The 56,785-nt window shown below is 69.3% G+C and carries 49 protein-coding genes (1 of these 49 cut by a window edge); 32 read left to right on the forward strand and 17 right to left on the reverse strand.

Features of this window, described 5'->3' with window-relative positions; all coding sequences use genetic code 11:
- From ARC20_RS18745 to ARC20_RS04135, 14 genes are all read left to right on the forward strand, one after another.
- Positions 1-396 (forward strand): hypothetical protein (locus tag ARC20_RS18745; RefSeq protein ID WP_237642498.1); only part of this gene is annotated, 396 nt, incomplete at its 5' end.
- 478 nt (positions 397-874) lie between these two features.
- Positions 875-1,576: a polysaccharide biosynthesis/export family protein gene (locus tag ARC20_RS04075; protein WP_425478482.1), complete on the forward strand. Its 702-nt coding sequence runs from the start codon at positions 875-877 to the stop codon at positions 1,574-1,576.
- The gene (locus tag ARC20_RS04080) at positions 1,558-2,982 is read left to right on the forward strand and encodes a GumC family protein (RefSeq protein WP_057644735.1); all 1,425 of its coding nucleotides are present in this window, start codon (positions 1,558-1,560) and stop codon (positions 2,980-2,982) included. Before ARC20_RS04075 ends, ARC20_RS04080 begins: the two co-directional genes overlap by 19 nt.
- A gap of 281 nt (positions 2,983-3,263) precedes the next feature.
- On the forward strand, positions 3,264-4,718 hold the full coding sequence (locus ARC20_RS04085; RefSeq protein WP_057644738.1) for an undecaprenyl-phosphate glucose phosphotransferase: 1,455 nt from the start codon (positions 3,264-3,266) through the stop codon (positions 4,716-4,718).
- Positions 4,718-6,040 carry a polysaccharide biosynthesis protein GumE gene (locus ARC20_RS04090; protein WP_338062958.1) on the forward strand — a complete coding sequence of 441 codons (1,323 nt, stop codon included), beginning with the start codon at positions 4,718-4,720 and terminating at the stop codon, positions 6,038-6,040. Before ARC20_RS04085 ends, ARC20_RS04090 begins: the two co-directional genes overlap by 1 nt.
- Positions 6,037-7,107, forward strand: a complete 1,071-nt coding sequence (locus ARC20_RS04095; protein ID WP_057644741.1) for an acyltransferase family protein — start codon at positions 6,037-6,039, stop codon at positions 7,105-7,107. Before ARC20_RS04090 ends, ARC20_RS04095 begins: the two co-directional genes overlap by 4 nt.
- Positions 7,104-8,240, forward strand: coding sequence for a glycosyltransferase family 4 protein (locus ARC20_RS04100; RefSeq protein ID WP_057644744.1), 1,137 nt, complete (start codon positions 7,104-7,106; stop codon positions 8,238-8,240). The genes ARC20_RS04095 and ARC20_RS04100 overlap by 4 nt, the downstream gene beginning before the upstream one ends.
- On the forward strand, positions 8,240-9,265 hold the full coding sequence (locus ARC20_RS04105) for a glycosyltransferase family protein (protein WP_057644746.1): 1,026 nt from the start codon (positions 8,240-8,242) through the stop codon (positions 9,263-9,265). The genes ARC20_RS04100 and ARC20_RS04105 overlap by 1 nt, the downstream gene beginning before the upstream one ends.
- On the forward strand, positions 9,262-10,755 hold the full coding sequence (locus ARC20_RS04110; protein WP_057644748.1) for a lipopolysaccharide biosynthesis protein: 1,494 nt from the start codon (positions 9,262-9,264) through the stop codon (positions 10,753-10,755). The genes ARC20_RS04105 and ARC20_RS04110 overlap by 4 nt, the downstream gene beginning before the upstream one ends.
- Complete coding sequence (locus tag ARC20_RS04115) at positions 10,752-11,912, forward strand: GumK N-terminal domain-containing glycosyltransferase (RefSeq protein WP_057644751.1); 1,161 nt, start codon at positions 10,752-10,754, stop codon at positions 11,910-11,912. The genes ARC20_RS04110 and ARC20_RS04115 overlap by 4 nt, the downstream gene beginning before the upstream one ends.
- Before the next feature lie 22 nt (positions 11,913-11,934).
- Positions 11,935-12,738 carry a polysaccharide pyruvyl transferase family protein gene (locus ARC20_RS04120; protein WP_057644754.1) on the forward strand — a complete coding sequence of 268 codons (804 nt, stop codon included), beginning with the start codon at positions 11,935-11,937 and terminating at the stop codon, positions 12,736-12,738.
- Complete coding sequence (locus tag ARC20_RS04125; RefSeq protein ID WP_057644757.1) at positions 12,735-13,517, forward strand: WecB/TagA/CpsF family glycosyltransferase; 783 nt, start codon at positions 12,735-12,737, stop codon at positions 13,515-13,517. The genes ARC20_RS04120 and ARC20_RS04125 overlap by 4 nt, the downstream gene beginning before the upstream one ends.
- Positions 13,518-13,540: 23 nt before the next feature.
- Positions 13,541-13,996 (forward strand): cupin domain-containing protein, encoded by a 456-nt coding sequence (locus ARC20_RS04130; RefSeq protein WP_057644761.1) that lies wholly within the window; start codon positions 13,541-13,543, stop codon positions 13,994-13,996.
- A gap of 112 nt (positions 13,997-14,108) precedes the next feature.
- A complete protein-coding gene (locus ARC20_RS04135; protein ID WP_057644765.1) occupies positions 14,109-15,113 on the forward strand; it encodes a TraB/GumN family protein in 1,005 nt (334 codons plus the stop codon).
- A gap of 66 nt (positions 15,114-15,179) precedes the next feature.
- Here the strand turns inward: ARC20_RS04135 and dxs are convergent, their stop codons facing one another.
- Both dxs and ARC20_RS18490 read right to left on the reverse strand, forming a co-directional pair.
- The gene (gene dxs, locus ARC20_RS04140; protein WP_057644767.1) at positions 15,180-17,090 is read right to left on the reverse strand and encodes a 1-deoxy-D-xylulose-5-phosphate synthase; all 1,911 of its coding nucleotides are present in this window, start codon (positions 17,088-17,090) and stop codon (positions 15,180-15,182) included.
- Positions 17,091-17,492: 402 nt separating this feature from the next.
- The gene (locus ARC20_RS18490; protein WP_057644770.1) at positions 17,493-17,675 is read right to left on the reverse strand and encodes a hypothetical protein; all 183 of its coding nucleotides are present in this window, start codon (positions 17,673-17,675) and stop codon (positions 17,493-17,495) included.
- Between the two features lie 76 nt (positions 17,676-17,751).
- On the opposite strand from ARC20_RS18490, the gene ARC20_RS04150 reads away from it, so the two are divergent.
- Positions 17,752-22,836 (forward strand): YadA-like family protein, encoded by a 5,085-nt coding sequence (locus ARC20_RS04150; RefSeq protein WP_057644773.1) that lies wholly within the window; start codon positions 17,752-17,754, stop codon positions 22,834-22,836.
- A gap of 38 nt (positions 22,837-22,874) precedes the next feature.
- Here the strand turns inward: ARC20_RS04150 and ARC20_RS18495 are convergent, their stop codons facing one another.
- From ARC20_RS18495 to hutI, 6 genes are all read right to left on the reverse strand, one after another.
- Entirely contained in the window at positions 22,875-23,051 is a 177-nt protein-coding gene (locus tag ARC20_RS18495) for a hypothetical protein (protein WP_161809465.1), read from the reverse strand.
- Positions 23,052-23,061: 10 nt separating this feature from the next.
- Positions 23,062-23,385: a hypothetical protein gene (locus ARC20_RS18170; RefSeq protein WP_146165820.1), complete on the reverse strand. Its 324-nt coding sequence runs from the start codon at positions 23,383-23,385 to the stop codon at positions 23,062-23,064.
- 99 nt (positions 23,386-23,484) lie between these two features.
- Positions 23,485-25,152: a urocanate hydratase gene (gene hutU, locus ARC20_RS04155; RefSeq protein ID WP_057644776.1), complete on the reverse strand. Its 1,668-nt coding sequence runs from the start codon at positions 25,150-25,152 to the stop codon at positions 23,485-23,487.
- Complete coding sequence (gene hutG, locus ARC20_RS04160; protein WP_057644779.1) at positions 25,149-26,006, reverse strand: N-formylglutamate deformylase; 858 nt, start codon at positions 26,004-26,006, stop codon at positions 25,149-25,151. Before hutG ends, hutU begins: the two co-directional genes overlap by 4 nt.
- 19 nt (positions 26,007-26,025) lie before the next feature.
- The gene (gene hutH, locus ARC20_RS04165) at positions 26,026-27,564 is read right to left on the reverse strand and encodes a histidine ammonia-lyase (RefSeq protein WP_057644782.1); all 1,539 of its coding nucleotides are present in this window, start codon (positions 27,562-27,564) and stop codon (positions 26,026-26,028) included.
- Entirely contained in the window at positions 27,561-28,781 is a 1,221-nt protein-coding gene (gene hutI, locus ARC20_RS04170) for an imidazolonepropionase (RefSeq protein WP_057644785.1), read from the reverse strand. Before hutI ends, hutH begins: the two co-directional genes overlap by 4 nt.
- A gap of 61 nt (positions 28,782-28,842) precedes the next feature.
- Here hutI and ARC20_RS04175 point away from each other — a divergent pair, with 61 nt between their 5' ends.
- Positions 28,843-30,231, forward strand: coding sequence for a formimidoylglutamate deiminase (locus ARC20_RS04175; protein ID WP_057644787.1), 1,389 nt, complete (start codon positions 28,843-28,845; stop codon positions 30,229-30,231).
- Positions 30,228-30,965, forward strand: a complete 738-nt coding sequence (gene hutC, locus ARC20_RS04180) for a histidine utilization transcriptional repressor HutC (RefSeq protein WP_081418020.1) — start codon at positions 30,228-30,230, stop codon at positions 30,963-30,965. The genes ARC20_RS04175 and hutC overlap by 4 nt, the downstream gene beginning before the upstream one ends.
- A 21-nt stretch (positions 30,966-30,986) precedes the next feature.
- On the opposite strand, the gene ARC20_RS04185 is transcribed toward hutC, so the two are convergent.
- From ARC20_RS04185 to ftsY, 3 genes are read right to left on the reverse strand one after another with little or no spacing between them, the layout of a single operon-like run.
- Positions 30,987-31,262, reverse strand: coding sequence for an oxidative damage protection protein (locus ARC20_RS04185; RefSeq protein ID WP_057644790.1), 276 nt, complete (start codon positions 31,260-31,262; stop codon positions 30,987-30,989).
- Between the two features lie 5 nt (positions 31,263-31,267).
- A complete protein-coding gene (gene mutY, locus ARC20_RS04190; RefSeq protein WP_057644792.1) occupies positions 31,268-32,314 on the reverse strand; it encodes an A/G-specific adenine glycosylase in 1,047 nt (348 codons plus the stop codon).
- Between the two features lie 44 nt (positions 32,315-32,358).
- Complete coding sequence (gene ftsY, locus ARC20_RS04195; RefSeq protein WP_057644795.1) at positions 32,359-33,639, reverse strand: signal recognition particle-docking protein FtsY; 1,281 nt, start codon at positions 33,637-33,639, stop codon at positions 32,359-32,361.
- A 128-nt stretch (positions 33,640-33,767) separates the two neighbouring features.
- On the opposite strand from ftsY, the gene ARC20_RS04200 reads away from it, so the two are divergent.
- On the forward strand, positions 33,768-34,064 hold the full coding sequence (locus ARC20_RS04200) for a hypothetical protein (RefSeq protein WP_057644798.1): 297 nt from the start codon (positions 33,768-33,770) through the stop codon (positions 34,062-34,064).
- 43 nt (positions 34,065-34,107) lie between these two features.
- Here the strand turns inward: ARC20_RS04200 and htpG are convergent, their stop codons facing one another.
- Positions 34,108-36,006, reverse strand: a complete 1,899-nt coding sequence (gene htpG, locus ARC20_RS04205; RefSeq protein WP_425478483.1) for a molecular chaperone HtpG — start codon at positions 36,004-36,006, stop codon at positions 34,108-34,110.
- Between the two features lie 176 nt (positions 36,007-36,182).
- On the opposite strand from htpG, the gene rsmD reads away from it, so the two are divergent.
- The 8 genes from rsmD to ARC20_RS04245 all read left to right on the forward strand — a co-directional run bounded on the left by rsmD (position 36,183) and on the right by ARC20_RS04245 (position 43,183).
- Positions 36,183-36,767, forward strand: coding sequence for a 16S rRNA (guanine(966)-N(2))-methyltransferase RsmD (gene rsmD / locus ARC20_RS04210; protein WP_057644805.1), 585 nt, complete (start codon positions 36,183-36,185; stop codon positions 36,765-36,767).
- Positions 36,768-36,781: 14 nt separating this feature from the next.
- The gene (gene coaD / locus ARC20_RS04215; protein WP_057644809.1) at positions 36,782-37,288 is read left to right on the forward strand and encodes a pantetheine-phosphate adenylyltransferase; all 507 of its coding nucleotides are present in this window, start codon (positions 36,782-36,784) and stop codon (positions 37,286-37,288) included.
- 47 nt (positions 37,289-37,335) lie between these two features.
- Complete coding sequence (locus tag ARC20_RS04220) at positions 37,336-37,830, forward strand: hypothetical protein (RefSeq protein ID WP_057644812.1); 495 nt, start codon at positions 37,336-37,338, stop codon at positions 37,828-37,830.
- Between the two features lie 184 nt (positions 37,831-38,014).
- Positions 38,015-38,299, forward strand: coding sequence for a YfhL family 4Fe-4S dicluster ferredoxin (locus ARC20_RS04225; protein WP_057644814.1), 285 nt, complete (start codon positions 38,015-38,017; stop codon positions 38,297-38,299).
- On the forward strand, positions 38,296-40,047 hold the full coding sequence (gene ggt, locus ARC20_RS04230) for a gamma-glutamyltransferase (protein WP_057644817.1): 1,752 nt from the start codon (positions 38,296-38,298) through the stop codon (positions 40,045-40,047). Before ARC20_RS04225 ends, ggt begins: the two co-directional genes overlap by 4 nt.
- A 10-nt stretch (positions 40,048-40,057) precedes the next feature.
- Entirely contained in the window at positions 40,058-40,960 is a 903-nt protein-coding gene (locus ARC20_RS04235; RefSeq protein ID WP_057644818.1) for an MBL fold metallo-hydrolase, read from the forward strand.
- Positions 40,961-41,047: 87 nt separating this feature from the next.
- Positions 41,048-42,790, forward strand: a complete 1,743-nt coding sequence (locus ARC20_RS04240) for a glycoside hydrolase family 9 protein (protein WP_057644822.1) — start codon at positions 41,048-41,050, stop codon at positions 42,788-42,790.
- Positions 42,791-42,895: 105 nt separating this feature from the next.
- A complete protein-coding gene (locus ARC20_RS04245) occupies positions 42,896-43,183 on the forward strand; it encodes a hypothetical protein (protein ID WP_057644825.1) in 288 nt (95 codons plus the stop codon).
- Positions 43,184-43,324: 141 nt separating this feature from the next.
- On the opposite strand, the gene ARC20_RS04250 is transcribed toward ARC20_RS04245, so the two are convergent.
- Both ARC20_RS04250 and ARC20_RS04255 read right to left on the reverse strand, forming a co-directional pair.
- On the reverse strand, positions 43,325-44,248 hold the full coding sequence (locus ARC20_RS04250; protein WP_057644828.1) for an alpha/beta fold hydrolase: 924 nt from the start codon (positions 44,246-44,248) through the stop codon (positions 43,325-43,327).
- A 23-nt stretch (positions 44,249-44,271) separates the two neighbouring features.
- On the reverse strand, positions 44,272-44,913 hold the full coding sequence (locus ARC20_RS04255; RefSeq protein WP_057644831.1) for a cysteine hydrolase family protein: 642 nt from the start codon (positions 44,911-44,913) through the stop codon (positions 44,272-44,274).
- Between the two features lie 180 nt (positions 44,914-45,093).
- Here ARC20_RS04255 and ARC20_RS04260 point away from each other — a divergent pair, with 180 nt between their 5' ends.
- Positions 45,094-45,717: a response regulator gene (locus ARC20_RS04260; RefSeq protein WP_057644833.1), complete on the forward strand. Its 624-nt coding sequence runs from the start codon at positions 45,094-45,096 to the stop codon at positions 45,715-45,717.
- Positions 45,718-45,759: 42 nt separating this feature from the next.
- On the opposite strand, the gene ARC20_RS04265 is transcribed toward ARC20_RS04260, so the two are convergent.
- Entirely contained in the window at positions 45,760-46,554 is a 795-nt protein-coding gene (locus ARC20_RS04265; RefSeq protein ID WP_057644837.1) for an SDR family NAD(P)-dependent oxidoreductase, read from the reverse strand.
- An 86-nt stretch (positions 46,555-46,640) separates the two neighbouring features.
- The gene (locus ARC20_RS18500) at positions 46,641-47,120 is read right to left on the reverse strand and encodes a cupin domain-containing protein (protein WP_057644840.1); all 480 of its coding nucleotides are present in this window, start codon (positions 47,118-47,120) and stop codon (positions 46,641-46,643) included.
- A gap of 304 nt (positions 47,121-47,424) precedes the next feature.
- Here ARC20_RS18500 and ARC20_RS04275 point away from each other — a divergent pair, with 304 nt between their 5' ends.
- The gene (locus tag ARC20_RS04275; protein ID WP_057644844.1) at positions 47,425-50,457 is read left to right on the forward strand and encodes a sensor histidine kinase; all 3,033 of its coding nucleotides are present in this window, start codon (positions 47,425-47,427) and stop codon (positions 50,455-50,457) included.
- A 77-nt stretch (positions 50,458-50,534) separates the two neighbouring features.
- On the opposite strand, the gene upp is transcribed toward ARC20_RS04275, so the two are convergent.
- Positions 50,535-51,164 (reverse strand): uracil phosphoribosyltransferase, encoded by a 630-nt coding sequence (upp, locus tag ARC20_RS04280; protein ID WP_057644846.1) that lies wholly within the window; start codon positions 51,162-51,164, stop codon positions 50,535-50,537.
- Positions 51,165-51,365: 201 nt separating this feature from the next.
- Between upp and ARC20_RS04285 the strand changes: the two genes are divergently transcribed.
- The 4 genes in view from ARC20_RS04285 to ARC20_RS04300 are tightly spaced (each overlapping or abutting the next) and all read left to right on the forward strand, a layout consistent with a single transcriptional unit that may run on beyond the window.
- Positions 51,366-53,873 carry a TonB-dependent receptor gene (locus ARC20_RS04285; RefSeq protein WP_057644849.1) on the forward strand — a complete coding sequence of 836 codons (2,508 nt, stop codon included), beginning with the start codon at positions 51,366-51,368 and terminating at the stop codon, positions 53,871-53,873.
- Complete coding sequence (locus ARC20_RS04290; RefSeq protein ID WP_237642499.1) at positions 53,873-55,018, forward strand: phytase; 1,146 nt, start codon at positions 53,873-53,875, stop codon at positions 55,016-55,018. The genes ARC20_RS04285 and ARC20_RS04290 overlap by 1 nt, the downstream gene beginning before the upstream one ends.
- Positions 55,015-56,385 (forward strand): purple acid phosphatase family protein, encoded by a 1,371-nt coding sequence (locus ARC20_RS04295; RefSeq protein ID WP_161809466.1) that lies wholly within the window; start codon positions 55,015-55,017, stop codon positions 56,383-56,385. The genes ARC20_RS04290 and ARC20_RS04295 overlap by 4 nt, the downstream gene beginning before the upstream one ends.
- Positions 56,382-56,785, forward strand: partial view of an inorganic diphosphatase gene (locus ARC20_RS04300; protein WP_057644856.1) — the 5' portion only. The gene runs 256 nt beyond the window's last position; only the first 404 of its 660 coding nucleotides appear in the window; its start codon is at positions 56,382-56,384; its stop codon lies beyond the right edge, outside the window. The genes ARC20_RS04295 and ARC20_RS04300 overlap by 4 nt, the downstream gene beginning before the upstream one ends.

The following is a 56,785-nucleotide window of genomic DNA, read 5'->3' on the forward strand; positions in this document are numbered from 1 at the left end:
GTGGGGGAATGGGCGGTGGCGGCATGGGCATGGGCGGCCTCCACCGCACCGATGACGACGCCCTGTCTTCACGGGATGCATGAATCGCACAGATTCCACGCAAAGCCTTGGCGTAGGATCGCCCCCACAGGGGCCATCGTGATGTTGAGCGGGGCGAGTGTCATGTTGAGCCGAGCAGAGATCGATCGCTGCCTGGATACGTTGCAGGACCAGTTGCCGAACCTGCGCAGCGACGAAGACGCGGATTTCGATTTCCTCACTTTCCAGGCCGAGGCGGATCGCATCCGCGCCGGTGCGGCTGCCGAAGACCTCGAGCACATCCGCGGCCGATTGCAGGCCATGCTCGAACAGGCCGGGCTCATCCCCACCGACGCAGAGGCCGAACGTCGTCGCTGACGCGCGTATTCGCGTGCGTGCACGTCGCGTGAAATCTGCGCGGATGACGTTTCCATGGCAGGCGACGGTGCCACTTCGCGCAACGCACGCGACCGCGCGCGTGGAATAGATGCCCTCGCGCTACGGCATGCCGTGATCGACATCGCGCAGTGAAGCGTGAAGCGATGCACATTTTTTCACCACGCGTGCAAGGTGCGTGAACGACCCAAAGACGAACTTGAACCAAGAACCCCACGCGCGCCATTTTTTTGGCGCAAGGGGATTGTGTGAACCGTTTTCTATGCCATAGTGCGTCGCAACAACGCTTTGCCTAACGCAACAACGCTTCCCCCGTAACGTTGAAGTCCGCGAAACGCCGGTAGTCCCTCGCCGGCAGCAAGGCAACTCCATCACCTGCGTTCACCGCTGCCTGGCCTCGTGCCGGTCGGAGTGGGCGAGGTCGTCCCGAAAAAACCGATCGAGGCGGTGATCCCCACGCATGAGTTACTCGACCAGAAGTAGAAGCCTGACGCGGTTGTGGTTGTCGCTCGGCCTGATGTCCCTGCTGGCGGCGTGCCACAACACGTCACACATGGCGAAGGAACTGCCCCAGCCCGACCCGTTGGCCCTCGCCACGGTGCAGCCGGAGTATCGGCTTTCGCCCGGCGACGTGCTTCTGGTGAAGGTGTTCCAGGTCGACGACCTCGAACGGCAGATCCGCGTGGACAACGATGGCAACGTGACCCTGCCGTTGATTGGTAGCGTCAGCGCCGCCGGCAAGGGCGTGGCGGAATTCGAGCGCGAAGTCGCCGATCGCTACCGCAAGAGCTACCTGCAGAACCCGCAGGTCTCGGTCTTCGTACAGGAGGCCAACGGCCGCCGCGTCACCGTGACCGGCGCGGTCGACGAGCCCGGCATCTATCCGGTGATCGGCGCCAACCTCACGCTGCAGCAGGCCATCGCCCAGGCCAAGGGCGTGAGCAACATCGCCAGCCGCGGCAACATCATCGTGTTCCGCACGGTGCAGGGGCAGAAGATGATCGCGCGCTTCGACCTGGGCGACATCGAGCACGGCAAGTCGCCGGACCCGGAGATCTATGGCGGCGACATCGTCGTCGTGTACCGCTCCGACGCACGCCTGCTGCTGCGCACGGTGCTGGAGCTGACCCCCTTCGTCATGGTGTGGCGGGCCTACCGATGAGCCAGCACGACACCCCGACCTTGCACCCCCACGTGCACCATCACCCCGAACTGGGCCTGCGCGATTACTGGCATGCACTGCTGGCGCAACGCTGGCTGATCATTGGCATCACCGCGGCGATCGTGGTGGTCGCGCTGGGCGTGACCTTGCTGATGACGCCTTCCTATCGCGCCACCAGCACGCTGCAGATCGAGCGCGAGGCGCTCAACGTGGTGAACGTCGAGAACCTGATGCCGGCCGAATCGCCGCAGGATCGCGACTTCTACGAAACCCAGTACGAACTGCTGCAGAGCCGCTCGCTGGCGCGCGCGGTGGTGCGCGAGGCGCAGCTCGCGAGCGACCCGTATTTCCGCCCGCTGGTGGACAAGGTCACCGCGAAGTTCGACGCCACGCATCCGGAAGGCGGCAAGCAATCGCCCGAGCGCCAGGCGGCGGTCGAACGCGCGCTGATGGCCGCGCTGATCGATGGCCTGGAAATCGAGCCGATCCGCAACTCGCGCCTGGTGCGGATCAACTTCGATTCGCCCGACCCGCGCGTCGCCGCCAAGGTCGCCAACGCTTACGCCCGCGTGTTCATCGTGAGCAACCAGCAGCGGCGCATGCAGGCCTCGGCGTTCGCCACCAAGTACCTGTCCGAGCGGCTGGAGCAGCTGCAGGGCCGGGTGGAGGATTCCGAGCGCAAGCTGGTGGCGTATTCGAGCCAGGAAATGATCGTGCCGGTGGGCGATGACAAGCCTTCGCTGCCGGCGCAGAACCTGACCGAGCTCAACGCGCTGCTGGCCGGCGCGCAGGACCAGCGCATCAAGTCCGAGGCCGCCTGGCGCCAGGCCAGCCGCGGGAACGGCATGGCGCTGCCGCAGGTGATCTCCAACCCGCTGATCCAGCAGCTGCGCGCCGAGCAGGTCCGGCTCAATGCCGAATACCAGCAGAAGCTGTCCACCTTCAAGCCGGATTACCCGGAAATGCAGCGCCTGAAGTCGCAGATGACCGAGGTGCAGCGCCAGATCAACGGCGAGGTGCTCAACATCCGGCAGGCGCTGAAGGCGCAGTACGACGCCGACAGCCAGCAGGAGCAGCTGATGAATGAGCGCATCGCCGGGCTGAAGGGCGACGAGCTCGACCTGCAGACGCGTTCGATCCAGTACAACCTGCTCAAGCGCGAGGCCGACACCAACCGCCAGCTCTACGACGCGCTGCTGCAGCGTTTCAAGGAGATCGGCGTGGCCGGCAATGTCGGCAACAACAACGTCTCCATCGTCGACGGCGCCGACGTGCCGTCCAACCCGAACATGCCGAAGCTGCCGCTGAATGTGGCACTGGCGCTGGTGTTCGGCCTGTTCATCGGCATTGCGGTGGCGCTGCTGCGCTTCCTGTTGCGCGATCCGAATGAACCGGCAAGAGCGTGATGCACGCAACGTTGTGCCCGGGTCAAGTTGGTGACAGGTGGTTCAGGGTCGAAGCAAGGCGATGCATTAGTTTTCAAGTCGCGATGATCGAGGTCGGGAGGGTGGTTTGGCGGATGTAGCAGATGGGCGGCGGTGACGGCATCGCCGGTTGAAAAGGGCTGTCGCGGGATCCGGGGTCGACGTAGGAGGGCGTCGCTGATCCATGCGGCAGGCGATCGAGGCCTGAAGGCGCAGTGTGTTCCCCCACGCACGCGACGCCGGAAGGTTTGGAGGACATTCCCATGTTGTTGGCCGATCTGAGCAGTGCGACCTATACGGCGACTTCGCCGCGATTGTTGACCAAGTACTCCGCCGCCGCGGACCTCGTGTTGCGCGTCTTCGACGTGGCCGTGGTGGTGGCCAGCGCGTTGTGCGCGTACCGCATCCTCTATGGCACCTGGGTGCCGGCCGCGGCGTATCGCGTCGCCATCGGCACCACCGCGTTGTACGCGGTGATCTGCTTTGCCACCTTCCCGTTGTATCGCAGCTGGCGTGGACGCGGCCTGCGCCAGGAACTGCTGGTGCTCGGCGCCGCCTTCGGCGGCGTGTTCGCGTTGTTCTCGGTGCATGCGCTGGTGGTGCAGTTCGGCCAGGGCGTGTCGCGGGTGTGGATCGGCGTGTGGTTCGCCGGCGCGCTGGGCAGCTTGCTGGTCTCGCGTACGCTGTTGCGCACGCTGCTCAACAACCTGCGCAGCCGGGGCGTGGATACCCAGCGCGTGGTGGTGGTCGGCCTGCGCCACCCGGTGATGAAGATCCAGCAGCACCTGCTGCGCAATCCCTGGGTGGGCATGCAGGTGGTGGGCTACTTCAGCAGCCGCTACGACCTCACGCTGGCCGACCATCGCCAGGAAGACCTGCCGTGCCTGGGCAACCCGGAAGGGCTGATCGCCTACCTGGAGGCCAACCACGTCGACCAGGTGTGGATCTCGCTGCCGCTGGGCGAACGCGACCACATCAAGCAGCTGCTCGAAGGGCTGGACCGCTACCCGATCAACGTCAAGCTGGTGCCGGACCTGTTCGATTTCGGCATGCTCAACCAGTCCGGCGAGGTGATCGGCAACGTGCCGGTGATCAACCTGCGCCAGGGCGGCGTGGACCGCGACAGCTACTTCATCGTCGCCAAGGCGATGCAGGACAAGATCGTCGCGGTCGCCGCGCTGCTGGTGCTGTGGCCGGTGATGGCGGCGTGCGCGCTGGGCGTCAAGCTCAGCTCGCCGGGGCCGGTGCTGTTCCGCCAGCGTCGTCATGGCCTGGGCGGGCGCGAGTTCTCGATGCTCAAGTTCCGCTCCATGCGCGTGCACGACGAGAGCCAGCACGTGCAGCAGGCCACGCGCAACGACAGCCGCATCACCCGCTTCGGCGCGTTCCTGCGTCGTTCCAGCCTCGATGAGTTGCCGCAGATCTTCAACGTGCTTGGTGGCAGCATGTCGGTGGTCGGCCCGCGCCCGCACGCGGCGCAGCACAACACCCACTACGAAAAGCTGATCCACCATTACATGCAGCGCCACTACGTGAAGCCAGGGATCACCGGCTGGGCGCAGGTCAACGGCTTCCGCGGCGAGACGCCGGAGCTGCGCACGATGAAGAAGCGCATCCAGTACGACCTGGACTACATCCGCCGCTGGTCGCTGTGGCTGGACGTGCGGATCATCGTGCTGACCGCGGTGCGGGTGCTCGGCCAGAAGAACGCCTACTGATGTCGGCGATCGGTGCCCACGCCGGCCTGCCGGCGCCGTCGCCCGCGTGGGCGACGGCGCTGCCGCCGCAGGTCGCGCACCGCGTGCGCTGGCGCAACGTGGCCATCGAGTGCGTGCTGCTGCTGGCGGTGGGCTACAACTTCCTGCTCGCGGTGATCAACGCCAAGGTGTTCACCGTGCGGCCGGCGATGACCTACGTGGTCGAGTTCGCCCTGTATGGCGCCTGCTTCGTGCTGGGCGTGCTGTCGCTGGACCGCAAGCGCGCGGCGCTGGTGATCGGCGGGCTGGGCTTTCTCGTCGGGCTGGTGCTGCTGCGCTTCTTCCTCACCTGGCAGTTCGATCCGAAATTCCTGCGCGATGCGCTGATTCCCTTCGCCTTCCTCGTGCTGGGCTGCGCCTATCGCGGCTCTGTGCCGAAGCTGTGCGTGCGCCTGACCCTGGTCATCGCACTGGTGGCCGGTTTCGAACTCGCCGCGCCAACCACCTACGGCGACGTGGTGAACCCCAAGAGCTACTTCGTCAACGCGCGCGGGTTCAGCGCCTCGGGCTTCTGGAACGAGGACAGCAACCTGTTCGTCAGCGCCACCCGCCCGGGTGCGCGCAACTTCCTGCCGTCGAGCAACCTGCCGCGTGCGTCTTCCGTGTTCATCGAACCGGTGACGATGGGCAACTACATCATCTTCTTCACCGCGGTGCTGCTGGCGTTTCGGCGCTGGCTGAGCGGGTGGAAACAATTGTTGAGCATCGGCCTGATCGGCTTCCTCATCGTCGCCTCCGATGGCCGCCTGGCCGCGGGCACGTGCGTGCTGATGGCTGTGCTCGCCCCCTTCCTGCGGCGCGTGGACCAGCGGCTGGCCTTCGGACTGTTCATCCTCGTCCTGTTCGGAGGCTGGCTGCTGGTCACCGCGGCGGGGGTACAGACGTACGAGGACACCACGCTAGGCCGCATCTTCTTCACCGTCGATTCGATGTCGCACCTCTCGCTGCCCGCCTGGCTGGGGCTGGATACCGACGCCGCGTATCGCTACTTCGACAGCGGTATCGCGTACTTCATCGTCTCGCAATCGATCTTCGGGGTGATGGCGTTCCTGCTGGCGTATTCGTTCCTGCTCGTCTTGCCCGGCACCGAGGGCCAGGCGTTCAAGCAGCTGGCGATCTTCGCCTTCGCGCTGAGCCTGCTGGTCTCCAACGGCTATTTCTCGATCAAGACCGCCGCGCTGTGGTGGTTCGTCTGTGGCTGGCTGTGGCAGGGCGCGCCGGTATTGCCCTCGGCGCGGCGGCTGTGGCGTGATCGCACGGCGTTGGCAGGGGGCGGCCCATGAACCCGGTGGCACGCGAACGCGACGGCCGTATCGACGCCACGCGCGCCATCGCCATCGTGCTGGTGGTGCTGGGCCACGCCAAGGGCGTGCCGCAGGCGTACACGCTGCTGGCCTTCAGTTTCCACGTGCCGTTGTTCTTCTTCCTCTCCGGCTGGGTCGGCGCGGCGTATGGTCGCCCGCGTGGCGATGCCGAGACCTGGGGCAAGCTGCTGCGCGGGCTCGTGGTGCCCTACGTCTTCTTCTTCTTCGTGGCCTATGCCTACTGGCTGGCGACGCGGCATATCGGCGCCAAGGCCGCGCGCTGGGGCACGCTGCCGTGGTGGGACCCGCTCACGGGCCTGGTGCAGGGCACCGGCGAAGGGCTCTACGTGCAGCCGGCGCTGTGGTTCCTGCCGGCGCTGTTCGTCACCGCCATCGCCTTCCACTACCTGGGCAAGCGGATCCCGGCGGCCGTGTTGGCCCTCGCGATGGCCGTCGTCGCCTGCCTGTGGTGCGCGTGGTTCCCGGGGCAGGGCGTGCGCCTGCCGTGGGGCCTGGATGTGCTGCCGGTCTCGCTGTTCTTCTTCGCCGCCGGTGCGGCGTTCGCACGGCACGCGCAGGCCGCGGCCGCGCACCCGGCGTTGCGCTGGTGGGGCGTGCCGCTGCTGCTGGCGGTGCTGTGGCTGCCGCTGGCCTGGATCAACGGCAAGGTCGACGTGAACCTGCTGCGCTTCGGCCAATGGCCGGCGTTGTTCCTATTGGTCGCGCTGCTGGGCACCGCGCTGATGCTGCACGTCGGTGGCTGGATCCAGCGCGTGCCCGGCGTGCAGTGGATCGGCCGCAACACGCTGCTGATCCTGTGCACGCATTTCCTGGTGCTGTTCTTCCTGTCCGGCGTGCGTTCCGTGGCCGGCATCACCGCACCGCCGGGGCCGGCCTGGGCGCTGTTCGCCAGCGCCGTGGCCATCGCCGTGGCGGTTCCGCTGCGCGTCGTGCTGGCGCGCTGGGCGCCGTGGACGCTGGGCCTGTCGCCCGGCCCGCGGGCACGTGCGCCGATCCAGGCTACTCCCGAGGTAGGTTCGCAATGAGAGTCGTGCATGTCGTTCGCCAGTTCCATCCTTCCGTCGGTGGCATGGAGGAGGTCGTGCTCAACGTGGCGCGGCAACACCAGCAGCAGGGCGGGCAGGCCGAGGTGCTCACGCTCGACCGCCTGTTCACCGCGCCCGGCGCCCGGCTGGAAACGCATGACGAAGTGGACGGCATCGCGATCCGCCGCATCGGCTACCGTGGCTCCTCGCGTTACCCGCTGGCGCCGGCCGTGCTTTCGCACCTGCAGGACGCCGACCTGGTGCACGTGCACGGCATCGACTTCTTCTACGACTTCCTGGCGATGAGCCGCCCGCTGCACCGCAAGCCGATGGTCGTCTCCACCCACGGTGGCTTCTTCCACACGGCCTACGCTTCGCGCCTGAAGCAGCTGTGGTTCCGCACGCTCACCCGCGCCTCGGCGCGTGCGTATGCCCGCGTCATCGCCACCAGCGAGAACGATGGCCGGCTGTTCTCGCAGATCGTGCCCGGCCATCGCCTGCGGGTGATCGAGAACGGCGTGGACGTGGCCAAGTTCGCCGGGCGCGGCAGCCCGCAGGCCGGTCGCACGCTGGTGTATTTCGGCCGCTGGTCGGTCAACAAGGGCCTGCTGGAAACGCTGGACCTGCTCGCCGCGCTGCGCCGGCGCGACCCGCGCTGGCGCCTGGTGCTGGCCGGCCGGGAGTACGATTTCGACCTGGCCACGCTCCGGCAGGCCATCGCCGCGCGCGGGCTGGACGAGGCCGTGCAGCTGGTGCCTTCGCCCAGCCCGACGCAGCTGGCCAAGCTGCTGGAACAGGCACAGTTCTTCGTCTGCCTGTCGCGCCACGAGGGGTTCGGCATTGCCGCCGTGGAGGCCATGAGCGCCGGGCTGCTGCCGGTGCTCAGCGATATCCCGCCGTTCGCGCGGCTGCATCGCGAATCCGGGCTGGGCGCGCTGGTGCAGCCGGCCGATGCGGAAGGTGCGGCGACCCGCGTGCAGGCCCTGGCCGAGGCGAGCGACGCCGACCTGCCGGCGCTGCGCGAGCAGGCCATGGCGTTTTCCGCGCGCTACGACTGGCGGCACATCGCACGCCAGTACCAGGACGAGTACCGCTTCGCGCTGGAGCCGCGCGCCGCGGCGGAGGTGGCGTGATGGCCGCGCCGCAGGCCGCGCCGTCGATGGTGGTGCTGTTCTCCACCGAGCCGACGGGCGAGAAGACCAATCCTTACCTGACGCAGCTCTATCGTGCGTTGCCGGACAACGTAGGCCTGCGCTATTTCTCCATGCGCGAGGCGCTGCTCTCGCGCTACGACGTGCTGCACGTGCACTGGCCCGAATACCTGATGCGCCACCCCAGCCGCGCCGGTACCTGGGCCAAGCGCGCGTGCGCCGCGTTGCTGCTGCTGCGCCTGCAGCTCACGCACACCCCCGTGGTGCGCACGCTGCACAACCTGCAGCCGCACGAGAGCCAGGGCCGCGTCGAACAATGGCTGCTTGGCTGGATGGACCGCCTGACCCGGCGCTGGATTCGCATCAACGCGGTCACCCCGGCGCGTCCGCCGTTCACCGACACGATCCTGCACGGTCATTACAGCGACTGGTTCGCGAGCTTCCCGCAACCGGCTTCGCAGCGTGGCCGGTTGCTGCACTTCGGCCTGATTCGCCCGTACAAGGGGGTGGAGACGCTGCTGGAGGTCGTGCGCGATACCCCGGATCCGACCTTGCAGCTGCGCATCTGCGGCAATCCCGCCAACGCCGAGGTGCGCCGCACCGTGGAGGACGCCTGCGCCGCCGATCCACGCATCAGCGCGCACCTGGCCTATGTCGATGACGCCGAGCTGGCGCGCGAGGTCGGGCTATCCGAGCTGGTCGTGCTGCCGTACCGGCAGATGCACAACTCGGGCACGTTGCTGCTGGCGCTCTCGCTGCATCGCCCGGTGCTGGCGCCGTGGAGCGAATCCAACGCCGCCGTGGCAGAGGAAGTCGGGCCGGGCTGGGTCCACCTGTACCGCGGCGAGCTCGACAGCCAGGTGCTGGTCGACGCGCTGGCCCGCCTGCGCGACACCCCGCGCAGCGCCGCGCCGGATCTCTCGCGCCGTGACTGGCCGAAGATCGGCCTGCAGCACTACCGCACCTATCTCGAAGCGCTGGGCCACGACAGCGAGGCCTATGCATGAGCAGCGAGGCCGAGCGAATGTCCCCGCCCGCGCCCCGGCTCGGTGCCCGCGCCGCCGGTGGCGCGTTCGTCACCATGGCGGGGCAGGGCGTGCGCGTGGCCGTGCAGTTCGGCGGCATCATCCTGCTGGCCCGGCTGCTCACCCCGCACGACTACGGCCTGATGGCGATGGTCACGGCGATCGTCGGCGCGGCGGAGATCCTGCGCGACTTCGGCCTGTCGTCGGCCGCGATCCAGGCCAAGGAAGTCAGCCGGCAACAGCGCGACAACCTGTTCTGGATCAACACCGGCATCGGGCTGGTGCTGGCGCTGGCGGTGTTCGCCGGCGCGAATGCCTTGGCCGCGTTCTACCACGAGCCGGCGTTGGTGCAGATCTCGCAGGCGCTGGCGGTCACCTTCCTGCTGAGCGGCATGACCACGCAGTTCCGCGCGCACCTGAGCCGGGGCCTGCGCTTCGGCCAGCTGGCGCTGAGCGACGTGGGCGCGCAGGTCGCCGGCCTGGTGGCGGCCGTCGCCGCCGCCCTGGCCGGGCTCGGCTTCTGGGCGCTGGTACTGCAGCAGGTGGTGCAGGCCGGCGTGCAGCTGCTGCTCACCGTGGCCTGCGCGCGCTGGCTGCCGCGGGGCTACGATCGCGCCGCGCCGATGCGCCAGTTCCTCGGCTTCGGCTGGAACCTGATGCTCGCGCAGCTGCTGGGCTATGCCAGCCGCAATGTCGGCCAGGTGATCATCGGCGCGCGGACCGGCGCCGAGGCGCTGGGCCTGTACAACCGCGCGTTCCAGCTGCTGATGATGCCGCTGAACCAGATCAATGCGCCGGCCACCACCGTCGCGCTGCCGGTGCTCTCGCAGCTGCAGGACGAGCGCGAGCGCTTCACCGCCTTCCTGGTACGCGGGCAGACGGTGATGGTGCATCTCATCGTGGCCACGTTCGCCTTCGCCTGCGCGCAGGCGCTGCCGCTGATGGTGCTGGTGCTGGGCGAGCAGTGGCGCCCGGCGGTGCCGCTGTTCCAGTGGCTCACCGCCGGCGGCGTGTTCCAGACCACTGCCTACGCCGCCTACTGGGTATTCCTCGCCAAGGGCCTGATGGGTGCGCAGCTGCGCTACTCGGTGGTGACGCGCGTGCTGCTGATCGCCTGCATCTTCGCCGGCTCGTGGTGGGGCGTGGAAGGCGTGGCGGCTGGCTACTCGTTCGGCCTGTTGGTGATGTGGCCGCTGTCGTTGTACTGGGTGGGCCGCGTGAGCGACATCCCGGTGTGGACGGTGTTCGCCAACGGCCTGCGCGCGGTGGTCGGCTATGGCCTGTGCGCGGTGGCCTCGTGGGCCGCCTCGTGGTGGCTGGGCGGGGCGCTGTGGCGCCAGCTCGCCGTCGGTACCGGCACGATGCTCGCCGCCTTCGCCCTCGTCTTCGTCGCCTGGCCGGCCTTCCGCCGCGACGTGCTTTCCATCCTGCAGACCCGCCACCTGATCGCCGAAGCCCGGAGCCGCCGATGAACGCCCTCCTGTCCACTCCCTCGCGCAGCGAAGCGCGTGCGCCGCGCTACCTGGTGCTTTCGGCGCACGATTACCGCACCCCGCGCCGCGCCAACATCCACTTCATCGCCGAACAGCTGGCCCTGCGCGGGCAGACGCGCTTCTTCTCGCTGCGCTACAGCCGCCTCTCGCGCTGGAAGGGCGACGCACGCCTGCCGCTGGACGACACCGCCAACCGCGTGGTCGAACACCGCGGCGTGGAGTGCTACCTGTGGCGCGCGCTGGTGCATCCGTTCAATACGCGCAAGCGCTGGGCGCGGCCGATCGAGAACGCGATGTTCGACTGGTACGCGCGCCATCCGCCGGAAATCCTGCGGCAGTGGATCGTCGAATCGGACGTGATCGTGTTCGAGAGCGGCACCGCCATCGCCTTCATCGAACTGGCGCGCCGGCTCAATCCGCGCGCGCGGCTGGTCTATCGCGCCTCCGACGCGCTGTCCGCGATCGACGTGGCCGACTGGGTCGCGCGTACCTTCGACAAGGTCGCCCCGCAGCTGGACGTGATCGCGCTGGTTTCGCCGGCGATGGCCGGGGAGATCGCCAGCCGCGAGAACGTCTTCCACATCGGCCACGGCATCGACCACGACCTCGACGCGCTGGGCGATCCGTCGCCCTACGGCGAGGGCCTGCACGCGGTGGCCGTCGGTTCGATGCTGTTCGACCCGCGCTTCTTCGTCACCGCCAGCCGCGCGTTCCCGCAGGTGACCTTCCACGTCATCGGTTCGGGCATGGGGCGGCACCCGGACTACGGCGACAACGTGGTGGTCTACGGCGAAATGAAGCATGCCGACACCATCCGCTACATCAAGCACGCGCAGATCGGCATCGCGCCGTATGCCTCGCAGCAGGTGCCGGCGTACCTGGCCGACAGTTCGATGAAGCTGCTGCAGTACGACTACTTCGGCCTGCCGGCGGTGTGCCCGCACGCGGTGGTGGGCGACTACCGCTCGCGCTTCGGCTACACGCCGGGCGACGAGGCCTCGATCGTGGCGGCGATGTCGCTGGCGCTGGCCGCGCCGCGCGAGCGCCTGCGCCAGTGCCTGGACTGGTCGCAGACCACCGACCGCGTGCTCGACCCCACGCAGTACCCCGACACCCGCCTGGCGCTCGTGCGCTGACCCTTCCTCCCGAGAGCCTTCCATGCCCAACGCCCTGCTGCACCGCTGGATCACCCACGCCGAGCGCCGCGCCATGTTCTGGTGGCAGCCCAAGGACGGCCGCATCAACATGGGCGACCAGCTCTCGCAGGTGATCGTCGCGCGCACGCTGGGGCTGCGCGACCTGGAGCTGATCGACAAGCCGTCCAATGGCCAGCGGCTGTTCGCCATCGGCTCGGTGCTGCACTTCGCGCGCACCGGCGACACCGTGTGGGGCAGCGGCATTAACGGCAAGATCGCCGCCGGTGCGCACCAGTTCGGCATGCTCGACGTGCGCGCGGTGCGCGGCCCGCGCACGCGGCAGACCCTGCTCGATCGCGGCATCCCGGTGCCGGAGGTCTATGGCGACCCCGGCCTGCTGATGCCGCTGTTTTTCCCGCCCGAGTTGCTGGGCGGCGGCACGCCACGCGAGGTCGTGGTGGTGCCGCATTTCAACGAGCCACCGGAGAAGTACCGCGAATTTGCCGGCCAGCTGGTCGCGCCGGACTGCCCGCCGGTGACGTTCATGCGCCGCCTGCTCGGCGCGGGGCTGGTGGTGAGCAGCTCGCTGCATGGGCTGATCCTGGCCGAGGCCTACGGCATTCCCGCCGTGTACCTGGACTGGGGCAACGGCGAGGACCGCTTCAAGTACGACGACTACTATCGCGGCACCGGCCGCAGCGAATGGCATGCCGGCGGCAGCGTGGCCGAGTGCATTGCGCTGGGTGGCAATGGCGAATTCGACCTGGGCGCGGTGCAGCGCGGCCTGCTCGAAGCCTTCCCGTACGACTTGTGGACGCAGGCATGAGCAGCGACCCGGCCGCTTCCGCCATGGACGCGGACGCTGGACGTTTCGCGGTGGGTGAGATCGTGCGCCTCGGCGGGTTTGCGGTGCTGTCCACCACGCAGGAGGCGTTCGCGCGCGAGCTGTTCGCCGCGCGCGAACGCGGCGAGCAGCGGCTGGTGTGTTTCGCCAACACCAATTTCGTCGTGCAGTGCCAAGGCCTGCGCGAACGGCTGGCGACGCCGTCCGTGCGCATCGTCAATGACGGCATCGGCATGGACCTGGCCGCGCGCTGGCTGCACGGCCGGCGCTTCGCCGGCAACCTCAACGGCACCGACCTGATTCCCTACCTGTGCCGGCATGCCGGCCGTCCGTTGCGCTTCTTCCTGCTTGGTGGGCAGCCCGGCGTGGCGCAGGCCGCGGCGCGTGCGCTGCGCGAGCAGCACGGGCAACTCGTGGTCGGCACCTGCGACGGTTACGAGGAACGCCGGCAGGCCGGTGATGCGCTGCCCGCGCGCATCAACGACAGCGGTGCCGACATCCTGCTGGTGGCATTCGGCAACCCGCTGCAGGAGCAGTGGATGCTCGACCACGCCGCGCAACTGCGCACGCCGCTGGTATTTGGCGTCGGCGCGCTGCTCGATTTTCTTTCCGGCAACGCCCGCCGTGCCCCCGCGTGGGTGCGGCGCTACCGGCTGGAGTGGCTGTACCGGCTCGTCCACGAGCCACGCCGGTTGCTCAAGCGCTACAGCTGGGACCTGCTGGTGTTCTTCCGCACGTGCCACGCGCGCCGGCACGACTGAAGCGGCCACGCTAGGATGCGGCGATGGACGCCGCCGCCCTTGCCCTCGTCACCCGCCTTGGCCTGGAACCGCACCCGGAAGGCGGGCACTTCCGCCGCTGTTACGAATCGGCGCTGCGCCACGAAGGCCGCCCGGCGCTCACCGCCATCCATTACCTGCTGACCCGCGGCGAGCGCAGCCGCTGGCATCGCGTGGATGCCGACGAATGCTGGCACTGGCAGCAGGGCGGCGTGCTGGAACTGCGCATGCTCGACCCGCACACGCGCAGCCTGCACGTGTGCCGGCTCGGCGCGGCCGAGGCCGGTGAGCCGCCGATGCAGGTGGTGCCGGCAGGTTGGTGGCAGGCCGCGCGTCCGCTGGAGGCCTATACGCTGGTGGCCTGCACGGTGTCGCCGGGTTTCGTCTGGGAGCACTTCGCGCTGATGGCCGGGGACGATCCGCTCGCCGACTGGCTGCGTACCCAGGCGCAATGGCCCTGAGCGGGCAACGATTCGCTAACGCAAATTCGCGCGGCATCGTCTAGCGTTCGCCTATTCAGGGAATCGTGGGGCGGTCATGCAGGAAGCAGTTCGCAGTCTGGCGGTGAGGTCGATGTTGGCGTTGGCGTTGGCGGCGCCCGTGGCGATGGCGCAGGAAACCCCGGACGTGCCGGTGCCCGCGCCGGCCGCGGGGCAGGGCGGCATCGTCGATCTCGATGCGATGGTGGTGCGTGGCGTGCAGCCCGGTCCGGGCCTGTGGAAGGTGACGCAGGGCGAGCACACGTTGTGGATCCTCGGCACGATCGCGCCGCTGCCGGACAAGATGACCTGGCAGGCGGACGAGGTCGAGGAAGCCATCGCGCAATCGCAGCAGATCCTTGCCGCGCCATCGGTGATGCTCGACGCCGACGTCGGCTTCTTCGGCAAGCTCGCGCTGGTGCCCTCGGCGATGAAGGCGATGAAGAATCCCGATGGCGCCACGCTGCAGGACGTGTTGCCGGCGGATCTGTACGCGCGCTGGGTTCCGTTGAAGGCGTATTACCTGGGCCGCGATGGCGGCATCGAAAAGAAGCGCCCGATGATCGCCGCCAGCGAGCTGTACCAGGCGGCAATCAAGAAGAACGGCCTGTCGCGCAAGCCGGTGGTGTGGCCGGTGGTCGAGGCGGCGGCCAAGCGCCACGGCATCAAGCCCACGCGGACCACGCTGGAGTTCAAGGTGTCCGACCCGAAACAGGCGCTGCGCGAGTTCACCGCCGGCGGCATGGACGATTCGGCCTGCTTCCGCAGCCTGCTCAACGCCGTGCAGAACGACCTGCCGACGATGGTGGAGCGGGCGAATGCGTGGGCGGTGGGCGATATCGAGCGGCTGCGCAACATGCCGCGCGAGGATCCCACGGCCGCGTGCAGCGCGGCGCTGTCGCAGACGCAGTTCGCGCGCAGCCGCGGGATGGACCGGCTGGAGGAGCGCTTGCGCGAGCATTGGGTCGGGATCGTGCGCAAGTCGCTGCGCGAGAACACCGGCACGTTCGCGGTGATGCCGTTGAGCGCCTTGCTGGCGCCGAACGGTTATCTGGATGCGTTGCGCGCGGAGGGGTATGAAATCACCGCGCCGGAGTAGCGGCGCGGTGAGGGAGGGCGAACGCCGTTGAAGCCGCGCCCGTGAGGCGGCGGCCGGCGTTTTGCTTCAGCCCGCCGCGCTCAGCGGCGGCTGCGTGGCGATGTCCGGCCAGCGCTTGAGCACCGCCGCGCGGATGCCCGCCGCGTCGATGCCGGCTTCGGCCAGCAGGTCTTCGCGGCTGGCGTGGTGCTGGAACGCATCGGGCAGGCCCAGGTGCAGCACCGGGCGCAGCACGCCTTCGGCATTGAACAGTTCCGACACGCCCGAACCGGCGCCGCCAGCCACCACGTTGTCCTCGATCGTCACGAAGCCTTCGTGGTCCTGCGCCAGCTGCAGCAGCAGCGTGCGGTCCAGCGGTTTCACGAAGCGCATGTTGACGACGGTCAGGCCCAGTTCCTCGCCGACCTTTTCCGCCGCCGGCACGCTCGCGCCAAACGCCAGCAGCGCGATGCGGCGGCCTTCGCGGCGCACCTGCGCCTTGCCGATCGGCAGCGTGGTGAGTTCGGTGCCGGCCACGGTCCCGGGGCCGGTGCCGCGCGGATAACGCACCGCCGCCGGGCCCACGTGACGATGTCCGGTGGTGAGCATCTGCCGCGCCTCGGCCTCGTCGGCCGGCGCCATCACCACCATGTTGGGCACGCAGCGCAGGAAGCTCAGGTCCAGGTTGCCCGCATGCGTGGCGCCGTCCGGGCCGACCACGCCGCCGCGGTCGATCGCGAACAGCACGTCCAGGTCCTGCACCGCCACGTCATGCACCAGCTGGTCGTAGGCGCGCTGCAGGAACGTCGAATAGATCGCCACCACCGGCTTGGCGCCCTGGGTGGCCATGCCCGCGGCCAGCGTCACCGCATGCTGTTCGGCGATGGCGGTGTCGAAATAACGCAGCGGGTATTCCTTGCTGAAACGCACCAGGCCCGAGCCTTCGCGCATCGCCGGGGTGATGCCCAGCAGCTTCGGGTCGGCGGCGGCCATGTCGCACAGCCAGTCGCTGAAGATATCGGTGTAGGTCGGCTTCTTGACCGCGCCGGCCTTGGCCACCAGGCCCTTCTCCGGGTCGAACGGTCCGACGGCGTGGTAGCCGATCTGGTCGCCCTCGGCCAGCTCGTAGCCCTTGCCCTTGGTGGTGATCACGTGCAGCAGCTGCGGGCCCTTGAGGGTCTTGAGCGTCTTCAGCGCGCCGAGCAGGGCGGGCAGGTCGTGGCCGTCGATCGGGCCGGTGTAGTGGAAGCCCATTTCCTCGAACAGCGTGGAAGGCACGAACATGCCCTTCCAGTGTTCTTCCCAGCGGCGCACGAAGCGCGCGGTGGGGTTGCTCTTCTTGTCGCCGAGGATCTTCTTGCCACCCTCGCGGATCGCGTTGAGGGTGCGACTACCGGTCGCACGTCCCAGCATCTTGGTCAGCCCGCCCACCGCCTCGGAAATCGACATGCGGTTGTCGTTGAGGATGACCAGCAGGTTCGGTTCCGGGTCCATGCCGCCGGCGTGGTTGAGCGCCTCGTAGGCCATGCCCGCGGTCATCGCGCCGTCGCCGATCACCGCCACCACCTTGCGCTCGTCGCCAGCCTGCTGCAGGGCGATGGCCATGCCGAGCGCGGCGGAGATCGAGGTGGACGAATGGCCCACGCCGAAGGTGTCGTACGGGCTTTCCTCGCGCTTGGGGAACGGCGCCACGCCGTCCTTCTGCTTGACCGTGTGGATCTGGTCGCGCCGGCCGGTGAGGATCTTGTGCGGGTAGGTCTGGTGGCCCACGTCCCACACCAGCTGGTCGGCCGGGGTCTGGTAGAGGTAGTGCAGGGCCACCGTCAGCTCGATGACGCCCAGGCCGGCGGCGAAGTGCCCGCCGCTTTTGCCTACCGATTCAATCAGATACGCCCGCAGCTCCTCGGCGATCGCCGGCAGTTCGTCTTCGCCGAAGCGGCGCAGGTCGGCCGGGGTCTGCACCTGGGACAGGCGGGGATAGCGGGTGGAATCGATCATCGGGGTGCGGCGTGCTGAATGACTGGCTATTGTCCCGCCCCGGTGGGCAGGGGGCAAGAATGGCGGTTTCGCGTTCAGATTGGACCGGAGCGCGTGTACGGCGAATCACGGGTGTTCCGCGCGTTGTCCGCGCATGGCCCGGGTCATTGGACGGCTCTTTCGAGGGGCTTGTTTCGATCGGGAATTTTTCCCGGACTACTGGTTTTTTTTCCAGTGGATTTACTGAGGCCTAACACGACTGTTTAACCCCGGCGTTCCCAGCATTCGGCGCAGGACGTGAACGCATGACCGCCGGTATGGCGAAGAGATCGGGCCACGCCGAGCGCAAGAAGCGAAATCGCGGCCTCCGCAGGTGTTTCACCCGCGGAACTCCTTCGCTCATACGGTGGCTGACATGAAAACTCAGTTGAACAGGAAGTCCGGCGCGCGCGCTGCGCCGATCCGCCGGACAACGCTGGCGCTAGTCGTCTCCGCGGCGCTCTTCCAATCCGGGCCTGCCTCGGCCTTGTTGGCGATCACGCGGCAGGCCGTGGGCGGCACGACGTGCGAATCGAATGCCGACGACGGCGACGGGAGCTGGTTCATCGGCAACGATGGGCGCTGCCATCCCTCGGCGGGTACGGGTACGAGTGGCGTAGGCAATCCGGGAACCAACATCGTGATGTACTCCTCGAGCGGCGTGCCGCAGGGCGAGGACTCCATCGCGTTGGGGGGCTACCTGGACGTGTGGCAGCGCGCCACCTTCTGGGGTGGCGTGGACATGCAGAACACCGTGATCACCAACCTGGCGCGCGGTGCGGCCGATACCGACGCGGTCAACGTGGGCCAGTTGCGGGTGGTGACCAATGCGCTGGGCGGCGGGGCGACGATCAATGCCGACGGCAGCGTGACCGGGCCGACGTATTCGGTGGGCGGCACCAACTACACGAACGTCGGCGCGGCGCTCGGCAGCTTGAATACCGCGGTGAACGGCGGCGGTGGCGTCAAGTATTTCCGCGTCAATTCCACCTACCTCGACGCCAGCGCGCCGGGCCAGGACTCCGTGGCGATTGGCCCCGCCGCGGTGTCTTCGGGGCGCTACTCCGTGGCGATGGGCGGAAGCGCGCAGGCAGCGAGCGAAAGCGCCGTCGCGCTCGGTGACACCGCCATCGTATCCGCCACGGCGCCGAACGGGGTGGCGATCGGACTGGAAACGACAGCCGGCGCAGCCGGCGCGGTGGCCATGGGCAGTGGTGCCACGGCTGGCCAAGCCGGTGCCGTGGCACTTGGCGCGGGCGCGACAAGTGCCGCCGCCGTGGCGACGGCCGGCGTGACGATCGCCGATACCGCCTACACCTTCGCCGGCACCGCACCGGCCAGCACGGTCAGTATCGGCGCGGCGGGCAGCGAGCGAACGTTGACCAACCTGGCGGCCGGACGGCTGGCGACCACCAGCACCGACGCGGTCAATGGCAGCCAGCTCAATGCCACCAACCTGGAAGTGGGCGCGCTCGATGACCGTGTGGACGCCTTTGGCACGGGCGTGGCCAGCGCATTGGGCGGCGGCGCGGGGTACGACGCGACCACCGGTGCATTGACCGCGCCGAGCTACAGCGTGGGCGGAACCGCGGTGAACAACGTGGGCGCGGCGGTCACCAATCTGGATGGGCGCACCACCAGCAACACCACCGCGATCAGCAACCTGGGCGATGCGATCAACAGCGGCGCCACCGGCCTGGTGCGTCAGGACGCCACCACCCGCCAACTGAGCGTCGGCGCGGCGACCGACGGCACGCGCGTGGATCTCACCGGTACCGCGGGCACCCGCGTATTGGCGGGGGTCACGGCCGGCACGGTATCGGCCAGCAGCACCGAGGCGATCAACGGCAGCCAGCTGTTCGCGACCAACCAGACGGTGGGCACGGTCAGTACGCAGGTCGCCGCGACGGACGACAAGGTCGACGCACTCGGCAGCGGTACGGCGACGGCCTTGGGCGGTGGTTCGGCGTACGACGCGGCCACAGGTGCATTGACCGCGCCGAGCTACAGCGTCGACGGCACCACGGTGAACAGCGTCGGCGCGGCGGTCAGCAACCTCGATGGACGCACCACCAGCAACACCACCGCGATCACCAACCTGGGCGATGCGATCAACAGCGGCGCCACCGGCCTGGTGCGTCAGGACGCCACCACCCGCCAGCTGAGCGTCGGCGCGGCGACCGACGGCACGCGCGTGGATCTCACCGGGACCGCGGGCACCCGCGTACTGGCAGGGGTCACGGCCGGCACGGTGTCGGCGAGCAGCACCGAGGCGATCAATGGCAGCCAGCTGTTCGCGGGCAACAGCAGCATCGCCAGCGCGCTGGGCGGGGGCGCGACGGTGAATCCCGATGGCACCGTCGCCGCACCCACCTATCAAGTGGGCGGGAGCACTTACACCAGCGTCGGCGGTGCGCTGGTGGGGCTGGACGCACGCATCGACACCGTGGTGGCCGGTGCGACGAAATATTTCCACGTTACTTCCAGCCTTGCCGATTCGGTCGCCAGCGGCGCCGACAGCGTGGCGGTCGGCCCGCTGGCCTCGGCCAGTGCCGCGGACACGATGGCGTTGGGGCGCGGCGCCACCGCCGGCCAAGCCGGTGCCGTGGCGCTGGGTGCGGCATCGGTGACGGCCGCGGCCGTGGCGACCACGGGTACCACGATCGCCGGCACCGCCTACACCTTCGCCGGCACCACGCCGGCGAGCACGGTGAGTATCGGCGCGGTGGGCAGCGAGCGCACGCTGACTAACCTGGCGGCAGGGCGGCTGAGTACGACGAGCACCGATGCGATCAACGGCAGCCAGTTGTTCGCCACCAACCAGGCAGTAGGCACGCTGGGTACCCAACTGGGCGCGGCGGACGACAAGGTGGATGCGCTGGGCGGCGCCGCGGCGACATCGCTCGGCGGCGGCTCCGCCTACAACCCGGCCACCGGCACGTTGACCGCGCCGAGCTACAGCGTCGGCGGTGGCACCGTGAACGACGTCGGCGCGGCAGTCACCAATCTGGATGCGCGCACCACCAGCAATACCACCGCGATCGGCAATCTCGACGATGCGATCAACAACGGCTCGATCGGGCTGGTGCGGCAGGACGCCACCACCCGACAGCTGAGCGTCGGCGCGGCGACCGACGGCACGCGGGTGGATCTCACCGGCACGGCCGGCAGCCGCGTGCTGGTCGGCCTGGGCGCGGGTACGGTGTCGGCGAGCAGTACCGAGGCGATCAACGGCAGCCAGCTGTTCGCCGGCAACAGCAGCATCGCCACCGCGCTGGGCGGTGGCGCGGCGATCAATCCCGACGGCACCCTCGCCGCGCCCACCTACCAGGTAGGCGGCACCCTTTACCGCAGTGTCGGGGATGCCGTCGGCGGCATCGATACCGTCCTCGGCGCGATCACCGGCGGCGCGGGCGTCAAGTATTTCCGCGTCAATTCCACCGCTGCCGACGCCGCGGCCACGGGCGCGAACAGCGTGGCCGGCGGTCCAGAGGCCAAGGCGGAAGGCGTTTCATCCACCGCGCTCGGCCAAGGGGCCGCGGCGCTGTCCAACGACACGGTGGCCGTGGGCCACGGCGCGGTGGCGGGCGTGCCCGGCGGGAATTCGGGCGAAACGGCGGTCGGCGCCAATGCGCAGGCCACCGCGGACAACGCCGCCGCATTCGGCGCCGGCGCGACGGCTTCGCAGATTGGCGCGGTGGCACTGGGCGCCGGCTCGCAGACCACCGCCGCGGTGGCGACGCCCAGTGGCGTCGTGGCGGGCACCGTGTACGCGTATGCGGGCGCCACGCCAGCCAGCACGGTGAGCTTGGGGGCGGTGGGCGCGGAGCGCACGCTGACGAACGTGGCGGCGGGCCGGGTCTCGGCGAGCAGTACCGATGCGATCAATGGCAGCCAGCTGTTCGCCACCCATCAGGCGGTGGAAGCCACCGCCGCGCAGGCCGGCGCGGTGGGCGGCAAGGTCGATGCGCTGGGCGGCGCGGTGGCGCAGGGGCTCGGAGGCGGCGCCATCTACGATGCCGCCACGGGGGGCATGAGCGCGCCGACTTACCATGTCAACGGCACCGATTACGACAACGTAGGCGATGCGCTGAGCCACCTTGCCCTGGCCGGCGTGCAGCCGTTCTACTTCCATGCCAACTCCCTGCGGGACGATTCGCAGGCGCAGGGAGAAGACAGCATCGCCATTGGCCCGGAGGCCTACGCGGAGGGGACTGGCGCCGTGGCGCTGGGACTTGGCGCGAATGCCTTGCAGGACGGTTCTGTCGCCTTGGGCAGCGGCGCGGTGACCGAGGTGGCGGTGGGTACAGCCAGCACCACGATCGCCGGCACCGCCTACACCTTCGCCGGTGCGACGCCGGCCAGCACCGTGAGCATCGGCGCGGCCGGCAGCGAGCGGACGCTGACCAACGTGGCGGCCGGCCGCATCGGCGCAAGCAGTACCGACGCCATCAACGGCAGCCAGCTGTATGCGACCAACCAGAGCGTCGACAGCCTGGCCAGCGTGGTCGGGGCGATCAGCACGGGCGCGGGCATCAAGTATTTCCGCGCCAATTCGACCGGCGCCGATGCCAGTGCGACCGGCACCGACAGCGTGGCGGTCGGCCCCACCGCCACTGCCAGCGCAAGCAACAGCGTGGCCCTGGGCAGTGCCGCGAGTGCTTCGCACGACAACAGCATCGCGCTGGGCGCCGGCTCGCAGACCACCACCGGCGCGCAATCGGGTTACGACGGCGCATATGTGGGAAGCAGCCAGTCCGTCGGCGAGTTGGCGCTGGGCGGCCGCACCGTCAGCGGCGTGGCGGCGGGCAGCCTGGGGACCGACGCGGTCAATGTGTCCCAGCTCACCGCCGGCGTGAACAGCGCCATCGAGGTCGCCAACGCCTACACCGAGACGCGGCTGAGCCAGATCGTCGTCCAGCCGGGCGGCGACTCGGCCATGTTCCGCGTGGCGGCGCCGACCACGCGCGCGGCGACCGTGGCCGGCACCGATGCCGTGGCCGGTGGCTCTGGCGCGATCGCCACGGGCGCGCAGAGCGTGGCGCTGGGCAATGACGCTGCGGCCTCCGGCGCTGCCAGCATGGCACTGGGCCACAACGCGCAGGCCAATGGCGACAACAGTGTCGCGATAGGCGCCGGCTCGGTGGCCAGCGTGGCCAACACGGTGTCGGTGGGCAGCGCCGGCAACGAACGCACGGTCAGCAACGTGGCGGCGGGCGTGCAGGCGACCGATGCGGTCAACGTGAGCCAGTTGCGGCAGACGCAGGCGGGCACGGCGCAGTACGACACCACGGCCGCGGGCGGCACCGACTATGCCAGCCTGAGCCTGGGCGGGCCGGGTGGTGCCACCACCACGCGCGTCCACAACGTCTCGGCGGGCGTGGCGCCCACCGATGCGGTGAACGTGCAGCAGCTCGAAGGCGGATTGGCGCAGGCACGCCAGTACACGGACCAGCGGCTGCAGGCGATCAACGGCGACATGTGGACCATGCGTCGCGAGATGCGCGGCGGTACCGCTTCGGCGATGGCGATGGCGGGCATGCCGCAGGCCTCGGAGGCCGGCCGCAACATGGTGGCGGTGGGCGTCGGCGGCTTCCAGGGCGAGGTGGGCATGGCCGTGGGCATGTCGCGCGTGAGCGAATCGGGCCGTTACCTGATGCAGGCGCAGATGAGCGGCAACACCACGCGCGACTTCGGCTTCTCGGTCGGTGCCGGGTTGCAGTGGTGAGCGCATGTGGGACAGGGCCGGAGGCCGGCCCTGTCCAGTTACTCCCGTTGCCTGCGTCTCCAACAGGCATCGGCCCATCGCAGCACGCCGAGGATGATGCCTGTCAGGACGACGAGTGCCGCGATGAACCACGGCTTCGGCAGGCGATCCTGGAGGGGAATCGAGGCTGCGCAGAGCATCACCACATGGAGCAGCGCTCTCAGCCACTGGGGCATGGCAGCGAACTCAGCGGGTATAGAGGTGAATCAGCCATGCCCGGAGCCCCGCCGGACTTCCGCCGAAGGGCCCGTACCAGGTTCCTCCGATCGCCATGTTGTTCGCGGCCAGGGCACCGCCCGCGCAGCCCACGAGTCCCCCCGGTATTCCGCCGATGGCCGTGCCTATCGCGCCGCCTACGGCGCAGCCGATGGTTTCGCGAGATACGCCGTTGAACGCGCCGCCGACATGCGCGACTTCGCTTTTGGACAACATCCTCATGATTTGCCTTCCTCGGTTGGCCAGCACGTTGCTGGCCAACCAAGGGAAACAATTCGGGACGGTGCCTGCCATGCGAAGTTTCAATGCCGATGCGATGTTGTCAGCCTCGCTGGCATTGGCAGGGTGTAGCGGAAATGTTCGTACACGCTGGCGCGTGTCCGGCCTGAAGGGTCAGCCCAGGATCCCCGGCAAATCCAAGCCCTTTTCCTTCGCGCACTCGATGGCGATGTCATAGCCCGCATCGGCATGCCGCATCACGCCCGTGGCCGGGTCGTTCCACAGCACGCGCGCGATGCGCTTGGCCGCCGCCTCCGTACCGTCGCACACGATGACCATGCCGGCATGCTGCGAAAACCCCATGCCCACGCCGCCGCCATGATGCAGCGACACCCACGTCGCGCCCGAGGCGGTATTGAGCAGCGCGTTGAGCAGCGGCCAGTCCGACACCGCGTCGGAGCCGTCGCGCATCGCTTCGGTCTCGCGATTCGGCGAGGCGACGCTGCCGCTGTCCAGGTGGTCGCGGCCGATCACCACCGGCGCCTTCAGCTCGCCCTTGGCGACCATCTCGTTGAACGCCAGGCCGAGCCGGTCGCGGTCGCCCAGGCCTACCCAGCAGATGCGCGCCGGCAGGCCCTGGAACTTGATCTTCTCGGCGGCCATGTCCAGCCAGCGGTGCAGGTGCGGGTTGTCCGGGATCAGCTCCTTCACCTTCGCATCGGTCCTGGCGATGTCTTCCGGATCGCCGCTCAGCGCGGCCCAGCGGAACGGGCCGATGCCGCGGCAGAACAGCGGGCGGATGTAGGCGGGCACGAAGCCGGGGAAGTCGAAGGCATTGCGCACGCCTTCTTCCAGCGCCATCTGCCGCAGGTTGTTGCCGTAGTCCACGGTCGGCACGCCCAGCGCGTGGAAGCCGAGCATGGCGCGGATATGGTTCGCCATCGAGGCGCGCGCGGCCTTCTCCACTTCCTTCGGCGCGCTCACGCGCTTTTCGTCCCACTGTTCGACCGTCCAGCCCTGCGGCAGGTAGCCGTTGACCGGGTCGTGCGCGGAAGTCTGGTCGGTGAGCAGGTCCGGCTTGACGCCGCGCGCGAGCAGCTCGGCCAGCACGTCGGCCACGTTGCCGAGCAGGCCCACCGACAACGGCTGCTTCGCCTTGCACGATTCGTCGATCAACCGCAGCGCTTCGTCCAGCGAGTCGGTCCAGGTGTCCAGGTAGCCGGTGCGCAGGCGCATGTCGATGCTCGACTGCCGGCATTCCACCGCCAGGCACGAGGCGCCGGCCATCACCGCGGCCAGCGGCTGCGCGCCGCCCATGCCGCCCAGCCCGCCGGTGAACAGCCACTTGCCGGCGAGATCGCCGCCGTAATGCTGGCGGCCCATCTCCACGAACGTCTCGTAGGTGCCCTGCACGATGCCCTGCGCGCCGATGTAGATCCAGCTGCCGGCGGTCATCTGGCCGTACATGGCCAGGCCCTTCTTGTCGAGCTCGTTGAAGTGGTCCCAGTTGGCCCAGCGCGGCACGAGGTTGGAGTTGGCGATCAGCACGCGCGGCGCATCGGCATGCGTGCGGAACACGCCGACCGGCTTGCCGGACTGCACCAGCAGGGTCTGGTCGTCTTCCAGGCGCTTGAGCGTTTCCACGATGCCGTCGAAGCTCTCCCAGTCGCGCGCGGCGCGGCCGATGCCGCCGTACACCACCAGTTCTTCCGGGCGCTCGGCGACGTCCGGATCGAGGTTGTTCTGGATCATCCGCAGCGGCGCTTCGGTGAGCCAGCTCTTGGCGGTCAGCGTGGTGCCGGTCGGGGCGTGGATGACGCGGGTGGGGTCGCGACGGGTCATGCGCAATGCCTCGAAGAAGAAGGGAAGTCGGTGCCTTGGACGAACGCCATGCATGCACGCAGCACCTGGCACAGCACGGCACGCAGCGGCACCGCGCGCTCGGGCAACCAGGGCGAGGGCCAGTTGCCGGCGGTCACGGTGTCCGGCTCCTGCATGTAGCCGCGGCAGGCCAGTTCCATCTGGATCGCGTGCACGCCGTCGGCCGGCGCGCCGTAGTGGCGGGTGATCCAGCCGCCCTTGAAGCGGCCGTTGCGCACGTGGCCCATGCCGCTGGCGGCGCACAGGGCTTCCACCGCGTCGGTGAGCGCCGGATCGCAGCTGGCATCCAGGTTAGTGCCGATGTTGAACTGCGGCAGCTGGCCCTCGAACAGGTGCGGGATATGCGAGCGGATCGAATGCGCGTCATACACCACCACGCGCGGATGGATCGCGCGCAGCCGGTCGATCTCGGCGCGCAGCGTGGCGTGGTACGGGTCGAACCACTTCTCGCGGCGTCCTGCGATTTCCGCTTCGTCCGGTGCCTGGCCCTCGTGGTAGAGCGGCTCGTTGTCGAAGGTGGTCAGCGGGCACAGGCCGGTGGTGTTCTGGCCCGGATACAGCGATACGCCGCTGGGATCGCGGTTGACGTCGATCACCGAGCGCGAGATCGAGGTGCGCACGGTAGTGGCGCCCAGCGCTTCGGCGGCGAAGTCATACAGGTGGTGCACCCACCAGTCGGTATCACGCTGCGCCAGCCACGGGGTGGCATAGCGCTCGGTGAGTTCGGGCGGGAAATCGCTGCCGGTGTGCGGGAAGCTGATCAGCAGCGGCGCCTCGCCGCGGTGCACGGTCAACCAGTCGGGCAGGGCGTTCATCGCGGGCTCCTCGTGCGACTCATTCGCCGCAGGCATCCGGCAGGGCGACGCCGGCGGCGTCGGACAGCGCGCCCGAGCGCACCAGCGCGGTGGCGGCCAGCATGTCCGGGTGGAAATGGCGGTCTTCCTGCAGCATCGGCACCTGCGCGCGCAGCAGCGCACGCGCCGCCTCCAGCGCGTCGCTGGAGCGCAGCGGGGCGTGGAAATCGCAGCCCTGCGCGGCGGCCAGCAATTCGATGCCCACCACGTGCGCGGCATTGCCGGCCATGTCGAGCAGGCGGCGCGCGCCGTGCGCGGCCATCGACACGTGGTCTTCCTGGTTGGCCGAGGTCGGGATCGAATCGACGCTGGCCGGGTAGGCGCGCTGCTTGTTCTCCGAGACCAGCGCCGCGGCGGTGACCTGCGGAATCATGAAGCCGGAGTTGAGGCCGGGCTTCGGCGTGAGGAACGCCGGCAGGCCCGACAGCGCCGGGTCCACCAGCATCGCGGTGCGGCGCTCGCTGATCGAGCCGATCTCGCACACCGCCAACGCGAGCATGTCGGCGGCGAAGGCCACCGGCTCGGCGTGGAAATTGCCACCGCTCAGCGCCTCGCCGGTTTCGACGAACACCAGCGGGTTGTCGGAGACGCCGTTGGCCTCGGTTTCCAGCGTGGCGGCGGCCTGGCGCATCACGTCCAGCGCGGCGCCCATCACCTGCGGCTGGCAGCGCAGGCAGTACGGATCCTGCACGCGCACATCGCCCAGGCGGTGCGATTCACGGATCGCCGAGCCGGTCATCAGCGTGCGCAGCGCCTGCGCGGTGGCGATCTGCCCGGGCTGGCGGCGCAGCGCGTGGATGCGCGGGTCGAACGGGGTATCGGAACCCTTGGCCGCTTCCACCGAGAGCGCGCCAGCCACCAGCGCGGCGGAGAACACGGTCTGGATCTCGAACAGGCCGGCCAGCGCGTAGGCGGTCGAATACTGCGTGCCGTTGAGCAGCGCCAGGCCTTCCTTGGCGCCGAGCACGATCGGCTGCAGGCCGGCGCGCGCCAGCGCCTCGGCGGCGGGCAGGCGTTCATCGCCAACGAAGGCTTCGCCCACCCCGATCATTACCGCCGCCATGTGCGACAGCGGCGCCAGGTCGCCCGAAGCGCCGACCGACCCCTGGCACGGCACCACCGGAATGACGTCGTGCACCAGCAGCGCTTCCAGCAGCGCCAGCGTGGCCGGCTGGATGCCCGAGGCGCCTTGCGCCAGGCTGGTGAGCTTGAGCGCGAGCATCAGCCGCACCACGGCGCGCGGCATCGGCTCGCCGACGCCGGCGGCATGCGAGAGCACGATGTTGCGCTGGAGCTGGGCCAGGTCGGCATCGGCGATGCGCAAGCTGGCAAGCTTGCCGAAGCCGGTGTTGATGCCATAGACCGGCTCGCCACGCGCGACGATCTTGGCGACCGCATCCGCACTGCGTTCCACCGCGGCCAGCGCGGCGGGGTCCAGGCGCACGGCGGCGCCGCGGTAGAGGTCGCGCCACTGCGCGAGGCTGACCGCGCCGGGGCGCAGCACGATGGGGGAACTCATGAATCTCTCCGGGAAACGGTGGTGCGCCCGCGCCAGACGCGCGCGTGCAGCGGGTTGAAGCCCATGCGGTAAACGAGGTCGGCGGGTGCGTCGATGTCCCAGATCGCCAGGTCGCAGTCGAAGCCATCGCGCAGCTGGCCCAGGCGCTCACCCCGGCCCAGCGCACGCGCGGCCTGCCGGGTGAAGCCGGCGATGCATTCGTCCACGGTCATGCGGAACAGCGTGGCGGCCATGTTCATCGCCAGCAGCGGGCTGGTGAGTGGCGAGGTGCCGGGGTTGCAGTCGGTGGCCAGGGCCAGCGGCACGCCGGCGGCGCGCAGCGCGTCGATCGGCGGGACGAGGGTGTCGCGGGTGAAATAGAACGCGCCGGGCAGCAGCACGGCGACGGTGCCGGCGGCGGCCATCGCGGCCACGCCGTCGGCGTCGAGGTGTTCGATGTGGTCGGCCGACAACGCGCCGTGGCGCGCGGCCAGCGCCGCGCCGTGCTGGTTGCTCAGCTGCTCGGCGTGGATCTTGATTGCCAGCCCGTGCGCACGCGCCGCCTCGAACACCTGCGCGGCCTGCGCGGGCGAGAAGGCGATGCTTTCGCAGAACACGTCCACCGCTTCGGCCAGCCCTTCGGCGGCGATGGCGGGAATCATGGTGTCGCACACCGCATCGACGTAGGCCTGCTTCTCCACGCCCGGCGGCACCGCATGCGCGCCCAGGAAAGTGGGCGCCACTTCGACGGCGCGCAGTTCGGCCAGGCGGCGGGCCACGCGCAGCTGGCGGCTCTCGTCTTCGAGCGTGAGGCCGTAGCCGGATTTGATCTCGATCGTGGTCACGCCTTCGGCGAGCATCGCGTCCAGGCGCGGCAGCGAGGTGGCGATGAGCGCATCTTCATCCGCGGCGCGGGTGGCGCGCACGGTGGAGACGATGCCGCCGCCGGCCTGCGCGATCTCCGCGTAGCTGGCGCCGCGCAGGCGCTGTTCGAATTCGTTGGCGCGGTTGCCGGCGTAGACCAGGTGGGTGTGGCAGTCGATCAGCCCGGGGGTGATCCAGCGCCCGCCGCAGTCGATGCGTTCGGCGGCTTCGAAGGCCGGGGCGCCAGCGGCCGGGCCGGCATGCACGATGCGCCCGTCGCGGCAGGCGACCACGCCCTCGCGCACGATGCCCAGGCCGTCGTCGCCGGCCAGCGTGGCGAGGTGGGCGTTGTGCCAGAGCGTGTCGCAATGCATGGTGTTCGCCGGGCTGACCTGATATGTCTATACAATAGAAGCCGGCGAAGGAGGGTGTCCAGTGGCGGCGCAACAAAACTCCAACCAGGCATCGCGCGGCATCTGGGCCGCACAGGCGCTGTTGCCCGAGGGCTGGGCGCGCTCGGTGCGGCTGGTGTCGCAAGGCGGGCGCTGGGAAACAGTCGAGACCGGCGTGCCCGCGCAGCCGGGCGACGAGCGCCTCGGCGTCGTGGTGCCCGGCCTGGGCAACCTGCACAGCCACGCCTTCCAGCGCGGCATGGCTGGGCTGACCGAGATCGGCGGCCACAGCGGCGACAGCTTCTGGAGCTGGCGCGAGCTGATGTATCGCTTCCTCGCGCACCTGGACGCGGACAGCTTCCAGGCCATCGCCGAGCTGGCCTATATCGAAATGCTCGAAGCCGGCTTCACGCGCGTCGGCGAATTCCATTACCTGCACCACGCCGCCGATGGCCGAGCGCATGCCGACCCGGCGGAGATGTCCGCGCGCGTGGCCGCCGCCGCGCAGGCCAGCGGCATCGGGCTGACGCTGCTGCCGGTGTTCTACGCGCATGCGGATTTCGGCGGGGCGCCGCCCAATCCCGCGCAGCGCCGCTTGATCCATGACGTGGACGGCTTCGCGCGCCTGCTGGAAGGTTGCCGCCGCGCGCTGGCGCCGCTGCCCGACGCGGTGCTCGGCATCGCGCCGCACAGCCTGCGCGCGGTGACGCCCGACGAACTGGCCGCGCTGCTGCCGCTCAACGGGGGGCCGGTGCATATCCATATCGCCGAGCAGACCCGCGAAGTGGACGCCTGCGTGGCGTGGTCGGGCCTGCGCCCGGTGCAGTGGCTGCTGGCCCATGCGCCGGTGGACGCGCGCTGGTGCCTGGTGCACGCCACGCATGTCACCGCGCAGGAATGGCAGGACGTAATCGCGCGCGAGGCGGTGGTAGGCCTGTGCCCGATCACCGAGGCCAACCTCGGCGACGGCCTGTTCCCGATGCGCGACTTCGCCGTGGCCGGCGGCCGCTTCGGCGTGGGCTCCGATTCCAACGTGTTGATCGATGCGGCCGAAGAACTGCGCCTGCTCGAATACGGCCAGCGGCTCACGCTGCGCGGCCGCAATGTGCTCGCGCGCGAAGGGGCGTCGAGCGGACGCTGGCTGTTCACGCAGGCACTCGACGGCGCCGCGCAGGCACTGGGCGTGCAGGCCGGTCTCGCCGCGGGACGGCCGGCCGAACTGGTCGAACTCGACACCACGCATCCGGCGCTGGTCGCGCGCGAAGGCGACGCCTGGCTGGACAGCTGGATCTTCGCCGCTCGCTGCGGCGCGGTGCGTTCGGTGTGGCGCGATGGCCAGGCGCTGGTGCGCGAAGGCCGCCACGTCGCACGCGAGCGGATCGCCGCGCGCTACGCGCAGGTGGTGGCGCGGCTGCTGGGCGCGACGGCGTGAACGAAGTCGCCACGCCCGCCGCGGCCTCGCTGCACCAGCGCATCCGCGACGACATCCAGGGCCGCATCCTGCGCGGCGACTGGGTGCCCGGGCATCGCGTGCCCAGCGAACACGAGTTGATGGCCGAATACGCCTGTTCGCGCATGACCGTGAACAAGGCGTTGACCCAACTCGCCAGCGCCGGGCTGATCGAACGCCGCCGCCGCGCGGGCAGCTTCGTGGCGCGGCCGCATCCGCACCTGGAACAGGTGGCGCTGCAGATTCCCGATATCGAGGCCGAAGTGAGCGCGCGCGGGCTCGCGTATCGTTTCGAGCTGCTGCAGCGGCGGCTGCGTGCGCCACGCGCCGGTCATGCGGAAGAACGTGCGCTGGCCGAGGGCGGGCGCGTGCTCGCGCTGGACAGCCGGCACCTGGCCGATGGCCGGCCGTTCGCGCTGGAGCAGCGCCTGATCGACCCGCTCGCCGTGCCGGCGGCGGCCGAGCAGGATTTCGCGGTACAGGCGCCGGGCAGCTGGTTGCTGCGCCATGTGCCGTGGACGCGCGCCGAACACCGCATCAGCGCGATCAATGCCGATGCGGCGCAGTCGCGCCTGTTGGACGTGCCCGACGGCACCGCCTGCCTGGTCATCGAACGCCGCACCTGGCGTGACGAACAGCCGGTGACCTGGGTGCGCCAGGTATTCCTGGGCAGCTTCTACGACCTCATCGCGCGTTTCTCGCCCGGCCTGCGCTGACGCGGCAGGCGGGCGCGCGCGTTACGCTTCCCCGGGGGCGACGAAGCCGGCCGGCTTCTCCGCATCGCGCGCGAACAGGAACTTCTGCAGCTCGCCTTCCAGGAACGCGCGGTGCGCCGGGTCGCGAGGCGACAGGCGGTTTTCGTTGATCAGCATGGTCTGGTGCGCCAGCCACGCGGCCCACGCCTCCTGGCTGATTTCGGCGAACACGCGCTGGCCGATCGGGCCGGGATACGGCACGAAGGCCAGGCCGGGCGCTTCGCGCTGGAGGTAATGGCAGAACACGGTACGGGACATGGCGGTCAGGGGCCCAGGAGTTTGCGGATCGGCGCGGGCAGGCCCAGCGCGGCGAGTTCGCCGGGGGCGACCCAGCGCAGGTCGCCATTGTCGCCCACCGCGTCGCCGGGGGCGACCGGCGCGATCGCCAACGGCTGCATGTGCAGGCGGAAATGGGTGAAGACGTGGATGAGGTCGGGCAGGCTTTCGGCGGCGTCGAAGTCGCCGTGGACATGGCGTTCGAACCAGTCGCGCGCCCCGGCGAGGTCATCGGCCTGCGGCAGCGACCACAGCGAGGACCAGATGCCGGTGGGTGGGCGCTTGTGCATCAGCAGCTCGCCGCGCGCATTGCGCAGCAGCAGGAACACCGCCGAACGCTCCGGCACCGCCTTGCCCGGCTTGGGCGTGGGCAGCGCATCGGTGCGGCCTTCGCGGCGGGCCACGCAATCTTCCTGCAGCGGGCACAGCGCGCACGCCGGCTTGGCACGCGTGCACAGGGTGGCGCCGAAATCCATCTGCGCCTGCGTGTAGTCGGCCAGGCGGCCGGGGGGCACGCTGTCCACGTGCGCCTGTGCAAGCGCCCACAGCTGGCGTTCGACCGCCGGCAGGCCGGGGAAGCCTTCCACGCCATGGAAGCGCGCCAGCACGCGCTTGACGTTGCCGTCGAGGATGGGAAAGCGGTCGTTCCAGGCCTGGCTGAGGATTGCGCCGGCGGTGCTGCGGCCAATGCCCGGCAGTGCGTGCAGCGCGTCGAAATCGCGCGGCAGCTCGCCGCCATGCAGCTCGACGCAGCGCTGGGCCGCCGCATGCAGGTTGCGCGCACGGGCGTAATAGCCCAGGCCGGCCCATTGCGCCATCACCGCGTCGTTGGAAGCGGTGGCGAGCTCGGGCAGGGTGGGGAAGTGCTGCAGGAAGCGCGCGAAATACGGGATTACCGTGGCGACCTGGGTCTGCTGCAGCATGATTTCCGACAGCCACACCCGGTAGGGCGTGCGCGGGTGCTGCCAGGGCAGGTCGTGGCGGCCGTGGCGGTCGAACCAGGCCAGCAGGCGGTGGCTGTAGGCGTCCGGCATGCGGGGTCGGGAGGCGTCCCCGCGCGGTGGCGGGGACGGGGCGGTCAGGCGCCCAGCGCCTCGGGCAGCAGGGCGTCGACGAAGGCTTCCGGGTCGAACACGCGCAGGTCTTCGGGGCGCTCGCCGATGCCGGCGAAGCGGATCGGGATGCCGAACTCGCGGGCCAGCGCGAACACCACGCCGCCCTTGGCGGTGCCGTCGAGCTTGGTCACCACCAGGCCGGTCACGCCGACCGCGGCATGGAACTGGCGCAGCTGCGAGAGCGCGTTCTGGCCGGTGGTGCCGTCGATCACCATCAGTACCTCGTGCGGGGCGGTCGGATCGACCTTTCCGAGCACGCGGCGGATCTTGCCCAGCTCGTTCATCAGGCCGGTCTGGGTATGCAGGCGGCCGGCGGTGTCGGCGATCAGCACGTCGGTGCCGCGCGCCTTGCCGGCCTGCAGCGCATCGAACGCCACCGAGGCGGCGTCGGCGTTCTGGCCCTGCGCGATCACGGTGACGCCGTTGCGCTGGCCCCAGGCCTGCAACTGGGCGACCGCGGCGGCGCGGAAGGTGTCGCCGGCCGCCAGCATCAGGCCGTGGCCTTCGTCCTTGAAGCGCTTGGCGAGCTTGCCGATGGTGGTGGTCTTGCCGACGCCGTTGACGCCCACGGTGAGCACCACGAACGGCTTGGCGGCGCGGTCGATGACCAGCGGCCGCGCCACCGGGCGCAGCATGCCAATCAGTTCGGCGCGCAGCGCGGCCAGCAGGGCCGGAGCGTCGGCGAACTCGCGCGCCTTCATGCGCTTGCGCAGGCCTTCGACCAGCGCGGTGGTGGCCGGCACGCCGACATCGGCGGTGATCAGCGCGGTTTCGATTTCGTCCAGCAGGTCGTCGTCCAGGCGCGGGTTGCGCGAGAACAGGCCGCCGAAGCTGCGCGCGAAGCCGCTGTTGCGCAGCCGGTCGCGCCAGCCGGTCTTGCCGGCCGCGGCGGGTACCGCGGCGTGGGCGCCGAGGTCGGTCATGTCGTCGGCGGGGGCGGCTACGGCAGGCGCTTCGATTGCAGGCGCCTGGACCGCCGGCGTGGCGGCGTGGGCCACCGCCGGTTCGGTGACCAGGGTGGGCGCGGCTTCGGTGACCGGAATCACCGCCGCCTCGGCCACGACCTCGACGGCCGGCGCCTCCTGCGGCAACGCCTGCACCAGCTCGGCCTCGGTCACCGCTTCGCTGGCCTGGGCCGGCGCCTGCGGGAACGCCGCAGCCATCTCCTCGGCCGTGTAGTGCTGAGTCTGGGGCGCGTCCGGCGCGGCGTCCCGGGGCTTCTTGCGGCGGAAAATATTGAGCATTGGCGGGGGCTTCAAGACAGATCGATATGCTAACACCCGGGGCCGTGGCGCCCGCGTGCACTCAAGTACAGCGCGGCACGGCCGATACCGAACGGGCAGGGCTGCCGCGTCGGCGGCGTGGAGGGTGAATGGACAGCTTGGGTATTTCGGCGTCGGGGATGCGGGTGGCCGCGCTGCGGCTGGATGCGTCGGCCTCCAATGTCGCGCGGCTGCCGGTGGAGGGCGCCACGCGCCTGGGTGTCAGTGCCACGGCCAGTGCCGGCGGTGGCGTCCAGGGCACCGTGGTCGAAGCGGCGCAGGATACCGGCGCGCCGGTCGGCGACCTGGTCGAGTCGCGCTCGGCGGCGCTGGCGTTCGATGCCAATGCGCGGATGCTGCGGGCGGGCGATGAGAGCGTCGGGTTCCTGCTGGACGTGATGGCCTGAGGGCGAAGGGGGCGACGACAGCCATCGACCCCGCCCATCGTCCTCAACCGCCCGCCAGCTCCAGCAGCAGCTTGTTGAGCCGGCGCACATAGCCCGCCGGATCCTTCAGCGTGTCGCCGGCCGCCAGCGCGGCCTGGTCGAACAGCACGCGCGCCAACTCGCCGAAACGGCCTGCGTCGGCCTCCGCATCCAATCGTCCGATCAACGGATGCGCCGGGTTGAACTCGAACACCGGCTTGGCCTCCGGCAGCTTCTGCCCGCTGACCTCCAGGATCTGCCGCATCTGCAGGCCGAGGTCATCGCGGCCGATGGCCAGGATCGCCGGCGAGTCGGTCAGCCGCTGCGACACCCGCACCTCGGCCACTTCCTCGCCCAGCGCCTGCTTGATGCGCTCCACCAGCGCCTGCTTCTCCTGCGCCGCCTGCTCCTGCGCCTGCTTTTCCTCGGCGCTGTCCAGCGCGCCCAGGTCCAGGTCGCCGCGCGCGATGTCCACGAACGACTTGCCGTCGAACTCGGTGAGGTAGCCCATCAGCCACTCATCGATGCGATCGGTCATCAGCAGCACCTCGATGCCCTTCTTGCGGAACACCTCCAGGTGCGGGCTGTCCTTGATCTGCGCGTGGCTCTCGCCGGTGAGGTAGTACAGCTTGTCCTGGCCCTCGCGCAGGCGCGCGATGTAATCGGCCAGCGCCACGTCCTGCGCGCCATCGGTGCCGTGGGTGGAGGCGAAGCGCAGCAGGCCGGCGATCTTCTCGCGGTTGCCGTAATCCTCGGCCGGGCCTTCCTTCAGCACCTGGCCGAACTGCTTCCAGAACGCGGCGTAGTCTTGCGGCTTGTCCTTGGCCAGCTTCTCCAGCATGTCCAGCGAGCGCCTGGTCAGCGCGGCCTTCATCGAGTCGATGACCGGCCCGGCCTGCAGGATCTCGCGCGAGACATTGAGCGAGAGATCCCCCGAATCCACCACGCCCTTGATGAAGCGCAGGTACAGCGGCAGGAACTGCTCGGCCTGGTCCATGATGAAAACGCGCTGCACGTAGAGCTTCAGGCCCTTGGCGGCGTCGCGGTGGTACAGGTCGTACGGCGCGCGGCCGGGCACGTACAGCAGCGAGGTGTACTCCAGCTTGCCCTCGACCTTGTTGTGGCTCCACGCCAGCGGGTCAGCATGGTCGTGGGCCAGGTGCTTGTAGAACTCCTGGTATTCGGCGTCCTTCACCTCGCCGCGCGGCCGCGTCCACAGCGCGCTGGCACGGTTCACGGCTTCCCACTGCGCCTCGGCGCCGGCGTCCTCGCCTTCGGCTTCCTTGCGCAGTTCCACCGGCAGGGCGATGTGGTCCGAATACTTCTTGATGATGCCGCGCAGGCGCCAGGCATCGGCATAGCCTTCCTCGCCGTCCTTCAGGTGCAGCACGATGCGCGTGCCGCGCTCGGCGCGCTCGATCGTGGCGACGTTGAACTCGCCCTCGCCACGCGAGGACCAGTGCACGCCCTCGCTGGCGGGCAGGCCGGCGCGGCGGCTGTAGACATCGACCTGGTCGGCGACGATGAAGGCGCTGTAGAAGCCCACGCCGAACTGGCCGATCAGGTGCGCGTCCTTCTTCTGGTCGCCGCTGAGGTGGGCCAGGAAGTCGGCGGTGCCGGACTTGGCGATGGTGCCCAGGTGCGCGACGGCCTCCTCGCGGCTCATGCCGATGCCGTTGTCCTCGATGCTCACCGTGCGCGCGGCGGCGTCGTAGTCGACGCGGATGCGCAGCTCGCCGGCGCCCTCCAGCAGCTCCGGCCGCACCAGCGACTCGAAGCGCAGCTTGTCCGCCGCGTCGGCGGCATTGGACACCAGCTCGCGCAGGAAGATCTCCTTGTTCGAGTACAGCGAGTGGATCATCAGCTGCAGCAGCTGCTTGACCTCGGTCTGGAAGCCCAGGGTCTGCGGTTGCGATTCGGTCACGGGCATGGCTCCTTGGATGGCGGGCCGCAAACGCGGCGATGCCTTCCGGGTATGGGCCGGTGCGCGCATTTCAAGGCGGCGCGGCCATGCTGGTCTATCATGCGCGGCCTGATGACCCGCCCGACGCTCGCCAACGCCGCCCTCCGTTCGCCCCTTGCTGCAGCGCGGGGAAGTGCATGAGCGCGCGCAAGGGCGAAGGGCAGGTGCGCATCATCGGCGGGCGCTGGCGCAACACGCGCCTGGCCGTGCTCGACGTGGCGGGCCTGCGCCCGACGAGCGACCGCGTGCGCGAGACCCTGTTCAACTGGCTGCAGCCGGTGTTGCCCGGCGCGCGCGTGCTTGACCTGTTCGCCGGCAGCGGCGCGTTGGGGCTGGAGGCGGTGTCGCGGGGTGCGGCGTCGGCCTGCCTGGTCGAACGCGATGCCGGCCTGGCCGCGCGGCTGCGCGAGCAGATCGGCAAGCTGGGCGCGGCGGGGGAGGTCGAGGTGCAACAGGAGGACGCGCTGCGCTGGCTGGCGCGGCCGGCCGCCACGCGCTTCGATATCGCCTTCGTCGATCCGCCGTTTGCCGCCGGCCTTTGGAATCAGGTGCTTGCGGCGCTGCCGGCGCACCTCTCGGCGGAGGCCTGGCTGTATGTCGAGGCGCCGCATGACGCAGCCCCGTGGCTGCCGCCCGAATGGCGCCCGCACCGCGAGGGCGAGACCCGCGAAGTACGCTATGCGCTGTACCGGCGGGCCGCTGCTACACTGACGCTACCTTAACGCGGTACTCCAGCATGACCGTGGCCAATCGCCGCATCGCCGTCTATCCGGGCACCTTCGACCCGATCACCAACGGCCATATCGACCTCGTCGCGCGGGCCGCCCCGCTGTTCGACAAGGTGGTGGTCGGCGTGGCGCACAGCCCCTCCAAGGGCCCGGCGCTGCCGCTGGATCGCCGCGTGGAACTGGCCCGCGAGGCGCTGGGTGGCCACGACAACATCGAGGTCCGCGGCTTCGACACCCTGCTGGCGCATTTCGTGCGCGAGGTGAAGGCCGGCGTGCTGCTGCGCGGCCTGCGCGCGGTGTCGGATTTCGAATACGAATTCCAGATGGCCAGCATGAACCGCCACCTGATCCCCGAGGTGGAGACGCTGTTCCTCACCCCGGCCGAGCAGTACAGCTTCATCTCGTCCTCGCTGGTGCGAGAGATCGCCCGCCTCGGCGGCGATGTGTCCGGCTTCGTCCCCGCCTCGGTGGTCGAAGCGCTCCGCCAGGTGCGTGCCTCGCGCGCCCAGGCCTGAATTCACCCGTCACACCCATAACAAAACAGGAAACAGGGAGGATCACAATGAAGAATCTCATGCGTGCGCTGCTCATCGCCTCGATGGCTGCGCTGGCGTTCACCGCCTGCAAGAAGGAAGAAGCCAAGCCGGCCAACGAAGCCGCCGTGGCGCTGAAGGCCCCGGGCAAGGACGACGATGCCGGCTGGAAGCAGTACCTGCAGCAGGTCGCCATCCAGAACATGGGCAACGTCACCAACAGCCCGTTCCTGTACTACCTCCCGCCGGAGTCCGATCCGGAGTTCCAGGCCAAGTACGACCGCCAGGTCGAGAGCGCCACCACGACCATCAGCCGCGGCATCAGCCCGGGCAACATGATCGCCTTCGGCTCCTCGGCCTCTGCCAAGATGGCCGACATGATCGGCTCGGTGTTCAAGGACGTGCAGGCCGACTCGATGAAGGGCGTGCGCATCGTGTTCATCGGCGACGCCGCCGACAACGCGCGCGTGCAGACCACCATCCAGCCGACCGGCGCCGAGTACATCTTCGTCGAAGCCAAGTAATACCCGCGGACCGGGCGCCCCGCGCGCCCGGTCCCCTTGCCGGAACCGCCTTGCCGTACCCGCAACTCCCCCAGGTGATCGCCGCCTTCGCGCGTGATCCGCACCCCGCCGGACCGGCCTTCGCCGGAGCCGCGCCCACGCCCCGCGCGCGAGAAGCCGCCCGCGCCGCCGCGATGCCGCCGCCATGTCGCTGAAGATCAACGAGCTGTGCGTCAACTGCGATGTCTGCGAGCCGGCCTGCCCGAACCGGGCCATTTCCATGGGCGAGACCATCTACATCATCGACCCGGCGCGCTGCACCGAGTGCATCGGCCATTACGATGAGCCGCAGTGCGTGATGGTCTGCCCGGTCGAATGCATCGACCCCGACCCGGACATCCCGGAGACCCACGACCAGCTGCTGGCCAAGCTGCGCCAGCTGCAGATCGACCATCCCGAGTTCTACGAAGAGGAACCGCCGTCGCCATGAAGCCCTTCGCCCGCCCCGTGTTGCTGTGCCTGCTGGCGCTGTTCGCCACGCCGTCCTTCGCCGCCGAACCGCCGGCGCCCGCGAGCGGCAGCCCCCAGCACCCGCCGGGCGCGGCCGTGGCGAGCGGACATCGGCTGGCCACCGAGGCCGGCCTGCAGGTCCTGAAGGAGGGCGGCAACGCGTTCGACGCCGCGGTGGCGGTTTCTTCCACGCTGGCGGTGGTCGAGCCGATCAGCTCGGGCCTGGGCGGTGGCGGCTTCTTCCTGCTGCATGACGCGAAGACCGGCAAGGACGTGATGCTGGATGCGCGCGAGTACGCGCCCGAGTCCGCCACGCCGCAGCAGTTCCTCGACAAGAACGGCGACCTGGACCGCGACCGCTCGGTCAACGGCCCGTGGTCGGCCGGCATTCCCGGCCTGCCGGCGGCGCTGGTCGAACTGGCGGGCAAGCATGGCCGCCTGCCGCTGAAGCAGTCGCTGGCGCCGGCGATCCGCATCGCCACCGAAGGCTTCCCGGTGTACGAGCGCATGGCCAAGGGCTATGCCTCGCGCCGCGAAGTGATGGAGCGCTACCCCGGGACGCGCGAGGTGTACCTGCGCAACGGCCGGCCGATCGCCACCGGCGACGTGTTCAAGCAGCCGGAGCTGGCGCACACGCTGGCGCTGCTCGGCGACAAGGGTTTCGACGGCTTCTATCGCGGCGAGACCGCCAGGAAGCTGCTGGCCGGCGTGAAGCAGGCCGGTGGCCGCTGGACCGCGCAGGAACTGGCCGGCTACCAGGTCAAGGAACGCGCGCCGATCAGCTTCCAGTACCGCGACTGGAAGATCACCACCGCGCCGCCGCCGTCCTCCGGTGGCATCGCGCTGGCGGAGATGCTGCAGATCCTCGAAGGCTGGGACCTGGCCAAGCTGGATGACGTGCAGCGCACGCACCTGGTGGTGGAGGCCATGCGCCGCGCCTACCGCGACCGCACGTTCTTCCTGGGCGACCCGGACTTCGTCACCATCCCGCAGCGCGTGCTCACCAGCCCGGATTACGCGATGGGCCTGCGCGCCACCATCAACCCGGACAAGGCCACCCCGAGCGACCTGCTCTCGGGCAACCCCACGCCGCTGGAAGACGACGAGACCACGCACTTCTCCATCATCGACAGCGAAGGCAACCGCGTCGGCGCCACGCAGACGGTGAACCTGCTGTACGGCTCGGGCCTGATTCCCAAGGGCACCGGCGTGCTGCTCAACGACGAGATGGACGACTTCGCGCTCAAGCCCGGCACGCCCAACGCATTCGGCGTGATGGGCTACGAGGCCAATGCGCCCAAGCCGGGCAAGCGCATGCTCAGCTCGATGACGCCGACCTTCATGGAATCGCCGCAGCGCGTGACCGTGCTCGGCACGCCGGGTGGCAGCCGCATCATCACCATGGTGCTGCTGGGCATCCTCGGCTATGACGCCGGGCTGGACGCGCAGCAGGTCGCCGCATTGCCGCGTTACCACCACCAGTGGCTGCCGGACAAGATCGAAGCCGAAAGCGGTGCGTTCACGCCGGAAGTCGTCGCGGGCCTGCGCAAGCTCGGCCATACGGTCGACGTGCCGGGCGACAGCGCCGAAGGTGGCCGCGGTTCCAGCCACGTGTGGGGCAACCTGCAGACCGTGGAATGGGACCTGCGCGGCAACGTGCTGCGCGGCGGCAGCGACCCGCGCAACCCGGTGGGCAGCGCCGAAGTGGTCGCCGCCCCGGCCAACTGAGGATTCGGCGATGAAGCTCTGGTCCCTGCGTGGCAACAGCCAGAAGCTCGACGGCGGCGCGATGTTCGGCAACGCGCCACGCGCCCTGTGGGAAAAGTGGGCCGCGCCGGACGAACACAACCGCATCGAGCTGGCCTGCCGCGCGCTGCTGGCCAGCCCGCTGGCCGGCAAGACGGTGCTGTTCGAGACCGGCATCGGCGCGTTCTTCGAGCCGAAACTGCGCGAGCGCTATGGCGTGCAGGAAGCCCGGCACGTGCTGATCGATTCGCTGCGCGAGGCCGGCTTCGAGCACGAGGACATCGACGTGGTGGTGCTGAGCCATCTCCACTTCGACCATGCCGGCGGCCTGCTCGCGCCGTGGGGCGAAGGTCGCGCGCCGGAGCTGCTGTTTCCCAACGCCACCTTCGTGGTCGGCGCGGCGCATTGGCAACGCGCGCTGCAACCGCATCCGCGCGACCGCGCCAGCTTCATTCCGGAACTGCCCGCGCTGCTGCGCGAGAGCGGGCGGCTGGAGATCGTCGATGGCGCGCATTCGCAGGCACTCGGCGACAGCGTGCGCTTCACCTTCAGTGACGGCCATACGCCGGGGCTGATGCTGGCCGAGATCGTGGGCCCGGAGTTGATCGACGGCCAGCCGCATGGCGGCGTGGTGTTCTGCGCCGACCTGATCCCAGGCCGTTCGTGGGTGCATGTGCCCATCACCATGGGGTACGACCGCAACGCCGAGCTGCTGATCGACGAGAAGCACGCCTTCCTCGACGACAAGCTGGCGCGCAACGTCCATCTGTTCTTCACCCATGACCCGGACTGCGCGCTGGCCCAGGTGGTGCGCGATGACCGCGGCCGCTACGGCACCACGCACGAGGTCGCCGAGCTGCGCGCACGCAGTCTGTTCACGCCGCTGTTGGCCTGAACGTCCCGCGCGCCGCCTGGGTGCGCGGCTTGCACGGGCGACCGCTCGCCGGGCACGATCACGCGTCCCCCCGATGAGCGTGCTTCGATGTCCCACCGCCTCCTGCGGCGCCTCGCCGCATCCTGCCTGCTGGTTGTTGCCGTTCCCGCGCTGGCCGAACCGGCCATCCGCGTGGACCAACTCGGCTTTGTGCCCGGCGCGCGCAAGCTGGCGGTGGTCGAGGGGATCGAGGCGAGCCAGCCTTTCAGCGTGGTGCGCGCCAAAGACGGCAAGACGGTGTTCAAGGGCACGCTGGAAGCTCCCGCGAACTGGACGCCGGCCGACCGCATGGCGGCGCTGGCCGATTTCAGCGCATTCGGCACGCCGGGTGTCTACCGCATCGAAGTGCGTGGCGTGCCGGCCTCCGATGCGTTCCGCATCGACGCCAAGGCGTATGCCGGCCTGAACGACGCCGCGCTGAAGGCGTACTACTACAACCGCGCGAGCACGGCGTTGGATGCCAGGCACGCGGGCGTCTACGCGCGCGCGGCGGGCCATCCCGACACGCAGGTGGAGATCCATCCTTCGGCCGCCTCGCCGGGGCGGCCGGCCGGCACCGTGGTCTCCGCGCCCAAGGGCTGGTACGACGCCGGCGACTACAACAAGTACATCGTGAACTCCGGCATCTCGACCTGGACCCTGCTGGCCGCTTACGCGCATTACCCGAAGTTCTTCAAGGGCCGCGATATCAACATCCCGGAGAGCGGCAATGCCGTGCCCGACATCCTCGACGAGGCGATGTGGAACCTGGAATGGATGCTCGCCATGCAGGACCCGGGCGATGGCGGCGTCTACCACAAGCTCACCAACCTGCAGTTCGACGGCATCGTGATGCCCGCGCAGGCCAACGCCAGGCGCTACATGGTGGGCAAGGGCACGGCGGCCACGCTGGATTTCGCCGCGGTGATGGCGAAGGCCGCGCGCGTCTATGCACCCTACGAGGCGCAGTTCCCCGGCGTGCCGGCGCGCATGCGCGCGGCAGCCGAGGCGGCATGGGGCTGGGCGATGACGCATCCCGACGTGGCTTACGTGCAGCCTGGCGACGTCAAGACCGGCGGCTACAACGACGAGACGTTCGACGACGAATTCGCCTGGGCCGCCGCGGAGCTTTACCTGCTGACCGGCACGCCGGCGTACTACCAGACCTTCGAGCGCCACGCGCAGCCGCCGGGCGTGCCGAACTGGGCGAACGTCGGCGCGCTGGGCTGGATCTCGCTGGCGAGCGAGCTGCCGCGCCTGCCCGACGATGCCGCGCGGGCGAAAGTGCGCGACGGCGTGGTAGGCGAGGCTTCGAAGCTGGCGACGAAGTGGTCGCAATCGGCATGGCGGGTATCCATGCAGCCGGGCGATTTCCGCTGGGGCAGCAATGCCGACGTGCTCAACCAGGCGATGATGCTGTTGCAGGGCTACCGGCTGGATGGCGACCGTGCGCAGCTGGACGCCGCGCAGTCGCAGCTGGATTACATCCTGGGTCGCAACCCGCTGGGCGTGTCGTTCGTGACCGGGCAGGGCGCGCGCAGCCCGATGAACATCCATCACCGGCCTTCGGAGGCCGACGGCATCACCGCGCCGGTGCCGGGCTGGCTGTCGGGTGGCCCGAACCCGGGGCAGCAGGATGCCAAGGACTGCAAGACGGCGCGCTATGCGAGCGCGTTGCCGGCGCTGTCGTGGCTGGACGATACCTGCAGCTATGCCAGCAACGAGGTGGCGATCAACTGGAATGCGCCGCTGGTGTACGTGAGCGCGGCGTTGCAGGCGCTGACGCCGGCCACGGTGGAAGGGAAGCGCTGAGGCGAAAGGGTTGCTTGTCAGCCGATGGGAACTGACGGAACATCAGGCCCCATCGGGCGTTGCGACTGAAAGGATTCGCCTGGCTACCGACCATTGGAGGGACGCATGACCCGATCGACCGTACGCATACTGCTCGTGATGTCGCTCATCTGGTTGGTGATGGTGGCGGGTCTCGCGGCGTTGTTCTATCCCTCGGTGGGTGGCATCGCCGCCATCATGGAACCCAACCCGTTCTGGTCGGTATCGGCGACCGGCATTCCTGCCGCACCTTTCAAGGTGACGCTTCATCGGGTGCCCTGGTTGGTCATTAACCTGGGGCCACTGGTCGCGCTCTGGGGATTCGCAGTGTTCATGACGATCGCGACGCGGCCTCGCACGCTGCCGGAAGCGTGACAACGTGGGGGGAGCATCGTGGCCGTAGCAGACAAGAGCTAAACCGTGAGGTCGGCTGACGCGTGGCCCTGAGCATGGGGGCGCTACCTGCCGGCAGCGCCCCACGTCGATAGGACATCCACGCTTTGGCCGAGCGTTTCGTTACCGGTCGAGGAATCCGACCAGCGCCGGAATCGTCTGCCCGGGCGCTTCCTCCATCAGCCAGTGGCCCGAGCCCTTGATGATGACACCCTCGACATTCGTGTCGACCATCCGCCCCTGGTCGATCAGGAACTGGCCGCCGGCCTTCTCACCGGAGAGCACCAGCATGGGCATGTGCAGCGGGGTCTGGGCGAGACCGGCGAAGTCCTTGGCATCCTGCTCGAAGTTGCGGAAGTACTCGAAGCCGGCGCGCATGCCGCCGGGCTGGGCGTACTGCGCCGCGTAGAACTGGCGGTCGGCCTCGGGCACCGAGTGCGTGCGGTCAGCGGCGAAGTCGTTCCAGAAGTGCTCGAAGTAGATGCGCTCGCGGCCATCGACCAGCTTGAGCGGCGTCTCGCCGTAGAAGTGGAAATGCCACAGGTCGCGCAGTAGCCATACCTTGGTCCAGTCGCCCACGCCGGGCAGGAACGCATCCATCAGCACCACGCTTTCGACCTGGTCCGGATATTGCGCCGCGTACGCGTAGGCCACCATCAGGCCGATGTCATGCCCGACGATCTTCACCTTGGGATAGCCCAGCGACTGCACCAGCGCATGGATGTCCTGGGCCATGGTCTTCTTGTCGTAGCCGCCGGCCGGCTTGGAGGAGCCGCCCGCGCCGCGCAGGTCGGGCGCGATGACGACGTGGCGGCCGGCCAGCTCGCGCATCAGTGGCTGCCACATGCGGCTGGTCTCGGCGTAGCCGTGCAGCAGCACCACGGGCGTGCCGTCGCCGTGGCCGGCTTGCAGGTAGTGCAGGGTGACGCCGTTGACGTTGGCGGTGTGGCTCTGGATGTCCACGTTCGCCGCATGGGCGACGGTGGCGGCGAACAGCGCGAGCCCTCCGAGGGCGGCGCGCTGGAAGAAGCGAAGGAGCGTTTTCATGGAAGTTCCTCGTCGAGATGGGGTCATGGATCAGTGGTGAAGGGCACGCGCGCCAGGAACTCGCGCGTCGTGAGCAGGGCATGCGCGTAGGTCGGTCCGTTGACCTCGTGCGCGTAGAACATCGCGTCGTGGCTCAGCGCGGCGGTGGCATCGGTGACCAGGGTGACGTGGTAGCCCAGCTCGCTGGCGTGGCGCGCGGTGGTCTCGATGCAGGTGTTGGCGATCACCCCGACCACGACGACATGGCTGATGCGCTGCTGCTTGAGCAGCAGGTCCAGGTCCGTGCCGACGAAGCCGTTCGCGCCCCAGTGTTCCTTGGCGACGGTGTCGCCGGGCTCGGGCATGAAGTGCGGGTGCCACTGGCCGCCCCAGCTGTTTTTTCCGAAGGCCTGGGCCTGCGAAGTCACCTGCTGCCAGGGCGTGGGGTGCTGCCAGCGGTCGAAGTCGTTGGGCATCGCGCGGTGGTGGGGCACGAAGAACAACGGCCACCGCGCGCAGCGGATCGCCTGCCGGATGCGGCGCAGGTTCGCCAGCAGGTCCACGGCCCCGGCCACGTCCGCCAGCCGCGGCCAGAACTTGCCGCCTTCGGAGAGGAAGTCGTTGTAGGGGTCGACCAGCAGCAGCGCGGTATGCCCCGGTGGATAGACCGGCCCCAGCGAATCCATGGCTGCTTCTCCGGGCGCGCGCCGTGTGCGCCTGCCATGCCAGCATCGGCGGCGCGCCCTTCCGTGGCATCGCGGTGAACGGTGGCCCGCGCGTCCTCCATTTGGGGGATGCCCCCGGGTAGCCCCGGGTTGCTATACATTGCGCCGTGACCGGCAGGGGCGGGCGTAGCGGAGCGGGACATGAGCATCCGGATACTGACCATCGACGACCACCCGCTGGTGCGCGACGGCATCAGCGCCATGCTGGAGGTGGAGCCGGACCTGGTCGTGGCCGGCGAGGCCGGCGATGCCGACAGCGGCCTGGAACTTTTCCGCAGCCTGCTGCCGGACGTGGTGCTCGTGGACCTGCAGATGCCCGGCTGCAACGGCATCGAATTCATCCGCCGCCTGCGCGCGGAGTTCCCCGAGGCCCGTGTCGCGGTGCTGACGACTTACAGCGGCGATGGCAACGCGCGCGAGGCGATGGCAGCCGGTGCTTACGGCTACCTGCTGAAGAGCGCATTGCGCGGCGAGCTGATCGACGCGCTGCGCAAGATCGCCCAAGGCAAGCGCTGCGTCTCCAACGAGGTGTCGCAGGAGATTTCCAGGCACATTGGCGACCAGGCATTGACCGCGCGCGAACTGGCCATCCTCACCGCGTTGGCGCGGGGGTGGGAAAACAAGCGCATCGCCAACGAGATGGGCATCTCGGCCGAAACCGTGAAGTCGCACCTGACGCGCATCTTCGAGAAGATCGATGCCAGCAACCGCACCGAGGCCTTCCACATCGCGCTGCGCCGCGGGCTGGTCAGGCTGGACGATTGACGAGGGCAGGCTGCGCAGCGCTCGCAGCCTGCACCGAAGCGGTCAGATCACCGAACGCACCACGCCGCCATCCACGCGCACGGCTGCGCCGGTGGTGGCCGAGGCCTGTTCCGAGGCGAGGTAGACACTCAGGTTGGCCACTTCGTCCACCGTGGCCAGGCGCTGGATCAACGACGTCGGCCGGTGCGTGGAAATGAAATCGCGTTCGACTTCGGCCAGGGATTTGCCGTGCTCGGCGGCGATCTTCCCGAAGAAATCGCCGACGCCTTCGGACAGGGTGGGGCCGGGCAGGATCGCGTTGACGGTCACGCCAGTGCCGGCCAGCGTCTCGGCCAAGCCGCGCGACACCGCGAGCTGCGCGGTCTTGGTCGTGCCGTAGTGGACCATCTCCGTGGGGATCTGCACGCCCGATTCGCTGGAGAGGAACTGGATGCGGCCCCAGCCGCGCTCGGCCATGCCGGTCGCGTAGTGCCGGGCAAGCCGGATGCCGCTGAGCACGTTCACTTCGAAGAACCGCATCCAGTCTTCGTCGGGGATATCGAAGAAGGCTTTCGGTTCGAAGATGCCGAGGTTGTTGACCAGGATGTCCGTCGAGGGTTCGGCGTCGATCAGCGCCTGCGCGCCCTTCAGCGTGCCGAGGTCGCCGGCGACGCCCGAGACGCGTGCGCCGGGCACCTCGCCGGTGAGGGTGGCGATGGCCTCGTCCACACGTGGCTGCGTGCGCCCGGTGACGACCACCCGTGCGCCGGAGGCGGCCAGGCCGCGGGCAATGGCCAGGCCGATGCCGGCGGTCGAACCGGTGACGATGGCGGTCCGGTGGCTCAGGTCGATGTGCATGGAAGCTCCTTTCAAGGGGGAGGGCGGTGGCGCCCGCACGGGTGTTTTACCGCCCCGCGGGTTCCGGGCGCATCAAGGCCGGCGCTTCAATGCGCGGCGTGCGGGTCGTCGGCGGGATTCTCGTAGACGGTATCCGTCGGCCCCACGCCGGTGATGAGCACGGTGACCGGTTCGTCACCGGTCTGCGCGAAGTGTGCCGCGTTCGCCGGTTCCGTGTAGACCGAGCCGGGTGGCAGGGTTTTCAGCTTCCGCGCATCGAACCGGCTCCCGTAGCCGAAGTGCCAGGTGCCCGACAGCACCGTGGCCACGCGATCGCCCGCGTGGTGGTGCGCGGGAATGGCGGCATGCGGCGCCACGCGAAGCAGCTGGCTGTATGGCCCGGGCCGGGATGGATCGCCCAGCAGCCTGACCACCTGCACCTTGGCGTTGCCCGAGCCGCCCGCACCGCCGGTAGCGGGGATGGCCGCGAGTTCCGCCGGCGTTTTCGCGTACGCGTCGGAGAATGCCGGCGTGTTTGCCTGCTGCGCCTGCGCGTTGATGGCGCAGGCGGCCAGGAGGATCAACATCCATCTGCTCATGTGTGCTCGCCTGTTCCGGGGGAGGGCGTGGAGTTCGTGCGTGATGGCCAGCATCCGCCGGTGCCTTGCGCATCGCATCGCAGGGAACGGTTGCGCGCCCCTCCTCCATTTGGGGGAGCCGTGCGCGCTCCCTGTGCGGCGGGCCGGGCGCTGCGCCATACTCGCGCCGTCCATCCCGGCGGGGGGAGATCGCCGGGCTCCTCCCTCCGACAGCGTCGCCGCCATGGCCCCTTCGGTCCCTGTTGTTCCGTCATGCCGGTCGCGCACGCTCGGTCGCGTCGCACGGGCGGGCATGGGCATCGTCCTGCTCTGCCTGTGTGCGGCGGCATACGCACTCTCCCCGGACCGCGCGCTGTCGCAGCTGCGGCATGACCGCTGGACGCCCGAGCAGGGCGCGCCGGCGCAGATCCTGTCGATCGCGCAGACGCCGGACGGCTTCCTCTGGCTGGGATCGCGACAGGGCCTGTATCGCTTCGATGGCCTGCGCTTCGAGCGCACCACCTCGATTGCCGGCACGCCGATCGCCGATGACGACATCCTCAACCTGTTCGTCGATGAGGACGGCAGCGTGTGGGTGGGCTACGTCAGCGGCGGCATGAGCCGCATGGGCGGTCCGAAGCCGGCGAACTATCCCTACCAGCGCGACGACGTGCCCCTGGGTTCGGTGATCGGTTTTGGGCGCGACGCCAGCGGGCGGCTGTGGGCGGCCACCGCGACCGCGGTCGTGTACCTGGATCCGGCCACGGATACGTGGAAGACCGTGCCGGAGATGGGCTTCGATCCGTCCTGGATGCCGCAGCGCCTGTTCTTCGATCGCGACAAGGGCATGTGGGTGGCGTACTCGGAGGGCGGCATCGCCCATATCGCGCATCTGGCGCCCGGCGCGACGTCGTTCGAGGTCATGCCGCCCTCCATCGACCATCCGTTCTTCGACCAGGCGCCGGATGGCACGTTGTGGGCCGTGGACGAGTGGGGCGCGCGTCCCTTGTCGAAGGCCGTGCCGCTACCCGGGCGCGCCGAGGTCACGGCCAGCTGGCTCGACCCGGCGTTCAAGGGCGCGGGCCTGCGTTTCGACCGCGACGGCGTGATGTGGCTCGCCAACGAGAACGGCGTGGCGCGGTTGCGGAACCCTGCCGTGCTGCGTGCGCCGGACAATGCGCACGCAGCACCTGCGCCGGAATACTTCGGTATCGCACAGGGCCTGACCTCCGACGTGGTGTGGACACTGTTCGAGGACCGCGAGGGCAACCTGTGGGTGGGCACGGCCAACGGGCTGGATCGCTTCCGTGCCAACGCGCTGGCGGCGATCCAGTTGCCGCGTCGCGACCAGGTGTTCGCGGTAGGCGTGGATGGGCAGGGGCAGGTATGGGCCGCGAACGCGGACAAGGGCCCGATGCGCGTCACCCCGGAGGCGGACGCGCCTGTCGGCGCGCGCGTGCAGGAGGTGGGCGGCGCGGAAGCCGGCGTGACCGCGCTCCATCGCGACGGCACGGGCCAGTTCTGGGTCGGTGATGCGAATGGCGGCCTGTGGCGCAGTGACGGCGCGAAGCTGCAGCCTGTGCCGCTGCCGCCGGAGGTGGCCGGCGGCGGAAGGATCGTGACGTTGGCCAGCGACCGCGACGGCGGGCTGTGGGTGAGCAAGGTCAACGGCGGCCTGCTGCGGTTCTACCGTGGGCAGTGGGAAGCGCAGAACGCCAGGTACGGCATGAAGGCGGGCACCGCGCCGCGCGCGCTGGCGCAGGACGCGCAGGGCCGCCTCTGGTCCGACGCCGGGCAGACGATCCGCGTGTTCGAGGCGGGCGGCCACCACGACTTCGACGAAGACGGGCCGCAGGTCGGGCGTATTGCGGTACTGCGGGCCTGTAAGGACGAGCTGTGGATCGGCGGCGTGCAGGGCGTGGCCGCGCGCATCGGCGAACATTTCCAGCGCTTGCTGGGACGCGGTGGCGAAGCATTCGAGCGCACGGCGGGCATCGTCATGCTCGCCGATGGCGAGGCGTGGCTGATCGGGCGGCCCGGCGTCACCCGCGTACCCGCCAGCGAGATGGCCCGCTGGCGAGCGCAGCCCGACTACCGCGTGGCATTCCAGCGCTTCGGCGTACTCGATGGCCTGCGCGGAACAGCAGAGCAAAGCGGCGCTTCACCCGTGGCGGTGGCCGATGACCAGGGGCGGATCTGGTTCGCGACGAGCCGGGGCGTGCTTTGGATCGACCCCGCTGCTCTCCAGCACAGCCACCCGGGCCCCGCCGTCGCGCCTGCCGTGCTTGCCGTGCACGTGGACGGCAAGGACATGCCGATTGCATCGGCGCTGTCCTTGCCGGTGGGCAGTCGTGATCTTCGGATCGACTACACCGCGCCGTTCCTCGGGCGACCCGAACAGGCGCGCTTCCGTTACCGGCTGGAGGGGCTGGAGACCGATTGGCACGACGCCGGCGCGCAGCGCCAGGCGCTGTACAGCCGCGTGGCGCCCGGCAGCTACCGTTTCCGCCTGCAGGCCGGCGACGGCGGCGGGGCGTGGTCGGGAAACGAGGCGACGCTGGTGTTCAAGGTGCCGCCGGCCTTCTGGCAGACGGGGTGGTTCGCATTGGTTTGCCTGGCGCTCGCGCTGGGGCTGGTGTGGATGCTGATACGTTGGCGCGTGGCCGCCGCGCGCGCGGGGCTGCAGCGGGTGTATCGCGCGCGCATCGTCGAGCGCGAGCGCATCGCGCGCGACCTGCACGATACGTTGCTGCAATCCATGCAGGCGCTGACGTTCATGGTGGAAGCGGCGCGCGCGCGGCTCGAACGCGGCGAGGACGAAGCCGCCAAGGCTGGCTTGTCGCGCGTGGTGATGGAGGCCAACGCGGGGTTGGTGGAAGGCCGCGACCGGATCCGCGAACTGCGGCAGGACGCAGCGGAGCCTCGGGACCTCGCGGCGACGCTGGGTGAACTGCCGAACAAGTTGGCGCTGCCGCAGGAAATCGCCTACGCGTTCAATGCGCGCGGCAAGCCGATCCATTGGGAGGCCACCGAACTGGACGAGGTGTATCGCATCGTGCGCGAAGCGGTGGCCAATGCGGCGCGGCATGCCGGTGCGCGGAATATCACGGTGTCCGTGGTGTATGGCTGGCTTGGCGTTCGAGTGGAAGTACGCGACGACGGCTGCGGCATCGACCCGGCACTGCTGGCCAGTGGCCAGCGGGAAGGCCACTGGGGGCTGGTCGGCATGCGCGAGCGGGCCCGCGGGTTGGGGGCGAGGCTGTCAGTGGCGTCGCGACCGGGGCAGGGGACGATCGTGCGGCTGTATCTGCCGCGGTGGCGCGGTGTGCGGCGCGTGCAAGGATGAGTGGCCAATGGACCCAGCCTCTTCAGCGAGCTATGCCCACTCCGACGGGATGCGATTCTTTGGATTAATTGCAGCTACTACAACCGCGTCCCGAAAATCCGGTCCCCCGCATCCCCCAGCCCCGGCAGGATGTAGCCCTTCTCGTTGAGCCGCTCGTCGATGGCCGCGGTATATACCTCCACGTCCGGATGCGCGGCCTCCAGCGCCTTCAGCCCCTCCGGCGCGGCGACCAGGAAAATCCCCTTGATCTTCCGCGCGCCGGCGCGCTTGAGCATGTCCACGGTGGCGATCAGCGTGCCACCGGTGGCCAGCATCGGGTCCAGGATCAGCGCATCGCGCTCTTCCAGCCGGCCGGTCAGGCGTTCGAAGTAGGGCACCGGCTGCAGCGTCTCCTCATCGCGCTGCAGGCCCACCACGCTCACGCGCGCGGCCGGAATCAGCGCCAGCACGCCGGGCAGCATGCCCAGGCCCGCGCGCAGGATCGGCACCAGCGTGATCTTCGCGCCGGCGATGCGCTGCACCTGCACCGGGCCGGCCCAGCCTTCCATCGTGTGCGATTCGGTGTCCAGGTCGGCGGTGGCCTCGTAGGCCAGCAGGGTGCCCAGCTCGGTCACCAGCTCGCGGAAGCCCTTGGTGCTCAGCGCGGCATCGCGCAGCAGGCCGATCTTGTGGCGGACCAGCGGATGACGGACTTCGACGATTTTCATGGCGGTTCGATGACGGCGGAGATGCGCACAGTGTGCCGGAGAGGCCGCCGACACTGCCAGATGCGTCACGCGCTGGGCGAATAGTCGCCCCGGTGTCATGCCGATGAAACCAAGTGGAAATACCGTGCACACCCATTCTTGACACCTCCCCCGGGGCGCACAGTGACTACGAATCGGAAGCCGTTGTTCCTTGCCATTTCCATGACCCTCTCCACGTTCGCGGTGCCGGCCATGGCCGCCGACGCGGCGGGCGCCGCGCCCGCGGCGACCGACCTGGACCGCATCGAGGTGCGTCCGCAGGTCGAATCGCAGGCGCGCGCGGTCGAACTCAAGCGCGATGCCCAGGCGATCCTGGATGCCGTGTCGTCCGACGCCATGGGCGATTACCCCGACAAGAACGTCGCCGAGTCGCTGCAGCGCCTGCCGGGCGTGAGCGTCACCCGCGACCAGGGCGAGGGCCGCTACGTGGTCATCCGCGGCCTGGACGCCAACCTCAACAGCGTCACCGTCGACGGCATCGCGATGGGCACGCCGGAAGATTCCAGCCGCTCCGCGCCGCTGGACGTGATTCCCTCCGATTCCACCGAGCGCCTGAAGGTCATCAAGTCGCCGACCCCGGACATGCCGGGCGATTCCATCGGCGGCGCGATCCAGGTCGAGTCGGTCTCGGCGTTCGACCGCGACGGCCGCAGCCTCCGCGGCAGCATCGAAGGCAGCCACCAGGCACTGAGCGGCAAGACCAGCCCGAAGGCCGCCTTCAACTACAGCGATATCTTCAACGACACCTTCGGCATCGCCGTGGGCGTGAACTACCAGGACCGCGAGTTCGAGTCCGACAACACCGAGGTCGAGTACGACGAGTACGACGAAGACCGCCCGGACGACCTGTTCGCCACCGAAGTGCAGCGCCGCAAGTATTACATCGAGCGCAAGCGCACTGGTGCGAACCTCAACCTCGACTGGCGCCCGGACGCGGACAACCGCTACTACTTCCGCTCGCTGTACAGCAAGTTCGAGGACGCCGAGACCCGGCAGAACACCGTGTTCGGCCTGGGCGATGGCGACGTCTCCAGCAACGGCGACGGCACTTACACCATCAGCGACCTGCCGGCCGACGCCATCACCAAGCGCGTGCGCTACCGCACAAAGAGCGAGGACACCCTGGCTGCCAGCTTCGGCGGCGAGAACCGCCTGACCGCCGCGACGCTGGACTACAAGGTCGGCTACACCAAGACCCGCGAGCGCGTGAACGACGAGAAGGAAGCGCGCTTCGAGTACGCCGGTGACGACATCGATTCGGTGCTCATCAACCAGAACCACCGCATCCCGACCCTGGACTTCTCCGACAACGGCTGGGAAAGCAACGACGATTTCGAGTTCAACCGTTTCGTGCTCTCGCCCAAGCAGGTCGACGACAAGGAACACAGCGCGCAGGTGAACGTGCGCTTCGACGGCGACAATTCCAGCTACAAGTTCGGCGTGCTCGGCCGCTGGCGCGACCGCATGGTGAACTCGGACGAAGAAGAGCTGCGCAACGGCCCGGACATCGACATCGGCCCGTGGACCACGTCGGCGCCGGACCACCGCGGCGGCACGCTGGGCGAGAGCCTGAGCTCCTCGGAGATGCGCCGCTACTGGGCCGCCAACGGCAGCGAGTACACCGCGCGTCCGCAGGATGCCGGCGCCAACGCCGTGACCCGCCTGTCCGAAGACTACACCGCCAGCGAAGACGTCCTGGCCGCCTACGCCATGGGCACCTGGGACATCGATGCGCTGCGCGTGATCGCCGGCGTGCGCGTGGAGAACACCCAGTTCGACGCCACCGGCAACAACGTCGACGTGGCCGACGGCGGCCGCAGCTACACCGTCACCCCGACCCGCGCCAGCAGCAGCTACACCAGCGTGCTGCCGGGCCTGCACCTGCGCTATGACGCCGGCGACGACTGGGTGCTGCGTTTCGCCGCGACCAAGACCATCTCGCGCCCGTCGTTCGGCGACATCGCCCCGCGCCTGACCATCAACAACGACGACGAGGAAGTGGACGTCGGCAACCCCGAGCTGGATCCGTACAAGTCCACCAACCTGGACATCTCGGTGGAGAAGTACCTGGGCGACAGCGGCATCGTCTCGCTGGGCCTGTTCAACAAGTCGATCGACGACTACATCGTGCAGACCTTTAGCAACGATGACCCGGAATACCCGGATTACGACGTCACCCGCGTCATCAACGGCGACAAGGCCAAGGTGTACGGCGCCGAGTTCAACTGGCAGCAGCAGCTGAGCTTCCTGCCGGAAGGCTGGGACGGCCTGCTGGTCGGCGTCAGCGCGACCTACCTGGACACGGATTTCGACCCGGGCCTGGCCGAGCGTGAAGGCGATGACTTCACCCTGCCGCGCGCCTCCAAGAACCTTTACAGCGCGCACGTGGGCTACGAGAAGTACGGTTTCAGCGCCCGCGTGGCGACCGTTTACCGCAGTTCGTACCTGGATACCATCGGCGACAGCAAGGCGTACGACATCTACGTCGCGCCGAACACGCAGCTGGACTTCAGCATGAGCTACCAGTTCACCGACGCAGTGAGCGTGTACTTCGAAGCGCAGAACCTGCTCGACGAGCCGCTGGAGCTGTACCAGGGCGTGCGTTCGCGCACGCTGCAGAACGAGGAGTACGGTCGCACGTACGCCCTCGGCCTGAAGGTGGCCCTGTAATGGGGCGGGGCCACCCGATCCGCGCCGCAGGCGCGATGCTGGCACTGGCGGGCCTGTTGTCCGCCTGTGCCTCCAACCCGACGGCGGCGCCGTCGTCGGTGAAGGCGGACCGTGAGCCGGACGAGCAGGGGGGGGAGCCCCTGCTGTCCAAGGCGCACGTGCCGCATGTGGTGATCAGCGAGACGTTCCTGACTCCGGCCGCGCCGGCGGACAACCTCGATTCGCCGGCCGCCTGGCGCGCGCCGGACGGGCGCCGCTGGATCATTACCACGGCCAAGGGCAGCCACCAGCTGGTGGTGTTCGATGGCGACAGCGGCGTGCGCCTGCGCGGCGTGGGCGGCAAGGGCACCGCCCTCGGCCAGCTTGATCGTCCGAACGGCATCTCGGTGGTGGACGACCTGGCGTTCGTGGTCGAACGCGACAACCGCCGCGTGCAGGTGTTCTCGCTGCCGGCCTTCGAGCCGCTGGCGGTGTTCGGCAGCGAGGTGCTGCGCGAGCCGTACGGCCTGTGGGTGCGTCCGCTGGACCGGGGCTACGAGGTGATCGTCAGCGACAACTACATGTCGCCGGCGAACAAGGACGTGCCGCCGCCGCTGGCCGAGCTGGGCCAGCGCTTCAAGCGCTTCCGCTTCGCGCGCGAAGGCGGCCAGTGGCAGGGAAAAGCCACCGGCAGCTTCGGCGATACGGGCGAGCAGGGCGCGGTGCGCATCGCCGAATCGGTGTATGGCGACGTCGCCAACGACCGGCTGATGATCGCCGAGGAAGACACCGCGGTTGGCACCCAGCTGCGCGAGTACGGGCTGGATGGACGCTACAAGGGCCGCAACATCGGTGCCAGGCAGTTCCAGGCGCAGGCCGAGGGCATGACGCTGATGCAGTGCGCCGATGGCAGCGGCTACTGGATCGCCACGGACCAGTTCAAGGACCGCAGCCTGTTCCATGTGTTCGACCGCCGCAGCCTGGCGCACGTCGGCGCCTTCAGCGGCCGCATCACCGCCAATACCGACGGCGTGTGGCTGGACCCCAGCGGCGACGCGCGTTTTCCGCAGGGCGTGTTCTACGCGCTGCATGACGACCAGGCGGTCGCCGCGTTCGACTGGCGCGACATCGCCAAGGCGCTGCGCCTGAAAGAGTGCGCGAAGTGAGTGCGCTCCATCGCCTGGGCGGGATCGCGCTGTGCCTGCTCGCGCTCCACGCCCCGGCGGCGCGGGCAGCCGCCGAGCCCAATACGCAGGTGCCGGCCGGCAGCCATCACTACGCGGCCACCGGCTTCCCGGACCGCATCGTCGCTTCGCCGGCGCAGGACGCCGCCCACGGCTTCGCCGTCGCGTGGCGCACCGACGCCACCGTGCGCGCGCCGCAGCTGCAGATCGTCGTGGCCGGCGACTCGCCCGACGTGGGCAAGCCGCGCGTGGTCAATGCGCGCACGCAGGAGCTGCGCAGCGAGAACGGCACGTCGCTGCACCACCGCGCCGATATCGACGGCCTGCAGCCGGACACGCTGTACGCCTACCGCGTGCAGGGCAAGGACACGTGGAGCGCGTGGAATCATTTCCGCACCGCCGCGCCTGCCGGGCAGCCGCTGACGATGCTGTACTTCGGCGACACCCAGAACAAGAACCTCAGCCTGGTCTCGCGGGTGATCCGCCAGGCCTGGCGCAGCGCGCCGGACGCGCGGCTGGCCGTGTTCGCCGGTGACCTGGTCAGTGGCGGCGACGGCGTGGACGACAGCGAGTGGGGCGAGTGGTTCGAAGCCGGCCGCTGGCTGCTCGAAGGCACGGCCGTGGCGCCGGCGCCGGGCAACCACGAGTACTTCGAGGAATTCGAGGACACCCCGCGGGAACGTCGCGTGCTCGGCGGCCACTGGCCGGTGACCTTCGCGCTGCCGGCCAACGGCCCGGCGGAAACCGCCAAGACCACCTACTGGTTCGATTACCAGGACGTGCGCGTGGCCGTCGTGGACGGCACCTCGGCGCTGGACCTGGGCACCGCGCAGGTGCAGGCGAAGTGGCTGGACAAGGTGCTGGGCGACAACCCGCATCCGTGGTCGATCGTGCTGATCCACCAGCCGTTCTACTCGCCGCGCGCGGATCGCGACAACGTCGAACTGGTCGAGACCCTGCTGCCGGTGCTGCGCAAGCATCGCGTGGACTTGGTGCTGCAAGGCCATGACCACACGTACGGCCGCCGCGGCGACGAGGGCGGGGCGGCCACGCCCGTGTTCATCGTCTCGGTGGCCGGGCCGAAGCAGTACCGGCTTTCGGACATGGCGCGACGCACGATGCGCCCGGTCGGCGAAGACACCCAGCTGTACCAGGTGCTGCGTATCGACCCGCAGCACATCGGCTACGAATCGCGCACCGCCACCGGCCGGCTGTACGACGCCTTCGAACTGCGCCGCGATGCATCGGGCAACAAGCGTCTGGTGGAGATCGAGCAGGGCCGCATCGCCCCGCGCGACTGCCCACGCGCGGCCAGCCCGAAGGGCCGCGAAGCACGTTGCTGGGAATGACACGACACCCGAGGAGCATCCCGATGAAGGCACGCCTTTCCCTGATCCCGCTGCTGGCGTTGTTGACGGCCGCGGCGATCGCCCAGGCCGACCCGTCCGTGCGGCATCCGTTCTATGCCGACCAGCCGAAGCAGGCGCCGGACGAAGTGGTGCTGGCGGTGGAGATTTCCGCCGGCAGCTTCACCAAGTACGAGATCAACGAGCAGGGTCTGGTCTACGTGGACCGCTTCCAGTCGATGCCGGTCGCTTACCCGGCCAACTACGGCTCGATGCCACGCACGCTGGCCGGTGACGGCGACCCGCTCGACGCGCTGGTGCTCACGCGCGAGCCGCTGCATCCGGGCGTGCTGATCCGCTTCCGGCCGATCGGCTACCTGAAGATGATCGACGGAGGGGAGCA

Origin of the sequence: Stenotrophomonas panacihumi (assembly GCF_001431645.1) — a bacterium.
Classification (GTDB): domain Bacteria; phylum Pseudomonadota; class Gammaproteobacteria; order Xanthomonadales; family Xanthomonadaceae; genus Stenotrophomonas_A; species Stenotrophomonas_A panacihumi.

What these genes read in the sequence shown, in the direction of transcription:
- ARC20_RS04075 (WP_425478482.1), top strand. Translation starts at nt 875, where the DNA reads ATGAGTTACTCGACCAGAAGTAGAAGCCTGACGCGGTTGTGGTTGTCG.
- ARC20_RS04085 (WP_057644738.1), top strand. Translation starts at nt 3,264, where the DNA reads ATGTTGTTGGCCGATCTGAGCAGTGCGACCTATACGGCGACTTCGCCG.
- ARC20_RS04090 (WP_338062958.1), top strand. Translation starts at nt 4,718, where the DNA reads ATGTCGGCGATCGGTGCCCACGCCGGCCTGCCGGCGCCGTCGCCCGCG.
- ARC20_RS04095 (WP_057644741.1), top strand. Translation starts at nt 6,037, where the DNA reads ATGAACCCGGTGGCACGCGAACGCGACGGCCGTATCGACGCCACGCGC.
- ARC20_RS04100 (WP_057644744.1), top strand. Translation starts at nt 7,104, where the DNA reads ATGAGAGTCGTGCATGTCGTTCGCCAGTTCCATCCTTCCGTCGGTGGC.
- ARC20_RS04105 (WP_057644746.1), top strand. Translation starts at nt 8,240, where the DNA reads ATGGCCGCGCCGCAGGCCGCGCCGTCGATGGTGGTGCTGTTCTCCACC.
- ARC20_RS04110 (WP_057644748.1), top strand. Translation starts at nt 9,262, where the DNA reads ATGAGCAGCGAGGCCGAGCGAATGTCCCCGCCCGCGCCCCGGCTCGGT.
- ARC20_RS04115 (WP_057644751.1), top strand. Translation starts at nt 10,752, where the DNA reads ATGAACGCCCTCCTGTCCACTCCCTCGCGCAGCGAAGCGCGTGCGCCG.
- ARC20_RS04120 (WP_057644754.1), top strand. Translation starts at nt 11,935, where the DNA reads ATGCCCAACGCCCTGCTGCACCGCTGGATCACCCACGCCGAGCGCCGC.
- ARC20_RS04125 (WP_057644757.1), top strand. Translation starts at nt 12,735, where the DNA reads ATGAGCAGCGACCCGGCCGCTTCCGCCATGGACGCGGACGCTGGACGT.
- ARC20_RS04130 (WP_057644761.1), top strand. Translation starts at nt 13,541, where the DNA reads ATGGACGCCGCCGCCCTTGCCCTCGTCACCCGCCTTGGCCTGGAACCG.
- ARC20_RS04135 (WP_057644765.1), top strand. Translation starts at nt 14,109, where the DNA reads ATGTTGGCGTTGGCGTTGGCGGCGCCCGTGGCGATGGCGCAGGAAACC.
- dxs (WP_057644767.1), bottom strand. Translation starts at nt 17,090, where the DNA reads ATGATCGATTCCACCCGCTATCCCCGCCTGTCCCAGGTGCAGACCCCG.
- ARC20_RS18490 (WP_057644770.1), bottom strand. Translation starts at nt 17,675, where the DNA reads ATGAACCAGCTCCCGTCGCCGTCGTCGGCATTCGATTCGCACGTCGTG.
- ARC20_RS04150 (WP_057644773.1), top strand. Translation starts at nt 17,752, where the DNA reads ATGTACTCCTCGAGCGGCGTGCCGCAGGGCGAGGACTCCATCGCGTTG.
- ARC20_RS18495 (WP_161809465.1), bottom strand. Translation starts at nt 23,051, where the DNA reads ATGCCCCAGTGGCTGAGAGCGCTGCTCCATGTGGTGATGCTCTGCGCA.
- ARC20_RS18170 (WP_146165820.1), bottom strand. Translation starts at nt 23,385, where the DNA reads ATGGCAGGCACCGTCCCGAATTGTTTCCCTTGGTTGGCCAGCAACGTG.
- hutU (WP_057644776.1), bottom strand. Translation starts at nt 25,152, where the DNA reads ATGACCCGTCGCGACCCCACCCGCGTCATCCACGCCCCGACCGGCACC.
- hutG (WP_057644779.1), bottom strand. Translation starts at nt 26,006, where the DNA reads ATGAACGCCCTGCCCGACTGGTTGACCGTGCACCGCGGCGAGGCGCCG.
- hutH (WP_057644782.1), bottom strand. Translation starts at nt 27,564, where the DNA reads ATGAGTTCCCCCATCGTGCTGCGCCCCGGCGCGGTCAGCCTCGCGCAG.
- hutI (WP_057644785.1), bottom strand. Translation starts at nt 28,781, where the DNA reads ATGCATTGCGACACGCTCTGGCACAACGCCCACCTCGCCACGCTGGCC.
- ARC20_RS04185 (WP_057644790.1), bottom strand. Translation starts at nt 31,262, where the DNA reads ATGTCCCGTACCGTGTTCTGCCATTACCTCCAGCGCGAAGCGCCCGGC.
- mutY (WP_057644792.1), bottom strand. Translation starts at nt 32,314, where the DNA reads ATGCCGGACGCCTACAGCCACCGCCTGCTGGCCTGGTTCGACCGCCAC.
- ftsY (WP_057644795.1), bottom strand. Translation starts at nt 33,639, where the DNA reads ATGCTCAATATTTTCCGCCGCAAGAAGCCCCGGGACGCCGCGCCGGAC.
- ARC20_RS04200 (WP_057644798.1), top strand. Translation starts at nt 33,768, where the DNA reads ATGGACAGCTTGGGTATTTCGGCGTCGGGGATGCGGGTGGCCGCGCTG.
- rsmD (WP_057644805.1), top strand. Translation starts at nt 36,183, where the DNA reads ATGAGCGCGCGCAAGGGCGAAGGGCAGGTGCGCATCATCGGCGGGCGC.
- coaD (WP_057644809.1), top strand. Translation starts at nt 36,782, where the DNA reads ATGACCGTGGCCAATCGCCGCATCGCCGTCTATCCGGGCACCTTCGAC.
- ARC20_RS04220 (WP_057644812.1), top strand. Translation starts at nt 37,336, where the DNA reads ATGAAGAATCTCATGCGTGCGCTGCTCATCGCCTCGATGGCTGCGCTG.
- ARC20_RS04225 (WP_057644814.1), top strand. Translation starts at nt 38,015, where the DNA reads ATGTCGCTGAAGATCAACGAGCTGTGCGTCAACTGCGATGTCTGCGAG.
- ggt (WP_057644817.1), top strand. Translation starts at nt 38,296, where the DNA reads ATGAAGCCCTTCGCCCGCCCCGTGTTGCTGTGCCTGCTGGCGCTGTTC.
- ARC20_RS04235 (WP_057644818.1), top strand. Translation starts at nt 40,058, where the DNA reads ATGAAGCTCTGGTCCCTGCGTGGCAACAGCCAGAAGCTCGACGGCGGC.
- ARC20_RS04240 (WP_057644822.1), top strand. Translation starts at nt 41,048, where the DNA reads ATGTCCCACCGCCTCCTGCGGCGCCTCGCCGCATCCTGCCTGCTGGTT.
- ARC20_RS04245 (WP_057644825.1), top strand. Translation starts at nt 42,896, where the DNA reads ATGACCCGATCGACCGTACGCATACTGCTCGTGATGTCGCTCATCTGG.
- ARC20_RS04250 (WP_057644828.1), bottom strand. Translation starts at nt 44,248, where the DNA reads ATGAAAACGCTCCTTCGCTTCTTCCAGCGCGCCGCCCTCGGAGGGCTC.
- ARC20_RS04255 (WP_057644831.1), bottom strand. Translation starts at nt 44,913, where the DNA reads ATGGATTCGCTGGGGCCGGTCTATCCACCGGGGCATACCGCGCTGCTG.
- ARC20_RS04260 (WP_057644833.1), top strand. Translation starts at nt 45,094, where the DNA reads ATGAGCATCCGGATACTGACCATCGACGACCACCCGCTGGTGCGCGAC.
- ARC20_RS04265 (WP_057644837.1), bottom strand. Translation starts at nt 46,554, where the DNA reads ATGCACATCGACCTGAGCCACCGGACCGCCATCGTCACCGGTTCGACC.
- ARC20_RS18500 (WP_057644840.1), bottom strand. Translation starts at nt 47,120, where the DNA reads ATGTTGATCCTCCTGGCCGCCTGCGCCATCAACGCGCAGGCGCAGCAG.
- ARC20_RS04275 (WP_057644844.1), top strand. Translation starts at nt 47,425, where the DNA reads ATGGGCATCGTCCTGCTCTGCCTGTGTGCGGCGGCATACGCACTCTCC.
- upp (WP_057644846.1), bottom strand. Translation starts at nt 51,164, where the DNA reads ATGAAAATCGTCGAAGTCCGTCATCCGCTGGTCCGCCACAAGATCGGC.
- ARC20_RS04285 (WP_057644849.1), top strand. Translation starts at nt 51,366, where the DNA reads ATGACCCTCTCCACGTTCGCGGTGCCGGCCATGGCCGCCGACGCGGCG.
- ARC20_RS04290 (WP_237642499.1), top strand. Translation starts at nt 53,873, where the DNA reads ATGGGGCGGGGCCACCCGATCCGCGCCGCAGGCGCGATGCTGGCACTG.